At 67.0% G+C, this 56,515-nt stretch carries 49 protein-coding genes (2 of these 49 cut by a window edge); 21 read left to right on the top strand and 28 right to left on the bottom strand.

Features of this window, described 5'->3' with window-relative positions; translation table 11 throughout:
- From NOV74_RS08220 to NOV74_RS08250, 7 genes are all read right to left on the bottom strand, one after another.
- On the bottom strand, positions 1-28 hold the start of the coding sequence (locus NOV74_RS08220) for an aldehyde ferredoxin oxidoreductase family protein (protein ID WP_257310990.1). It extends 2,198 nt beyond the left edge of the window; 28 of the gene's 2,226 nt are visible here — the first part of the coding sequence; the start codon lies at positions 26-28; the stop codon falls past the left edge of the window.
- Between the two features lie 13 nt (positions 29-41).
- Positions 42-464, bottom strand: coding sequence for a 4Fe-4S binding protein (locus tag NOV74_RS08225; protein ID WP_257310993.1), 423 nt, complete (start codon positions 462-464; stop codon positions 42-44).
- A gap of 111 nt (positions 465-575) precedes the next feature.
- Entirely contained in the window at positions 576-1,694 is a 1,119-nt protein-coding gene (locus NOV74_RS08230) for an ABC transporter ATP-binding protein (protein ID WP_257310995.1), read from the bottom strand.
- Positions 1,691-2,389, bottom strand: a complete 699-nt coding sequence (locus NOV74_RS08235) for an ABC transporter permease (protein ID WP_257310997.1) — start codon at positions 2,387-2,389, stop codon at positions 1,691-1,693. The genes NOV74_RS08230 and NOV74_RS08235 overlap by 4 nt, the downstream gene beginning before the upstream one ends.
- A gap of 6 nt (positions 2,390-2,395) precedes the next feature.
- Positions 2,396-4,027 (bottom strand): L-glutamate gamma-semialdehyde dehydrogenase, encoded by a 1,632-nt coding sequence (gene pruA / locus NOV74_RS08240; RefSeq protein ID WP_257311000.1) that lies wholly within the window; start codon positions 4,025-4,027, stop codon positions 2,396-2,398.
- A 23-nt stretch (positions 4,028-4,050) separates the two neighbouring features.
- Positions 4,051-4,887, bottom strand: a complete 837-nt coding sequence (locus tag NOV74_RS08245; protein WP_257311001.1) for an ABC transporter substrate-binding protein — start codon at positions 4,885-4,887, stop codon at positions 4,051-4,053.
- A gap of 79 nt (positions 4,888-4,966) precedes the next feature.
- Positions 4,967-5,326, bottom strand: coding sequence for a winged helix-turn-helix domain-containing protein (locus tag NOV74_RS08250; RefSeq protein ID WP_257311004.1), 360 nt, complete (start codon positions 5,324-5,326; stop codon positions 4,967-4,969).
- A gap of 64 nt (positions 5,327-5,390) precedes the next feature.
- Here NOV74_RS08250 and NOV74_RS08255 point away from each other — a divergent pair, with 64 nt between their 5' ends.
- From NOV74_RS08255 to NOV74_RS08280, 6 genes are all read left to right on the top strand, one after another.
- The gene (locus tag NOV74_RS08255; RefSeq protein WP_257311006.1) at positions 5,391-5,834 is read left to right on the top strand and encodes a type I phosphoribosyltransferase; all 444 of its coding nucleotides are present in this window, start codon (positions 5,391-5,393) and stop codon (positions 5,832-5,834) included.
- Between the two features lie 4 nt (positions 5,835-5,838).
- A complete protein-coding gene (locus NOV74_RS08260) occupies positions 5,839-7,065 on the top strand; it encodes a molybdopterin molybdotransferase MoeA (protein WP_257311008.1) in 1,227 nt (408 codons plus the stop codon).
- A gap of 192 nt (positions 7,066-7,257) precedes the next feature.
- Positions 7,258-7,644 carry a DUF488 domain-containing protein gene (locus tag NOV74_RS08265; RefSeq protein WP_257311009.1) on the top strand — a complete coding sequence of 129 codons (387 nt, stop codon included), beginning with the start codon at positions 7,258-7,260 and terminating at the stop codon, positions 7,642-7,644.
- A gap of 70 nt (positions 7,645-7,714) precedes the next feature.
- On the top strand, positions 7,715-9,079 hold the full coding sequence (locus NOV74_RS08270; RefSeq protein WP_257311011.1) for an MFS transporter: 1,365 nt from the start codon (positions 7,715-7,717) through the stop codon (positions 9,077-9,079).
- A 156-nt stretch (positions 9,080-9,235) separates the two neighbouring features.
- Positions 9,236-10,378 (top strand): homogentisate 1,2-dioxygenase, encoded by a 1,143-nt coding sequence (locus NOV74_RS08275; protein WP_257311013.1) that lies wholly within the window; start codon positions 9,236-9,238, stop codon positions 10,376-10,378.
- Between the two features lie 23 nt (positions 10,379-10,401).
- Positions 10,402-10,776 (top strand): DoxX family membrane protein, encoded by a 375-nt coding sequence (locus NOV74_RS08280; RefSeq protein WP_257311014.1) that lies wholly within the window; start codon positions 10,402-10,404, stop codon positions 10,774-10,776.
- Positions 10,777-10,779: 3 nt separating this feature from the next.
- Here NOV74_RS08280 and NOV74_RS08285 read toward each other — a convergent pair whose 3' ends face one another.
- Positions 10,780-12,237: an amidohydrolase family protein gene (locus tag NOV74_RS08285; RefSeq protein WP_257311015.1), complete on the bottom strand. Its 1,458-nt coding sequence runs from the start codon at positions 12,235-12,237 to the stop codon at positions 10,780-10,782.
- A gap of 104 nt (positions 12,238-12,341) precedes the next feature.
- Between NOV74_RS08285 and NOV74_RS08290 the strand changes: the two genes are divergently transcribed.
- Positions 12,342-13,265 carry a mechanosensitive ion channel family protein gene (locus NOV74_RS08290; protein WP_257311016.1) on the top strand — a complete coding sequence of 308 codons (924 nt, stop codon included), beginning with the start codon at positions 12,342-12,344 and terminating at the stop codon, positions 13,263-13,265.
- On the opposite strand, the gene NOV74_RS08295 is transcribed toward NOV74_RS08290, so the two are convergent.
- The 3 genes from NOV74_RS08295 to NOV74_RS08305 are packed head-to-tail and all read right to left on the bottom strand — an operon-like array spanning position 13,262 to position 16,215.
- Positions 13,262-14,119: a flavin reductase family protein gene (locus NOV74_RS08295; RefSeq protein ID WP_257311017.1), complete on the bottom strand. Its 858-nt coding sequence runs from the start codon at positions 14,117-14,119 to the stop codon at positions 13,262-13,264. The two genes, NOV74_RS08290 and NOV74_RS08295, sit on opposite strands and share 4 nt — an antisense overlap.
- Positions 14,120-14,127: 8 nt before the next feature.
- Positions 14,128-15,162: a proline iminopeptidase-family hydrolase gene (locus tag NOV74_RS08300; protein ID WP_257311019.1), complete on the bottom strand. Its 1,035-nt coding sequence runs from the start codon at positions 15,160-15,162 to the stop codon at positions 14,128-14,130.
- Positions 15,163-15,195: 33 nt separating this feature from the next.
- Complete coding sequence (locus tag NOV74_RS08305) at positions 15,196-16,215, bottom strand: fumarylacetoacetate hydrolase family protein (protein WP_257311020.1); 1,020 nt, start codon at positions 16,213-16,215, stop codon at positions 15,196-15,198.
- 90 nt (positions 16,216-16,305) lie between these two features.
- Here NOV74_RS08305 and NOV74_RS08310 point away from each other — a divergent pair, with 90 nt between their 5' ends.
- Entirely contained in the window at positions 16,306-17,202 is an 897-nt protein-coding gene (locus NOV74_RS08310) for an MBL fold metallo-hydrolase (RefSeq protein WP_257311022.1), read from the top strand.
- A 5-nt stretch (positions 17,203-17,207) separates the two neighbouring features.
- On the opposite strand, the gene bioA is transcribed toward NOV74_RS08310, so the two are convergent.
- The 4 genes from bioA to NOV74_RS08330 form a co-directional block, all read right to left on the bottom strand.
- Positions 17,208-18,575: an adenosylmethionine--8-amino-7-oxononanoate transaminase gene (gene bioA, locus NOV74_RS08315; protein WP_257311023.1), complete on the bottom strand. Its 1,368-nt coding sequence runs from the start codon at positions 18,573-18,575 to the stop codon at positions 17,208-17,210.
- A gap of 24 nt (positions 18,576-18,599) precedes the next feature.
- Positions 18,600-20,465 carry a hypothetical protein gene (locus NOV74_RS08320; protein ID WP_257311025.1) on the bottom strand — a complete coding sequence of 622 codons (1,866 nt, stop codon included), beginning with the start codon at positions 20,463-20,465 and terminating at the stop codon, positions 18,600-18,602.
- A gap of 143 nt (positions 20,466-20,608) precedes the next feature.
- Positions 20,609-21,217: a dethiobiotin synthase gene (bioD, locus tag NOV74_RS08325; protein ID WP_257311026.1), complete on the bottom strand. Its 609-nt coding sequence runs from the start codon at positions 21,215-21,217 to the stop codon at positions 20,609-20,611.
- A gap of 15 nt (positions 21,218-21,232) precedes the next feature.
- Positions 21,233-21,889, bottom strand: coding sequence for a tetratricopeptide repeat protein (locus NOV74_RS08330; protein WP_257311027.1), 657 nt, complete (start codon positions 21,887-21,889; stop codon positions 21,233-21,235).
- 150 nt (positions 21,890-22,039) lie between these two features.
- Here NOV74_RS08330 and NOV74_RS08335 point away from each other — a divergent pair, with 150 nt between their 5' ends.
- Positions 22,040-24,640, top strand: a complete 2,601-nt coding sequence (locus NOV74_RS08335) for a CHASE domain-containing protein (RefSeq protein ID WP_257311028.1) — start codon at positions 22,040-22,042, stop codon at positions 24,638-24,640.
- Positions 24,641-24,655: 15 nt separating this feature from the next.
- On the opposite strand, the gene NOV74_RS08340 is transcribed toward NOV74_RS08335, so the two are convergent.
- Entirely contained in the window at positions 24,656-25,798 is a 1,143-nt protein-coding gene (locus NOV74_RS08340; RefSeq protein ID WP_257311030.1) for an aminotransferase class I/II-fold pyridoxal phosphate-dependent enzyme, read from the bottom strand.
- Between the two features lie 89 nt (positions 25,799-25,887).
- On the opposite strand from NOV74_RS08340, the gene NOV74_RS08345 reads away from it, so the two are divergent.
- From NOV74_RS08345 to NOV74_RS08370, 6 genes are all read left to right on the top strand, one after another.
- On the top strand, positions 25,888-26,568 hold the full coding sequence (locus NOV74_RS08345; RefSeq protein WP_257311031.1) for a Bax inhibitor-1/YccA family protein: 681 nt from the start codon (positions 25,888-25,890) through the stop codon (positions 26,566-26,568).
- Between the two features lie 26 nt (positions 26,569-26,594).
- Positions 26,595-27,632: a peptidylprolyl isomerase gene (locus NOV74_RS08350; RefSeq protein WP_257311032.1), complete on the top strand. Its 1,038-nt coding sequence runs from the start codon at positions 26,595-26,597 to the stop codon at positions 27,630-27,632.
- The gene (locus NOV74_RS08355; protein WP_257311034.1) at positions 27,629-28,612 is read left to right on the top strand and encodes a peptidylprolyl isomerase; all 984 of its coding nucleotides are present in this window, start codon (positions 27,629-27,631) and stop codon (positions 28,610-28,612) included. The genes NOV74_RS08350 and NOV74_RS08355 overlap by 4 nt, the downstream gene beginning before the upstream one ends.
- 4 nt (positions 28,613-28,616) lie before the next feature.
- Positions 28,617-28,940: an RNA-binding S4 domain-containing protein gene (locus NOV74_RS08360; RefSeq protein WP_257311035.1), complete on the top strand. Its 324-nt coding sequence runs from the start codon at positions 28,617-28,619 to the stop codon at positions 28,938-28,940.
- Between the two features lie 51 nt (positions 28,941-28,991).
- Positions 28,992-29,978 carry a 3'-5' exoribonuclease YhaM family protein gene (locus NOV74_RS08365; RefSeq protein ID WP_257311037.1) on the top strand — a complete coding sequence of 329 codons (987 nt, stop codon included), beginning with the start codon at positions 28,992-28,994 and terminating at the stop codon, positions 29,976-29,978.
- 191 nt (positions 29,979-30,169) lie between these two features.
- Positions 30,170-30,655 carry a hypothetical protein gene (locus tag NOV74_RS08370; RefSeq protein ID WP_257311038.1) on the top strand — a complete coding sequence of 162 codons (486 nt, stop codon included), beginning with the start codon at positions 30,170-30,172 and terminating at the stop codon, positions 30,653-30,655.
- Between the two features lie 366 nt (positions 30,656-31,021).
- Here NOV74_RS08370 and NOV74_RS08375 read toward each other — a convergent pair whose 3' ends face one another.
- Together NOV74_RS08375 and NOV74_RS08380 are read right to left on the bottom strand one after the other, a co-directional pair.
- Positions 31,022-32,389, bottom strand: a complete 1,368-nt coding sequence (locus NOV74_RS08375) for a tetratricopeptide repeat protein (protein ID WP_257311039.1) — start codon at positions 32,387-32,389, stop codon at positions 31,022-31,024.
- A gap of 71 nt (positions 32,390-32,460) precedes the next feature.
- Positions 32,461-33,303, bottom strand: a complete 843-nt coding sequence (locus NOV74_RS08380) for a uracil-DNA glycosylase (protein ID WP_257311040.1) — start codon at positions 33,301-33,303, stop codon at positions 32,461-32,463.
- Between the two features lie 64 nt (positions 33,304-33,367).
- Between NOV74_RS08380 and NOV74_RS08385 the strand changes: the two genes are divergently transcribed.
- Positions 33,368-33,883 carry an RNA polymerase sigma factor gene (locus NOV74_RS08385; RefSeq protein WP_257311042.1) on the top strand — a complete coding sequence of 172 codons (516 nt, stop codon included), beginning with the start codon at positions 33,368-33,370 and terminating at the stop codon, positions 33,881-33,883.
- Complete coding sequence (locus NOV74_RS08390; RefSeq protein ID WP_257311044.1) at positions 33,870-34,394, top strand: hypothetical protein; 525 nt, start codon at positions 33,870-33,872, stop codon at positions 34,392-34,394. Before NOV74_RS08385 ends, NOV74_RS08390 begins: the two co-directional genes overlap by 14 nt.
- Before the next feature lie 137 nt (positions 34,395-34,531).
- Here NOV74_RS08390 and NOV74_RS08395 read toward each other — a convergent pair whose 3' ends face one another.
- From NOV74_RS08395 to NOV74_RS08410, 4 genes are all read right to left on the bottom strand, one after another.
- Positions 34,532-36,325: a helicase-associated domain-containing protein gene (locus NOV74_RS08395; protein ID WP_257311045.1), complete on the bottom strand. Its 1,794-nt coding sequence runs from the start codon at positions 36,323-36,325 to the stop codon at positions 34,532-34,534.
- A gap of 229 nt (positions 36,326-36,554) precedes the next feature.
- Entirely contained in the window at positions 36,555-39,779 is a 3,225-nt protein-coding gene (locus NOV74_RS08400) for a choice-of-anchor Z repeating domain-containing protein (RefSeq protein ID WP_257311046.1), read from the bottom strand.
- A gap of 132 nt (positions 39,780-39,911) precedes the next feature.
- Positions 39,912-40,499: a hypothetical protein gene (locus tag NOV74_RS08405; protein ID WP_257311048.1), complete on the bottom strand. Its 588-nt coding sequence runs from the start codon at positions 40,497-40,499 to the stop codon at positions 39,912-39,914.
- 10 nt (positions 40,500-40,509) lie between these two features.
- Positions 40,510-43,218: a DUF6242 domain-containing protein gene (locus NOV74_RS08410; RefSeq protein ID WP_257311049.1), complete on the bottom strand. Its 2,709-nt coding sequence runs from the start codon at positions 43,216-43,218 to the stop codon at positions 40,510-40,512.
- 185 nt (positions 43,219-43,403) lie between these two features.
- On the opposite strand from NOV74_RS08410, the gene NOV74_RS08415 reads away from it, so the two are divergent.
- Both NOV74_RS08415 and NOV74_RS08420 read left to right on the top strand, forming a co-directional pair.
- Entirely contained in the window at positions 43,404-45,149 is a 1,746-nt protein-coding gene (locus NOV74_RS08415) for a DNA repair helicase XPB (protein WP_257311050.1), read from the top strand.
- A gap of 282 nt (positions 45,150-45,431) precedes the next feature.
- Entirely contained in the window at positions 45,432-47,066 is a 1,635-nt protein-coding gene (locus tag NOV74_RS08420) for a SpoIIE family protein phosphatase (protein WP_257311051.1), read from the top strand.
- An 18-nt stretch (positions 47,067-47,084) separates the two neighbouring features.
- Here NOV74_RS08420 and NOV74_RS08425 read toward each other — a convergent pair whose 3' ends face one another.
- The 5 genes from NOV74_RS08425 to NOV74_RS08445 all read right to left on the bottom strand — a co-directional run bounded on the left by NOV74_RS08425 (position 47,085) and on the right by NOV74_RS08445 (position 52,098).
- Positions 47,085-47,627 carry a phosphatidylglycerophosphatase A family protein gene (locus NOV74_RS08425; protein ID WP_257311052.1) on the bottom strand — a complete coding sequence of 181 codons (543 nt, stop codon included), beginning with the start codon at positions 47,625-47,627 and terminating at the stop codon, positions 47,085-47,087.
- Positions 47,620-48,864 carry an ABC transporter permease gene (locus NOV74_RS08430; RefSeq protein ID WP_257311054.1) on the bottom strand — a complete coding sequence of 415 codons (1,245 nt, stop codon included), beginning with the start codon at positions 48,862-48,864 and terminating at the stop codon, positions 47,620-47,622. The genes NOV74_RS08425 and NOV74_RS08430 overlap by 8 nt, the downstream gene beginning before the upstream one ends.
- A complete protein-coding gene (locus NOV74_RS08435) occupies positions 48,861-49,535 on the bottom strand; it encodes an ABC transporter ATP-binding protein (protein WP_257311056.1) in 675 nt (224 codons plus the stop codon). Before NOV74_RS08435 ends, NOV74_RS08430 begins: the two co-directional genes overlap by 4 nt.
- A 25-nt stretch (positions 49,536-49,560) precedes the next feature.
- Positions 49,561-51,738 (bottom strand): DUF5916 domain-containing protein, encoded by a 2,178-nt coding sequence (locus NOV74_RS08440; RefSeq protein WP_257311057.1) that lies wholly within the window; start codon positions 51,736-51,738, stop codon positions 49,561-49,563.
- An 81-nt stretch (positions 51,739-51,819) separates the two neighbouring features.
- Positions 51,820-52,098 (bottom strand): hypothetical protein, encoded by a 279-nt coding sequence (locus tag NOV74_RS08445; protein WP_257311059.1) that lies wholly within the window; start codon positions 52,096-52,098, stop codon positions 51,820-51,822.
- A 205-nt stretch (positions 52,099-52,303) separates the two neighbouring features.
- Here NOV74_RS08445 and NOV74_RS08450 point away from each other — a divergent pair, with 205 nt between their 5' ends.
- Positions 52,304-53,074 (top strand): CPBP family intramembrane glutamic endopeptidase, encoded by a 771-nt coding sequence (locus NOV74_RS08450; protein ID WP_257311060.1) that lies wholly within the window; start codon positions 52,304-52,306, stop codon positions 53,072-53,074.
- A 165-nt stretch (positions 53,075-53,239) separates the two neighbouring features.
- Here NOV74_RS08450 and rimO read toward each other — a convergent pair whose 3' ends face one another.
- Positions 53,240-54,619 (bottom strand): 30S ribosomal protein S12 methylthiotransferase RimO, encoded by a 1,380-nt coding sequence (rimO, locus tag NOV74_RS08455; protein WP_257311061.1) that lies wholly within the window; start codon positions 54,617-54,619, stop codon positions 53,240-53,242.
- 414 nt (positions 54,620-55,033) lie between these two features.
- Between rimO and NOV74_RS08460 the strand changes: the two genes are divergently transcribed.
- Positions 55,034-56,515, top strand: the 5' portion of a protein-coding gene (locus NOV74_RS08460; RefSeq protein WP_257311063.1) for an adenylate/guanylate cyclase domain-containing protein. It continues 138 nt past the right edge of the window; the window shows 1,482 of its 1,620 coding nt (coding positions 1-1,482); the start codon lies at positions 55,034-55,036; its stop codon lies off the right edge, out of view.

The raw sequence follows: 56,515 nt of genomic DNA on the forward strand, positions 1-56,515 counted from the left end.
TGCTGGGATCGAAGACGAGTTGGCTCATGGGATTCCCTTTCTCAGATGATCCGGACGGCCGGCTCGGGGACGTCCACGATGGAGAGGGCCCCGTGGGGGCAAACCTTGACGCAAATACCGCAGGACGTGCACTTGTGGGGGACGATCCAATCGGGGTTCCGCATGAAGGCGTCCTTCTCGCAGAAGCCGATGCACATGTAGCAGCCCACACAGAGCTGCTTGTCGATCATCACGACGCCCAGCTTGTTGCGCTTGAGGGCTTCCGACGGACAGACCACGACGCAGTCGCCGCACTGATCGCAGAGGATGGCCTTGCCGCCGCCCTCCTCGTAGGCCTTGATCTGGAGGGCCGCCTGGGCGGGATCGTCCACCTTGAAGACCTTGATGGCGCACTCCATCTCGCACTCGTGATTGCAGTTGCGCCCTGCATCGCACTTCTGGAAATCGATCACCAGCTGTTTCATGGCTCGAAGGCCTCCGGTCTCGGACCCGTTGACTACACGTCAATCAGGGATGGCCATGCCACCCCAGATGTGAGGCTAGTCCGGGCCCGGACCCCCGGCAATGGACGCGGGTCACACTTCGCCGTCGAGGCCCTCCCGGCGGATGAGGTGGGCGGCGGTGGCCTTGAAGGAGGCCACGATGGAACCGCCCGGGGCAAGCCCCAGTTCTGCCAGGGATTGCGCGGTCACGTAGGCCGCCAGGAAGAAGCCGCAATCCAGCTCCACCTTGAAGAAGGGGCCCCGGGGGAGGACCTTGGCGACGGTCCCGGGGAAGGCATTCCGGGCGCTGCTGGTTTTGTCGGTTTGTAAAGACAGGGCCACGTTCTCGGGGCGGACGCCCACCAGGACCGTCTGGCCGGGCCGCGCTTCGCCGATGGCCAGCACTTCGTGGCCGCCCAGGCCCTTGCCGAGGCGCAGGGTCAGCAGGCCCTCGCCGCTGGCGGTCACCTGCCCCTTGAGGAGGGTCTCCATGCCCACGAAGGCCGCGACGAAGGGGTCCTGCGGATGGTTCATGACCTCCCGCAGGCCCCCGATCTGGAGGAGGGTGCCTTCCTTCATCACCGCCAGCCGGTGCGCCAGGCGTGCGGCCTCGCCCTGGTCGTGGGTCGAGATCACGGCGGTGCTGCCCGTCTCGGCGAGGATGTGGCCCAGATCGTCAAGCAGGCCCTCGCGGGCGGGCGCGTCCAGGGAGGCGAAGGGCTCGTCCAGGAAGAGGATCTCCGGGCCCAGGACGAAGGCGCGGGCCAGGGCGGTGCGCTGGGCCTCGCCGCCGGAGAGCTGCCGGGCCGGGCGCGCGAGCAAGTGCCCGATGCCCAGGCGCTCCGCCCAGGCCTGCACGGCGGGCTCCCGAACCGCGGCCGGCACGCCACGGAGCTTGAGGCCGGCGGCAATGTTCTGGGCCACGGTGGCGTCGAAGAGGAGCGGATCCTGAAAGACCATGGTCATACGGCGCCGGTAGGCCTCGCGCTCCGACCGGGCGCCCAGTTCCGTGCCCTGGAAGCGGAGGCTTCCCCCGGAGAGGGGCAGGAGGCCCGCCAGGGCCAGCATCAGCGTGCTCTTGCCCGCGCCGTTGGGTCCCATGAGGGCCAGGACCTCGCCGGCACGCAGATCCAGCACGGGGACGTCGAGAACCTGGACGCCGCCCCGGTGGACCTTCAGGCTCCGCGCCTCCAGGACGGCCGCGCGGCTCATCGGGGCCGGTTCCGCTGCTGCAGGTGCGTGAGCAGGGCGTTCACCGTGAAGGCCAGGACCAGCAGGAGGATGCTGAGCGCGAAGGCCACCTCGAAGTTGCCCTTGCTGGTCTCCATGACCGTGGCCGTGGTGAGCACCCGCGTCTGGCCCTTGATGTTGCCGCCCACCATGATGGACGCGCCCACCTCGGAAATGACGCCGCCGAAGCCGGCCATGACGGCGGCCAGCAGGGGCAGGCGGGCCTCCTTCAGGAGCAGCCACACCATCTGGGGCCGCGAGGCGCCCAGGGCCAGGATCTGCAGCCGCAGGCCCGGCGGCAGGTGCTGGAGGGCCGAGAGGCTGATGCCCGCGATGATGGGCGACGCGATGACAGCTTGGGCCAGGATCATGGCCGAGGGCGTGTAGAGGATCTCCAGGAAGCCCAGGGGTCCGTTGCGCCACAGCAGCACCGTGACGAAGAGGCCCACCACCACGGGCGGCAGGCCCATGCCCGTGTTGAGGAGGGCGATGACCAGCCGCTTGCCCGGGAATTCGTTGAGGGCCACGGGGATGGCGATGCCCAGGCCGATCACTAGGCTGATGAGGGTGGCCAGGCCCGACACCTCGAGGGAGAGCAGGGTGATCCGGAGGACCTCGGGATCCAGCGCGAGCAGCAGCTCCAGCGCCTTCCGCAGGCCCTCCCAGATCAGGTCCATAGACTCCTATTCTTGCTCGAGGAAGGGAAACTTGAGGTCCCGGGGCGGCGTGAAGCTCTCCTTGATGGTGCGCGGAGAGGTCCAGCGGATCAGGTTAAGGAAGCTGCCCGCCTTGTCGTTGGTGCCCGAGGCGCGGGCGCCGCCAAAGGGCTGGTGGCCCACCACGGCGCCGGTGGGCTTGTCGTTGATATAGAAGTTCCCGGCCGTGTTGGCCAGGGCCTCCGTCAGCTGGTTGATCACGTAGCGGTCGCGGGCGAAGATCGCCCCGGTGAGGGCGTAGGGAGAGGTCTCGTCCAGCACCTTCAGTGTCTCGTCCAGCTTGGTGTCGTCGTAGACGTAGATGGTGAGCACCGGCGCGAAGATCTCCTCCTCCATGGAGACGAACTTGGGGTTCGTGGTGAGGATGATCGTGGGCTCCACGAACCAGCCCTTCGACTTGTCGCCCTTGCCGCCCACGAGGATCTCGGCATCCTTGGCCTGCTTCGCCAGCTCGATGTACCTCATGGCGTTGTCGAAGGAGGCCTCGTCGATGACGGCGTTGAAGAAGTTGCGGAAGTCGCGCACATCGCCCATGCGGATCTCGGCCATCAGGGTGAGCAGGCGCGCCTTCAACTCGGGCCAGCGGGAGGCCGGCGCGTAGACACGGGAGCACGCGGAGCACTTCTGGCCCTGGTACTCGAAGCTGGCGCGCACGATGCCCGCGGCGGTCTCGTCCACGTCGCCGGAGGCGTGCATGAACACGTAGTCCTTGCCGCCGGTCTCGCCCACGATGCGGGGGTAGCCCTTGTAGCGCTCCAGGTTGCCGCTGATGGTCTTCCACATGCTGTTGAAGACGTTGGTGGAGCCCGTGAAGTGGAGGCCCGCGAAGTTGGGGTCCTCCAGCGCGATCTTGCCGATCATGGAGCCGCGGCCGGGGATGAAGTTGATGACACCGTCCGGCAGGCCGGCCTCCTTGTAGAGCTGCATGAGGTAGTAGTTCGACAGCACGGAGGTGGAGGCAGGTTTCCACACCACGGTATTGCCCATGACGGCGGGGGCCGTGGGCAGGTTCGCGGCGATGGCCGTGAAGTTGAAGGGCGTCACGGCGAAGACGAAGCCCTCGAGCGCACGGTAGTGGACGCGGTTCCACACGTGCGGATCGGAGATGGGCTGCTGCTTGTAGATCTCCTCCATGAACTTCGCGTTGTAGCGGAAGAAGTCCGCCGTCTCGCAGGTGCTGTCGATCTCCGCCTGGTAGGCGCTCTTCGACTGGCCGAGCATCGTGGCGGCGTTCAGGATGTAGCGGTACTTCCCGGAGATGAGGCTGGCCACCTTGTGGAAGATGGCGGCGCGATCCTCCCAGGGTGTGGCTTCCCAGTCCTTCTTGGCCGCCATGGCGGCGTCGATGGCCAGGCGCACTTCCGCCTCGCCCGCCTCGTGGTACCGCGCCAGCACGTGCTGGTGGTCGTGCGGGCAGACGGCCTTCTGCGTCTTTCCGGTGCGGACTTCCTGGCCGCCGATGATCAGCGGGATATCCAGTTCGAGGTTGAACTGGCGCTCGAGTTCAGCCTTCAGGAGGGCGCGCTCTTTGGAGCCGGGGGCGTAGGGGAGGATGGGCTCGTTGTGGGATTCAGGCAGGCTGAAGATGGCGTTGGACATGGGGTTCCCTCCGTCCGGCAGGCCTATTCCGGCTTGCCGGCATCAGGAAAGAATAACGGTGATCCAAAGGTTCCAATTCCGAATTCTTTGATCAGAGTCTGCACATCTTTCGACACCATGAAGTCAGCAAAGGCGCGGCCTCCGGGAGTGTTCACCTTGGGATGCCGCGCTGGGTTGACTTCGATGACATGGTAGACATTCAGGAGAGCGGCATCGCCTTCGCTGAGGATCTCCAGGCCGAGTTTTTTGCGCAAGGCCAGGTAGGTTCCTCGATCTGACAATGTGTAAGCCCGCTTTTCGGCAGCCACGGCCAGGGTCTGCCCCATGCCGAGGCCAGTCTGCTGGTACCACGCTTGGCCCTCGGGTTTGAGGCCGGCCGCAGCCCAGAGCTTCTTCTCCTGGGCGTGGGTGCCGGAGTTGTCGCCCCGGGAGATGAAGAGGGCGTGGCCCGCGGTGATGGCCTGGAGCGCCGCCACGGCGCCCTTCCCGCGCAGGTGGGCGGGGTCCCCGGCGGGGCCAAGGAGGACGAAGTCGTTGTGCATGACGATACGGCGGTTCACGCCGGAGCCTTCGGCCATCAGGGCCTTTTCCGCGTCCGGCGAGTGCACGAGCAGCACGTCCGCCTCGCCCTTCTTCCCCATGGCGAGGGCCTGGCCCGAGCCCACGGCGATGGTCTTCACCACGTAGCCCGTCTGCTTCTCGAAGCGGGGGACCAGCTCATCCAGCAGGCCCGAGTCCTGGGTGCTGGTGGTGGTGGCGAGGATGACGGCCTTCGTGATTGGGGGCCCAGCCTGAAGGCCCACGCAGGCCAGGGCGGCGACCAGCAACCAGTTGCACCCGGGGAATCTTGAGGTCCGCATGGGAGCCTCCTCTGCGATGGTTCCGTCAGGATACAACGATGGGAGAGGTCCGGGGGGCCTGTCTGGCCGATTTGTGACGTCAGTCCAGCAGCCGCTTCCGGAAGGCCCGGACGTCGGCCTCGATGGCGGTGGCGGCCTTGGCCTGAATCTCCCGGAAACGCTTCAGGGCTTCTTCCCCGATGGGGGTCAGATGGGCGCCACCGCCCTGGGCGCCCCCCTTGGCCGCCAGCACCACCGGGGACCGGAAGCACTGGTTCATCTCGTCCACCAGCAGCCAGGCCTTGCGGTAGCTCATCTCCAGCAGGCGCGCGCCGGCCGAGATGGAGCCGGTCTGCCCGATGGCCTCCAGGAGGTCGGCCTTGCCCTGGCCGATGGCGATGTCACTGCCGTAGGCGATGCGGATGCGGATGGAGGCGGCGGGAGAGGCGGGTTTGGCCATGGGGATCTCCGTCGGGGCCATTTCAGCACGAAGCCCAGCCATCGGACTCTGCTAGAAGGGAAGCATGGAACCCGTGCCCCAGGACAGACCCGCGCCGCGCACCCTCCTCCAGGTCCTCTGCCCGGAGTCGCCGCGGCACTTCCCCTGGGCGCGGCCTGCCCAGCTGGTGTTGCGCAGCCTCCACATCGCGGCCATGGCGCTGGTGCTGGGCGCCATTCCCTTCGGGGCGGACTTCCAGGCCCTCCGGGTCCCGATCCTCCTCACCGTGGCCACGGGTGCGCTGCTCTTCGCCATCGACCTGGCCCGGGACGCCGCCATCCTTACCCAAGGCAGCGGCGTGGCCGTGGTGGTGAAGCTGGCCCTGCTGGGCCTGGGGGTTCTGCAGCCTGCCTCACGTCTGCCCTGGTACCTGGCCGCCACCCTGGTCGCCTCGGTCGGCTCCCACATGCCCGGGGCCTGGCGGCACTTCTCCTTCCTCCAGTGGAAGGTGATCAAGCATCCGGATTGAGGCCATGACCACTCCCGCCGAAGCCCTCCAGTCGATCCTCACCCGCGTGGCGCCCCTGCCACCGCGCACCCTGCCGCTGGCGGAGGCGCTTGGTCTGGCTGCGGCCGAGGCCATCACCTCCACCGAGCAGGTGCCCCCCTTCACCAATTCCGCCATGGACGGCTACGCGGTGCGGGCCGGGGACCTGGCCGAAGCCTCACCGGAGCACCCGGTCCGCCTACGCGTGCTGGGAGACCTCGCAGCCGGGGCCACGGCGGACCAGGCGGTGGCTGCCGGGACGGCCTGGCGCATCATGACCGGCGCGCCCCTGCCGGAAGGGGCCGACTCGGTGGTGCCCGTGGAGGACACGGAACGGGGCGCGGACTGGGTGGAGGTCCATCGGCCGCTCCGGAAGGGCATCCACATCCGCCTGGCCGGTGAGGACATCCAGGCGGGCCTGGCGCTGGTGGGGGCCGGCCGCGCGCTGCGCCCCGGTGACCTGGGCGTCCTGGCTGCTGTGGGGCTCCAGGCCGTGGTGGTTCATCCAAGGGCGCGCGTGGCCGTGCTCACCACGGGGGATGAGCTGGTGGATGCCTCCGAACGGCCCGGCCCGGGCCAGATCCGCGACGCGAACATCCACGCCATCTGCGCCCAGGTGGCGGACTGCGGGGCCATTCCCATCCCCTTCGCGCGAGTGCCGGACGATCGGGCCACGCTGGCAGGTGTGCTCCGCGAGGCCCTGCGGGCCGACGCCATCCTCACCACCGGCGGCATCTCCGTGGGGGACTACGACTTCGTGAAGGCCATCCTGGAGGAGCTGGGCGCGGAGCGCGTCTTCTGGAAGGTGGCCCAGAAGCCCGGTGGACCACTGGGGTTCTGGAGGCTGGGCGAGAAGCCCATCTTCGGCATTCCGGGCAATCCTGTGGCCGCCATGCTGATGGTGGAGGAGTACGTGCGGCCCGCTCTGCGCCGCCTCATGGGGTTCTCCGCGCTGCACCGCCCCGTGGCGGAGGCCGTGCTGGAAGATGGCTGGAGCGGCAAGGCCGGCGATCACCGCACCACCTTCCTGCGCGTGGTGGCCCGCCGGGAAGGGGGCCACCTTCTGGCGCGGCTCACGGGGCCCCAGGGCTCCGCCATCCTCTCGTCCATGCTCCACGCCAACGCCCTGGCCGTGATCCCGCCCGGCGTGGACCGTGTGGAGCCGGGCGGCGCCGTGATGCTTCATCTCACCGAGCTGGCGGAAGATCACTGATTCCCAGTGAGTGATCAAAGAGAGGAAAGGCCTCTTTCACCACCAAGGCACCAAGGAAAGCCAAGAACTGCAAAAGCACAGGTCTTGGCTTTTCTTGGTGCCTTGGTGTCTTGGTGTCTTGGTGGTGATCCTTGTCTTTGAGGGCGAGGCTGGAGAGCTACATTGGTGCTACAACTGCGCGGGGAGGACGCCATGGCCATCCGCGTGGTGCGACTGGGGACGCCGAGGGTGCCGGGGGAGGGCCTGCGGATCGGCACGGTGCGCCGCCCGCCTCGGGGCGTGCCCAAGGCCGAGTTCGCCTCGCGCGACTTCTACGACGTGTGGCTGCCGGAGGCGGCGCCAAGCGAGGAGCTGGTGAAGCAGGCCCAGGCCGCCGAGAGCGAGAAGGACTGGGCGGCCTTCAAGAAGAAGTACCGGGCGGAGATGGGCCATCCCGAGAAGGCCCGGCTCCTGGACCTGCTGGCGGCTTTGTCCCACCGGACGGACCTGGCCGTGGGCTGCTACTGCGAAGACGAGGCCCGCTGCCACCGCTCCGTGCTGCGCGAGCTGCTGGCGGAGCGGGGCGCGGTCATTCGCTGAGGGCGTTCGATTACAAATTGGGAAATGCGGACACCTCGCCATGCGAGACTAAGGCGATTCCGAGGGATTCATGGACGCCAAACCTTCTTTTCGCGAGAAGTACTCCTTTCCTGCCAGCTACTGGAACGCCAACCTCACGGAGTTGTTCGAGCGGGCCGCCTACTACTCCATGGCCAGCTTCATCGTCATCTACCTGGGGCGGCTGGGGCTCGGCGACTACTGGCCCAGCACGCTGAACGGCGTGCTCTGGTTCCTGGTCTACTTCCTGCCCATCCTCAGCGGCACCATCGCGGATCAGATCGGCTTCCGCCGCAGCCTGCTCCTGGCCTGCGTGCTGCTGGTGGGCGGCTACTTCCTCATGGGCTATCCCGTCTGGTTCGGCGGGCAGACCCTATCTCTGCAGGCCGGGAAGGAGGTCACGGCGGGCATGGGCGTGATGGTGCCCGTGGCGGCAGCCATCGTGCTGGTCGGCATCGGCGGCTCCTTCGTGAAGCCTTGCATCGCCGGCACCGTGCAGCGCACGCACCTGGGCAAGGCCACGCTCGCCTTCGCCATCTTCTACATGGTCATCAACATCGGCAGCGTGTTCGGGCGCCTCACGGCCTTTTTCGTACGCACGAAGCTCGGCAAGCTCGACACCATCTTCCTCGTGTCCATGGCGGCTTCAGTGCTGGCCTTCCTGGTGGTGGCGCTGCGCTACCGGGATCCCGAATCCACGGTGGATCCCGGCAAGCCCCGGCGCACCATCCCCGAGATCTTCTTCGGCATGTTCAAGGTGCTGGGCAGCGGGCGATTCGCGTTGTTCCTGCTGGTGAGCAGCGGCTTCTACTTCATCTACAACCAGGTCTACAACGTGCTGCCGCTCTACGTGAAGAAAACCGTGGAGCTGAGCCCGGCCATGGACCTCTACACCATGGCCAATCCCATCACCATCGTGCTGTTCCAGCTGCTCATCACCAAGCTCTTCGGCAAGATACCGCCCATCAAGTCCATCATCGTGGGCACGGTGATCATCGGCCTTGCCATGCTCATCAACGTGGCGCCGCTCTACATGGCGGGTGGCGTGACCATGAAGCTTTGGCTCCCTCTGGGCAGCCTCTTCATCGTGATGACCGTGGCCCTCATTGCCTTTGGCGAGCTGTTCGCCTCGGCCCGTCTCTACGAGTACATCGGCTCCCTGGCCCCCAAGGGGCAGGAGGGGCTCTTCCTGGGCTACTCGAACCTGCCCATGGCCATTGGCAGCCTGGTGGGCGGCCCCGCCGGCGCCTGGCTGTTCAACAAGGTGATGTGCGCCGGTGCCGTGACCCAGCCGGACGGCCTCCTGAAGCTGGACCCCAAGGCCGCCGCCACCGGCTGGATCATCCTCACCCTCTTCGGCCTGGGCAGCGCGCTCAGCCTGTGGTTCTACAACCGGTGGCTGCAGAAGCAGGGCTGAAATAGCAAAGAACTGATGTAAGCGGAGGAGAGCGGAGGACGAGAGGAAAGCGGAGAAGGATCGGCCAATCTTTTCTCTGCTCTCCTCCGCCCTTCGGCTCTCCTCCGCTTATTAAATTCTTTTTGAGTGATAATGGACCCTCGCTCCGAGGCTCCCATGTCCAAGAAGGAAACGCCGCTCTTCCCCCTGCGCAAGGGCCTGCACACGCGGCAGGCGCATGTGGACCTGCCCGCGGGCACCTTCGAGGAGGAGCACGCGCGCCAGGGCTTCTATGGCCGCACCACGCACCTCTATCGCCTGCATCCGGTCACGGATTGGACGCGCATCGAGGGCCCCCTGCGCCCCCACAGTTACGACTTGAACCCGCTGGTGGATTCGGCAGATGCCAAGGTCCGGGCCTCCAGGTTCGGTTCGGTCGAAACCGCCTTCGCGCCCATATGCATCCTGCACAACGGGGACGTGGCCCTGCACTGGGTGGCCCCCGCGGCCATGGACTTCTTCTACCGCAACGCCGATGGCGACGATGTCTACTACATCCACGCGGGCGCCGGGAAGCTGGAAACGACCTTCGGCGTGATCCACTACGCCACGGGCGACTACCTGGTGATTCCGCGCGGCACCACCTACCGCTTCCTTCCGGATTCAACCCCGCAGCGCTACCTGCTCATCGAAAGCTTCAGCGAGGTCACCATCCCTGATCGCAACCAGCTGGGCCCGAACGCCATCTTCGACCCCGCCATGATCGACACGCCGGAGCTGGAGCCCTACGACGCGACACCGCGGGAGTGGGCCGTCCACATCAAGCGCGAGAGCCAGATCACGAAGGTGTTCTACCCCTTCAACCCGCTGGACGTGGTGGGCTGGAAGGGCGACCTCACGGTGTGGCGCATCAACGTGAAGGACATCCGGCCCGTCATCAGCGCCCGCTACCACCTGCCGCCCAGCGCGCATAGCACCTTCCTCGCGACCAACTTCGTCATCTGCTCCTTCCTGCCCCGGCCCTTCGAAGAAGAAGAGGGCGCCATGCGCGTGCCCTTCTTCCACTCCAACATCGACTACGACGAGGTGCTGTTCTATTCCGCCGGCCACTTCTTTTCGCGGGACGGCATCGGCGCCGGCATGATGACCTGGCATCCCCAGGGCATCCACCATGGGCCGCACCCCAAGGCCATCCCCCTCAGCCGCACCAAGGACCGCACGGACGAGGTGGCCGTCATGGTGGACGCCTTCCGGCCGCTGAAGGCCACGCCCGCGGCGGAGCTGATGGAGAACGTGAACTATTGGGCTTCGTGGAAGTAGCGCCAAACCTAGGAGACAACTTCATGAAATGGGCTGTCATCGTCGTCCGGAGCCTGATGGGGCTCTTGTTCCTGTTCACGTCCATCACGTTCCTGTTCAAGCTCATCACGCCGCCACCACCCACAGGCGCCATGAAGACCTTCAGCGACGGCCTGATGGCCTCCCGCTACCTCATGCCCACCGTGAAGGTCATCGAGCTGGCCTGCGGCCTGGCCTTCCTGTCGGGACGCTTCGTGCCCCTGGCCACGGTGCTGATCGCGCCCATCATCGTGAACATCGTCCTCGTCCACGCTTTCCTGGGCCCGGAAGGGCTGCCCCTGGCCATCTTCCTCGTGCTGGCCAACTGCTTCCTGGCCTACCACCACCGGGAAAGCTACAGGCCCCTGTTGCGGGCTTAGCCTTCACCGGATGCCGACGTGGGCGCGCACGGAGTCGATGAGCTTTACCGTGTCGTAGCCCAGGCCATCCTTGAAGACCGTCACAACGTTCTCCAGATCCCCGATCTTCGTCGAGGGGTCGCCCTTCACCACCACCAGGTCCGCCTGTTTGCCGGGAGCGAGGGTGCCGATGCGGTCGATGCGGCCCAGGAAGGCGGCGCCGTTGGCCGTGGCGACGTGGATGGCCTCCACAGGGGTGAAGCCCGCCTCCACCAGCAACTCCAGCTCCCGGTGGTCGCCGAAGCCCGGCAGGACGCCCCCCATGCCCGTGGGATCGGGCCCGGCCAGCAGCAGGCCGCCTGCCTTCACGAAGGCCAGCTCGAAGGCCATCTCCTTCCTGAGGAGCTGCTCGGCGCGGCCGTTCGGAACCGCGGGGACCCGCGCCCGGGCTGCCAGGTAGCTGGCCTTGGATTCCGCGGACATGGCCGCGAGCATTCGGGCCTGGAGGGGCGGCCGCCCGGGCACGCCCAGCTCGAAGACCGGCAGGGTGGAGGTGACCGCCACCTTCTTCGCCACCAGCGCCCGGATGAGACCCTGCACCTCGGGCCCCGCCACGTCGAGCTTGAGCCAGGAGCCCCAGGACGCGGAGACCGGCGGGGCCACGTCCGGCTGCTTGCCGGGCGTGAATTCCGTGTCTGTGTACACGGGGCCATGCTCGAAGTCGTCGATGCCCAGGGCCAGGGCCTCGGGCCAGGTGATGGAGCCCAGGTGGCCCGTCACCTTGAGGCCGCGCTTGTGGGCCTCCTCGATGGCAGCGCCCAGATCGGCCCGGGTGATGTTCATGTAGGCCTTGAAGGAGGTGACCCCGGCGTCCGCCCAATAGGCCACGAAGCGACGGGCATCCTCGGGGCCGCGCAGGCCGTGCATCTGGGGCGTCATGGGCTCGAGGCCCTCGAGGTAGGGTCCCGTCACTTCCATCTTCGGGCCGGGCATGAGGCCCGCGTCGATCTGCCGCTTGAGATTCAGGTCGGTGTAGGGCTCCAGGCTGCCGGTGGTACGGATGGTGGTCACGCCGCAGGCCAGGTAGAGGCGCGGGGCCGAGAAGGCGATCTCCGCGAAGAGTCGCCCGGGTGCCACGGGCGCACCCTTCTCGTCACTGTGGATGGAGTGGGTGTAGAAGAGGTGGTTGTGCATGCCCACCAGGCCCGGGATCACGGTGTGCCCGGTGAGGTCCAGCATCTGGGCCTCCTTCGGGATCGCCAGCCTGGACGCCGCACCCATGGCCTCAATGCGGCCGTTCCGCAGGACCAGGGCCTGGTCCTCGAGGGCGGGCGCGCCGGTGCCATCCACGACCCGGACATGCACCAGCGCCACCACCGGGGCGTCGACCTTGAGAAAGGAGCGGACCTCGGAGGAAAGGGCCTGAGTCCGGGCCGGGAGCGCGCAGAGCAGGAAGGCGGCAAGGAGGCTTGCGTGGCGCATGGAATGCTCCTTGGGTCGAGACAGCCACGCTACTGGCGCCCCGGGGGACAGGCAAGGGAATTCGGGGCCCGGGCCTTGGTAGCCTGGAGGCAGGAGATGGCCGCATGGTTCTCGTCGATGGGATGTTCAGTTTCCTTCAGCCCTCGCCCGGAGGGGCCTCGCAGCATGCGGGCCGGTTCCTGGCTTGGATGGAGCGGACCGGCTGGGAGAAGCTCCAACACCTGTTGCTGGTGGCCCTGGCCGGCCTGGCCTTGCTGCTGGCCGTGAAACTGGTCACCCGCGCCGTCCGCCGCGCCGTGGACGATGGCAACGACAAGGTGACCACCGATGCTGAGCGCCGGGCGGAGACCCTCGGCAGCGTGCTCACCAATACCGCCCGCGTGGCCGTGGTCGCGTTCCTCCTGCTGATGGTGCTCTCGGAATTCGGGGTGAACATCGGGCCCCTGGTGGCCGGCGCCGGCATTGCGGGCGTGGCCCTGGGCTTCGGCGCCCAGAGCCTGGTGAAAGACGTCATCAGCGGCTTCTTCCTTCTGCTGGAGAACCAGTTCGGCGTGGGCGACATCATCAACGTGGACGACCGGCACATCGGCACCGTGGAGCGCATGACCCTGCGCGTGACCCAGCTCCGCGATTCGGAGGGCCGCGCCCACTTCGTGCCCAACGGCTCCATCGTGCGCGTGGTGGTGCTCTCCAAGGACTTCGCCCGGGCCCGGGTGGAGGTGGAGGTGGGCTACGACACGGACCCCGACCGGGCCTTCGAGGTGCTGAAGGAACTAGGCCGAAAGCTCCACGAGGACCGGCCCGACCAGGTGCTGGAGCCTCTGGAAGTGAAGGGAGTCGAGATCCTCGGGGCCAGCGGCTTCACCATCCTGACCCTTACCAAGACCGCGCCCGGCGCCCAGTGGGAGGTGGCCCGGGAACTGCGCCGCCGCACCCTGGTGGCCTTCCGCGAGGCCGGCATCGACATCCCGTACCCCCAGCGGGTGGTGCACCACCGCGGCGTCCCCGGGCCGGACCTCGATAGCTAGGCCCGCAGCCGCAAGGCGGCCAGCCTCCAGGCTTCATCCAGGTCATGCCTGGCCAGGGCCACCTGCATGGCCAGTTCCAACCCCTCGGAATCCGCTGGATCGCCAGCGCGCCCTTGCATGGCGGCCAGGTCTGGCAGGCCGGGGCTGTTGGCCAGCTGGCCCAGGTCGTTGGCCGTGAGGATGCGGCTGTGCTTCAGGGCCTCGGGCAAGGCGTCGTAGCCCAGGGGCTTCCCGGCGGGCTTGGGCACCTGGAACACCGCCGCGCCGCTGGCCCGGGTGTAGAAGGCACCGCCGTTGCGGCCGATGAGGTCCAGCGCGTCGGGATGGAGAAGGCCATCCACGAAGCAGTCCTCCCGCACGTGGAAGGCCAGCACCTCGCCGATGAGCATGAGGCCGGAACCTGGACCCGTGCCCAGCTCCACCACCTGCTGCAGCCGGCACTCCATCTGGAAGGGGCTCTCCGCCACCAGGGCGGGCTGGACGATCCGCGCCGGCAGCGGCGTGAGACCGCTCTTGGGGAACTCGTCCACGCCGTCGGGCCACTCGGCGCTGGCCACGTTCATGGGATGCAGCATGGCGTGGCTCACGGCGGCGATGACGAATTCCCCCGTGGCCACGGCGTTCAGGTAAGTGTGCTTCACCGTGCCGTCGCGGCCCCGCCGGTTGGGTGCGAAGGCCACCGTGGGCGGGTTCGAGCCGAAGGCGTTGAAGAAGCTGAAGGGCGACAGGTTCCGGATGCCGTCCTTCGAGATGGTGCTGGCGAGGGCGATGGGGCGCGGAGCCACGCCGCCGCAAAGGAGGGCGTTGGTCTCGATGGGCGAGAGGTCGCCGGGGAGGATGGTGCGCAGGGCCATACGCCGGCTCAGGGTTTCCCGAAGGCGACGGTCTTCCGGCCCGCGTCCGTCTCCTTGAGGAACCGGATGAGGCCTTCGCAGTAGGTGCGCTGATCGTCCCACATGGACATGTGGCTGCCGTGGGGGCAGAGCAGGAAGCTGCCGTGCTGCACCTGGGTGGAGACCCACTTCATGTGGGCGGGGTCCATGGTGTCGTAGGTGCCGCCGATGACCAGCGTGGGCATGGCCAGCTTCGGCAGGTCGGCCTTGCGGTCCCACTTCTCCAGGCGGCCCGAGGCGCCGAACTCGCTGGGCCCCTGCATGAGCACGTAGATGTCGTTGTTCGAGTGGGCGCTGGCCCGCTTGAAGGCGTCGGGCCACTCGGGGAGGCGGCAGAGGTGCTGGTTGTAGAAGTTCGGGATCAGCAGCTCCATGTAGCGGGGGTTCTCGTACTGGCCTTTGGCCTCCAGTTCCTTCACCTCCTTCACCACCGCGGGGTCCATCTGCTTGGCCAGCACCTCGGCGGCGTAGCGGTTGTAGTCGGGGATGCTCATCATCATGTTCGAGATGATCAGCCCCTTGAGGTTGGCGCTGTACTTCAGCGCGTACTCGGCGGCCAGGATGCCGCCCCAAGAGTGGCCCAGCAGGTAGAAGTTGTCTTTGTTCAGGCCCAGGGCCACGCGCACCTGTTCGACTTCTTCGACGAAGCGTTCGGTGGTCCAGAGGTCGCGGTCCTTGGGCTGGTCCGAGTAGGCCGAACCCAGCTGGTCGTAGTAGATGAACTCGATGCCCTCGGCGGGGAGGTAGCCCTCCAGGGACTCGAAGTACTCATGGGTGGAACCGGGCCCGCCGTGGAGCAGCAGCAGCTTGATGCGCGGGTTGTTCCCGAAGCGCTTGGTCCAGACCTTGAACGTGCCCTTGGGCGTCTGGATGGGGATGACCTTCACGCCGCCCTCGCGGACCTTCGCGGCATCCGCGAAGTAGGCCTTCAACGTGGGCTTCTGCGCGAGGACGGAACTCGCGGCGGTCAGCAGGCCGAGGAGGAGGGCGAAGGCGCGGTGCATGGTCACTCCGGATGGGGGGATGCCCCAGTCTAATCAGTCCCCGGCCTCGCCGCTGGGCGTGCCGGCATAGAGGTCCGGGAGCGTGCCGCCCACCAGGGTCGGGGGCACATCCACCAGCCGCTCCGGGAGGTGGGTGATGGTGTTCACCAGGCGGCCCAGGCCCTCGATCTCCAGCACCACCTCGTCGCCGGCCTTGAGCCAGAGGTTGTCGGTGACCTTCGAGCCGTTCAGCTCCAGCAGGCACCCCGTCCCCACGGTGCCGCTGCCGATGACCTCGCCGGGCTGCATCTGGATGCCGTAGCTGGTGCGCTGGAGGATCTGGGCGAAGGTCCAGTTCATGCTGTCGGCGTTGCCGTCGGACAGGCGGTGCCCGTTCACGTCGCAGGTCATGCGGGCGTGGAGCAGCTCGCCCGTGGCGGTCCGCTCCAGGTTCAGCTCGTCCTTCGTCACCAGCCAGGGGCCCAGGCTGGTGGCGAAGTCCTTGCCCTTGCAGGGGCCCAGGGAGAGCTTCATCTCCTCCATCTGGAGCATGCGGGCGCTCCAGTCGTTCATCACCATGTAGCCGAAGATGGCCGCGTCGGCCTCCTCCAGCGTGGCGTTCTTCAGGGGGCGGCCCGTGACGATGGCCACCTCCAGCTCGAAGTCCAGGCGCGCCAGGTGGTGGTCCTGCACCAGTACTTCGCCGGGGCCCGTCACGGCCAGGTGGTTGGTGAAGTAGGTGACGGGGAACAGGTCGAACTCGGGGATCATGTCCAGCCCGCGGTTGCGCCGGGCCGTGGCCACGTGCTGGCGGAAGGCGTAGCCGTCGCGCATGGAGACGGGCCGGGGCACGGGGGCCAGCAGGCGGATGGAGGCGGCCTCGATCAGCGCTGCGGAAGGTGGCGCCGCTGCGAGGGCGCGGGCCAGGGGCAGCAGCTCGTCCTGGCGGCGGATGAGGGTCAGCATGTCCACGGCCAGGCGCGGTTCGGCGGCGGCGAAGTCGAGGATGCGGCCGTCCGCCATGACGGCGCCGATCTTCTCCGCGTCGGCTTGCAGGAACGTCACCAGCTTCATCGGAATCTCCGCAAAGACACAGTGTAATGCCGGAAAAACACGACTCCTGCATCGTCATTCGCGGCGGATGGGCCGAGGTACACTTGGGCCATGCGCGCCCTCCTCCTCGCCACGACCCTCCTGCTGCCGGGAACCGCCATGACGCCCTCCGCTCCCGCGAACGCCTCCCGCCTCGTATCCCTGCGCCTGGGCCAGCTGCAGGTGTGGAAGCTGCAGGACGGGCGGATCCCCCTCGCCGCCTCGCTCCTCAAGGGCATCGATGCCGCGGAGGCCAAGCGGATGCTGGGTGGGAAGGATGCCGCGGACACGCCGGTGAACGCCTTCCTCGTGCGGATGCCGGGGCACACCGTCCTGGTGGACACGGGCATCGGCAAGGATCCCGAGGAGGACTCGGGCCACCTGGCAGAGCAGCTCGCCGCCGCGGGCGTGGCGGCCTCGGACATCGACCTCATCCTCATCACCCACGACCACTTCGACCACATCGGCGGCCTGCTGAAGGCCGATGGCACGCGTGTCTTCCCGAAGGCGGTCCTGCGCGTGGCCCGCCGCGAGCACGCCTTCTGGACCGAGGACCCCGCGCGCCTGCCCGAGCGCCTGCGGGACCGGGCGCCGAGGCTGAAGGCCCTCTTTGGGGTCTACGAGAAGGCCGGGGCCTTCCGCCCCTTCGAGGATGGCGAGGAGCTCGCCCCGGGCCTCCGGGCCATCCCGGCCCACGGCCATACGGGCGGCCACACGGTCTACGCCTTCAGCTCCGAAGGCCGTGAGCTCTGGTGCATCGGCGACCTCATCCACTTCGGCGCGGTGCAGTTCCAGCATCCGGAAGTGGGCGTCGCTTTCGACCTGGATGGGGACCGCGCCGTGAAGGTCCGGCAGGAGCTGTTCCGCGAGGCCGCCCGTCGGAAGGCGGTGCTGGCGGGCGCGCACCTGCCGCAGCTCGTGCGGATCACCCCGAAGGGCGCGGGCTACGAGGCGGTGCCCGTGCCCTGAGGCGTCTATTCGCGAGGCAGCAGGTCCAGCAGCGTCTCCGCGGCCTCGCGGATGCGCGCGGGGGGTGTGCTGAGGGGCGGCAGCAGGTAGAGGCAATCGCCCATGGGGCGCACCAGGAGGCCGTGGTCCAGGGCCTGACGGTGGAGACGCCAGCCGAAGCGGTCCTCCGTGTCGTGGGCCTCGCCCGTCGTCGGATCCACCAGGCGGCAGGCCCCGATGGTGCCCAGCACACGGGCCTGGCGCACGGCGGGATGCGCGGCCAGGGCGGTGAAGGCTGCGGTCATCGCCTCGTTCAGGGCGGCAGCGTTCGCCAGCACAGGCTCGTCGTCGAAGAGGGCCAGGCTGGCGCAGGCCACGGCGCAGGCGATCGGATTGCCCGTGTAGCTGTGGCCGTGGAGGAAGGCGCGGCCCGAGGCGGGCGTGCCCCAGAAGTGGCCGTAGATCTCTTCCGTGGCCCAGGTCATGGACAGGGGCAGGGTGCCGCCCGTGAGGCCCTTGGAGAGGCAGAGCAGGTCCGGTGCCACGCCTGCTTGCTCGCACGCGAGGAAGGTGCCGGTGCGACCGAAGCCCGTGGCCACCTCGTCGAGGATGAGGTAGACGCCGTGGGCGTCGCACTGGCCACGCAGCTCCTGCAGCAGCTCTGGCGGCCACATGCGCATGCCGCCCGCACACTGGATGAGCGGCTCGGCGATGAAGGCGGCGAGCCGCTCTCCGTGTGTGGCGAAGAAGGCGCGCAGGCCCTGGCGGGCGGCCTCCAGGCGCTCGGGCCAACCTGCGAGATCCGGCGCCAGCTCACGCCGCGGATCCTCAGGCACCTCCAGGCGTTCACAAGCCAGCAGCAAGGGCCGGAAGAGGCCGGTCATGAAGTTGTCCAGCTCGCCCACGCCCACGGCGCCGAGGGTGTCCCCGTGGTAGCCGCCGCGCAGGGCGCCGAAGCGGTCGCGGCCCTTCTGCCCCCGCTGGAGCTGGGCCTGGAAGGCCATCTTGAGGGCCACTTCCACGGCGGTGCTGCCGTCATCCGAGAAGAAGGCGCGGGTGAGGTTCGGCGGGAGCTTCGGCCGCAGCCGCACCACCAGCTCCAGCGCGGGCTCGTGGGTGAAGCCCGCGAACATGACGTGGTCGAGCTTCGCCGCCTGGCGCTCCAGGGCGCTCACCAGCTTCGGGTGCCCGTGGCCGTGCAGGCAGGTCCACCAGCTGGAGACGCCGTCCAGCACGCGTTCCCCGTTGGCCAGCAGCAGGTCGCAGCCCTCCCCGCCGATCACGGGCACCGGCGGATCGGCCTCATGCACCTGCATCTGCGTGAAGGGATGCCAGAGATGGGCGCGGTCCAGGGCGAGGCGATCAGTCCAGTCGGGGGGCAGGGGCGTCGGCATGGCTCCAGTCTAGGCCAGCCTTGTTCAGGTCTTGGGATCGCCGCGGGGGACCTCGGGGTAGAGCTTCTGGGCACACTCGGGGCAGATGCCGTGGCTGAAGTCGGCCTCAGTGTGCTCGGAGATGTAGGTCTCCAGCTGGTTCCAAGAGCCCATGTCGTCGCGGATCTTCTTGCACGACGCGCAAATGGGGATGATCCCGTGGAGCGTTTTGATGGTGTCCAGGGCGGCCTGGAGTTCCTGGGTGCGGGTGGTGACGCGCTGCTCCAGTGTGTCCTTCAGATCGTTCAGCTCGCGGAAGGAGACCCGGAGCGCATCGGTCATCTGCTGGAAGCGGTCATTGAGGTGCTGGATCTCCTCGACGCGGCTGGGGGCCAGGACCAGAGGGGCGCCCGGATCCCCGCTAAGGCGCCCGGGGAAGGCGCGGGTGGCCTCCTCCAGGCGGGCGATGGCCCCGGTGAACCTGCGGCTGAACAAATGGGCCAGGCTGATGGTCAGAAGGATGAGGAGCAAGAGCGTGCCGAGGCCCCGGATGGTGATCCGGCTCAGACTCGCGATCAGCGGGGCCAGGGGAGATTCCACGACCAACTGCCAGGGGAGTTGCGGGCTCAGGAGCCCCTCCTGGACGAGGCAGGACTCACCCCACCGCTGCATGGTGCTGCGCCCCGGCCGGGACGGGGGGAGGACGTGCCAGACCCCCTCAGCGAGCCAGCGGCGCTCGCCGGGTGGTGGGGTGAAGGCCGCCATCATGGTCAGGTCCTTCCGGGTGCTGGAGACCACGTGCCCAGATCGGTCGAGGAGGGTCAGCCGGGCGTCGGCGGAATTGGCGATGATGGCGAGGAGGCCCTGGATCAGCTTGGCATCCACGATGCCGATGCAGTAGCCGTCGTACCCTCCCTTCCGGACCACGGGGACCACGAGGGAGATGACCGGCTCCGGCCGGCCGATGCGGCCCATGACCACGTCGGCCACCCAGGGCGTCAGCCTTTCGCGCAGGATCGGGATGTAAGGCCGATCGGAGAAGTTCCGTCCAAGGGTGGCGTGCCCCAGGTCATCAACCAAGGGGCTGAAGGCGATGACCTCCGCATGGACATCCAGCACGCCGGCCCGCTTGAAGGCCGGCATGGCCGTCCGGATGGCCTCCACGGCGCGCTGCAGGTCCCCCCGACGCTGGTTGGACTGGGCGGCCAGGTTCGCCAGAGTGGCGATGCTCTGATGGCGGTCCCCAATCCAGGTTTGGAGCACCTGGCGGGCCACCAAATCGAGCTCGGCGCTCTGGCGGATCAGGTCCTGCTCACCCCGGCGGACCTCCTGGCGGACGAAGACCGTCAGGTAGAGGAGGGCCGGGAAGGTCACCAGCGACACCATCGTGACGAAGACCACGGAGCGGAAGGTCGGCCGGGCCATCCTGTTCCCAACGACCCGCGCTCGCCAAGCCAGGGAGAGGATGCAGGCCAGCAGGGTGTTGAGGATGCCGTTGATGGCCTGCTTCAGGAAGACCAGCGCCGTTGCCTGGATCGGGGTCCGCAGCACGAGGTGGTAGAACACCCAGATCAGGGGGATCCCCAGGGCACCCCAGAAGAGAAGGTCCGCGAGAAGGAGATCCCACGACCGGCGCCGCACCAGCCAACCTACGAAGAGGGCCTCGCCCCCGAGGATCACCATGGCCCAGGGATGATTCCAGAGCATCCAGGTGGCGCTGCCCGCGATCAGGGCCGCCACCACGCCGGGCCCTTCGCCAAGGTGGAGGATCGCGAGCATCACGAAGACCGATCCAAAGATCAAGTCCACGTTGAAGAAGATCTCGTAGCGCAGCAGGTTGACCAGCAGCCCGGCCAGCCCGAAGAGGAGCGCGGGCAGCAATCGGTGACGGAACAAGGCTGGAGCTGGCATGGGACCCGTTCCCGCGGGAGGAAAGGCTGGACCGACGATCAATGTGGGAAGTCATCCCACCTGTGCGTGAACATCCGGAGCAGGCTCTGGCGGCTTGACTGCGCAGAGGATAGCGCCTGGATCGGTCGGAGACCCTCTGAAAGTTAGTTCAGGACGTGGACCGGGACGGGGAGGAAGCCCCGCAGGACAGACGCGTTCTCTTCCGCTGCCTCGGGGCTGGTGCCGTCGGCTCCGGGATTCAGCAGCACGCCCTCGACCCGCCACCCGCGGAGCATGAGGGCCTCGGCGCTGAGCAGGGTGTGGTTGAGGGTGCCGAGGCCGCCCAGGGCCACCAGCACGCAGGGGATCTGCAGGTCCGTGGCCCAGGCCAGGAAGTGGACCTTAGGCGCCAGGGGCACCATGAGGCCGCCCACGCCTTCCAGCAGCACCCGGCCCTCGGCGGGGCGACGGCACCAGGCGGCGGTGGCTTCCAGGTCCAGCCTGCGGCCCTCCTGCAGGGCGGCCGCCAGGGGCGACAAGGGCGCCCGCAGGAGGACGTGGCTTTCGGCGGTGATGCCCGAACCGGCCACGGCGCTGGCATCGGCTTCGGGATGATCCGGCCGGTCCACGCCCGTCTGGAAGGGTTTGCGATAGCTCACGGGACCCGAGACCGCCCAGGCCCGCGCGATTCGCGAGGATACGAACGTCTTCCCCACGCCCGTTCCGGTTCCGAGGACCCAGAGCGGGCTGGGGAGGGCATCGAGGTTCAGCATGGACTCAGGGGCCGATCAGCGGGGGGCGCCGCCCTTGTTGAGCTGGGCCAGCAGCTGCCGGGCCTGGGTGGCTTGCTCGCTGTTCGGGGCGAGGACCAGCACCTTGTTGAAGGCCTTGGCGGCTTCATCGGGCTTGTTGAGATCGCCGGCATACACGATACCGATGTTGAAGAGGCTAGGCACGTGCGCCGGGTTGATCTTGCCGGCCTTCTGGAAGTTCGCCAGAGCCTTGTCGAACTGCCGGAGCTGGCGGTACATCACGCCCTGGTCCGTGAGGATGTCAGGGTCGTCAGGCTTCAGGGCCAGGGCCTTGCCGTAGGCGTCCACGGCCTTCTGGGGCTGGTGGCTGTCGAAATAGTCGTTGCCGAGGCCCACCCAGGCGTCGTGGTTCTTGGGTTCGGCCTTCACGATGCCTTCCAGCTGGATGATGCGAGCCTGCATCTCCGCATTCGGAAGGCCCATGCCCGGTGGGATCTGACCGGGGGCCGCGGCACCAGCCGCGCCAGGGGCCATGCCGCCGCCCAGAGAGGGCGCGGGCAGGACCACTCCAGCAGCGGGGGAGGCGGCGCTGGGTGTGGCTGCATCCTTAGCGCCACTGCCGCCGACGACATAGCCCGCGAGGAATCCAGCAGCAAGACCTCCAGCCAGGGCGAACATGATGTTCCGGTTCAAATGCCACCTCCTGATGACCTTCCGGTCTCCTGGAATTCTCCCACAGGTCTTGGCCGGGATCAGACGGGTGAAGAAAATAGGCGCAAAACTCCCGGAACGAAATACTCCATGCCAGGATAATTCCAACTCTGAGTCCTGACCGAGGTAGCCGTGGCCGATGCTTCACCCCGCCCCCCCACCCTGGGCCGATACCGTGCTGCGGCCGTGCTGGTGGTCGGGGCGGTGCTTTCCCTGGTGGGGTTTTTCCTGGCCCAGGACGCCCACCATCGCCAGGTGGAGGCGCAGTTCCACGAGGCGGCCCGCGACCGCGCCGAAAGCGTGGTGCAGGGGTTCCGCCACGGTTTCGAAGATGTCCTCGTTCTCCGAAGCTACTTTGAAGCCAGCGATGATGTGAGTCGGGCGGATTTCGACGCGTTCACGGCGTCCACTCTCGCCATGCACCCCTACATCCAGGCTTTCCAGTGGCTGCCAGCGGTCGGCCCGGAAAACCGGAGCGCTCTGGAGGCGGAGGGGCGGCGCTTCTATCCTGGCTTCCACTTCTTCCGGCGCAATGAGGCGGGACAAAGCGAGCCTCTGCCCCCGCACGCGCGATTCTACGCGATCCAGTTCGTGACGCCTTTCTCGGGCAACGAGGTGACCTTGGGCTATTCGGCCGAGCACCTGGCCACCCGGCAGGAGGCGCTGGCCAGAGCCCTGCGCACCGGGGAAGTCTCTGCCAGCGGACGGATCCACCTGCTCCAGGATACGACTGCCCAGGCGGGGATCCTGGTGATGGCCGCGGTGCGGGACCGGCAAGGCCGCAATCTGGGAGTGGTGCAAGGAGTCTTCCGGGCGGGCGACCTGGTCCAGAAGTCCATCGCCATTCTGGAACCGCGGGGGGTGGACCTGTGCCTGTTGGACGACAGCGCCCCGGAAGCCGAGGCCCTGCTGCACCGCGAACCCTCGCCCCTGCCCCCGTCCGCCGCGGGCGGTTCATCCAAGCTCCGGCAGGCCCTCGGTTTCGACCTGGCCGGCCGCCGCTGGGAGGTGGTGGTGACCCCGACCCCGGGCTACTACGACCTGGGGGCTGGCTGGCGGGCGTGGAGTGTTCTGGCCGGGGGCTTCGCCTTCAGCTTGATCCTCGCGGCCTACGTGCGGGGGTTGCTGACCGGCCAGGCGCAGATCCGGACTCAGGTCGAGGCCCGGACGCGCGAGTTGGCGCTGGAGACGGAGAGCCACCGCCGGGACGCGGCGGCCCTGAGGGAGAGCGAAGCCCGGTTTCGCCATCTGGTGGAGGTGATGGGGGAAGGCATGTGGGTGGTGGACCCGGAAGGAATGACCACCTTCGTCAATCGCCGCATGGCCCAGATGCTGGGCTACTTGCCGGAGGAGATGGTCGGCCGTCCCCTGTCTGACTTCATGTTCGAGGAGGACCGGGCGGCCTCGGACCGCCACATGGCCCACCGGAGGAACGGGAATGGCGGCCAGCATGACTCCCGGTTCCGGAAGAAGGACGGTTCGGAGGTGTGGACCATCGTGACTGGCAACCCGGTGCTGGACGATGAACGGCGCGTGGTGAGCGTGCTGGGGATCATCACCGACATCACAGACCGCCGCCGGGCCGAACAGGCGCAGCTCCAGAGCCAGAAGCTGGAGAGCCTCGGCGTGCTGGCGGGCGGCATCGCGCACGACTTCAACAACCTCCTCACGGCCATCCTCGGCAACATCAGCCTCGCGCAGCTCTGTACGCCGCCGCTCTCGCCCGCGCAGCCGTACCTGGAGAACCTGGAGAAGTCCGTCCATCGCGCCACCAGCTTGACGCGGCAGATGCTCGCCTATTCCGGCCGGGGGCGTTTCACGGTCGCCCCTCTGGACCTGAACCAGGCCGTGGAGGAAATGTCCCATCTCCTGGAGGTCTCCATTTCCAAGAAGGTGACCCTGCGGTTCCAGCTCCAGTCCGGCCTGCCCGCGTTGATGGCGGAGGCCTCCCAGATCCAGCAGGTGGTCATGAACCTGGTCACCAACGCGTCAGAGGCCATCGGCGACCGGGAAGGCATCGTCTCGGTCCGCACGGGAACCCAGTCCTACGCAGAGGGGGACCTGATCCGGGACTTCCCGGGTCAGACCATCGAGCCCGGCAGCTTCCTCACCCTGGAGGTGTCGGACACGGGGCAGGGCATGAGCCCCGACATCCAGGCCCGCATCTTCGAGCCCTTCTTCACTACGAAGTTCACGGGCCGCGGGCTGGGACTGTCGGCCATGCAGGGCATCGTCCGGGGTCACCGGGGCGGCATTCGGGTCTACAGCGAGGTCGGCAAGGGCACCACGTTCAAGGTCATCTTCCCGGCCGGCCTGGAGGCGGCGCCCGCCAGGCGGGAGGAGGCTGAGCCCACGAGTTGGGTTGGGTCGGGCACCATCTTGGTGGTCGATGACGAGGAAGGTGTGCGCGCCGTGGCCGATGCGCTCCTCCGTTCCATGGGATTCGAGGTCCTTGAGGCCAGGGATGGCCAGGAGTGCCTGGACCGGTTCAAGGCCGAGGGCAGCCGGATCAAGGCCGTGCTCCTGGACCTCACCATGCCGCACATGGACGGGGTCGAGACCTTCCGCCAGCTGAGGGCCCTCGATCCTGCCTGCCGGGTGGTGCTGATGAGCGGCTACAACGAGCAGGAGGCCGTCCACGATTTCCTGGGCAAAGGCCTCGTCGCCTTCGTGCAGAAGCCTTTCCAGCGTACGGGCTTGATGCAGGCCATGCAGAAGGCGCTGGGAGGCTGACCTCCATGCGCCGGATCAGGCGCCCGGAAGTTCCAGGGCCAGGGCCTCGACGAGGGCCTGGATCTGCACGTCCTCAAGATGGGCGCCGGTGGTGATCCGCAGGCGGGCCGACCCCTCCGGCACCGTGGGCGGGCGCACGGCGCGCACATCGAAGCCGCGGGCCTGGAGACTTGTGGCCAACCGCACCGCTTCCGCATCGGGGCCCACGGGCACGGGCACGATGGCTGAGGGCTGGTCGGCCTGCCCCAAGGGGCGCCGGAGGTGCGCGGCGTGGGCCAGTGCCCGCTTCCGCCGCCAGGGTTCCGCCTGGGCGATGCGCAGACCCTCCAGGGCCGCGCCGAGGACGGGCGGGGGCAGAGCCGTGGAGAAGATGAAGCCCCGAGCCGTGTTGAGCAGGTGCTCCCGCAGCAGGGCGTCGCAGCAGACGAAGGCCCCGAAGGCGCCCAAGGCCTTCCCAAGCGTGCCCATGACCAGGGGCACCCGGCCGTGGACACCCTGGAGCTGGGCCAGGCCCGCGCCGTTCGCGCCCAGCAGGCCCGTGGCATGGGCTTCGTCGATGAGGAGCAGGGCGCCGTGGCGGTCGCAGAGGTCCAGCAGGGCCGGCAGGTCCGCCGCGTCACCATCCATGCTGAACACGGCGTCCGAGGCCACCAGGGCCAGGGCCTCCGCAGGGACGGAGGCTCGCCAGGCGGCGAGCTGGGCCCCGAGGTCCACCAAGTCCAAGTGCCGGTAGATGCCCAGATGGGCGCCCCCGGCGCGGGCCATGCGGCAGCCGTCCACCAGGGAGGCGTGGTTGAGGGCATCGGAAAAGACGGCATCGCCAGGGCCCACCAAGGCGGGGAGGAGCGTGGCATTGGCTTGGAAGCCCGTATTGAAGAGCAGGCAGGCTTCAGTCCTCTTCCACTGGGCGAGGGCGGCTTCCAGCTCGTCATGGAGGGGCGTGGTGCCCCGGAGGAGACGGGCACCGCCCGCGCCGGACCCGTGGTTGCGGGCGGCCGCGGCGGCCGCCTCGGCCAGGCGCGGATCCCGGCGCAGGCCCAGGTAGTCGTTGGAACAGAAATCCACCCCTCCAGCCGGATGGATGGCCCGGTCCCGGCCCAGGGCTCGGCGGTGTTCGGCCTGGTGCCAAAGGCGTTGCCGCCAGGGGGAGGGGAGCATGGAACCTCAGGGTCCTTGGAGGCAGGGTAAGGGTGGGGGAATGTTAGGATCTGAGGGGGATCCACCGCGGATCCCCCTTGGAGCGTGGCATGGATTATCAGCAGTCGTGGCAGGGAGCTTCCACCGGAGCACAATCCCGCGTCGATTTTGTCCGAAGCGTCTACCTGTGGCTCATGGGCGGGTTCGCCGTGGCGGCTCTGGGGGCCCTCAGCGCCCCCTTGATCGGCAATGCCCTGATTTCGGTGGCGGGCCGCTTCTGGTTCTGGGTCCTCTTCGGCGTCCAGTTCGGGTCGCTGATGTTCGCCTCCCGGGTCAGCCGGCGGAAGCCCCTCAACCGGGTGGCCTATGTGCTGTTCACCTTCATCTCGGGCGTCATCGCCGGCATCATCGCCCTCGCGCTGGCCCAGGGGGCCGGGTTCAGGCCCGTGTTCATGGCCTTCGGGCTCACGGGCGTGGTGTTCATGACCCTGACGGTCACGGCCTTCGTCTCCAAGAAGGACTTCAGCTTCCTGCGGAACTTCGTCATTGTCGGCATCGCCGTGATGTTCTTCGGCAGCTTGGCGGCGGCCATCTTCCACCTGGAGACGTTCAGCCTGATCATCTCCGGCGTGGCCGTCATCGCCTGCTCGGCCAAGCTGCTCTGGGACACCTCCGCCATGCTCCGCACGGACGACTTCGGCGATCCCGCCGGGTTCGCCCTGGCCCTGTTCGTGAGCCTCTACAACATCCTCATCTCCCTGATGAACCTTCTCGGCGGACGGCGCCGTTAGGCTCCTCCTCGCATCCAAGGAATCCCATGCTCCGTGCTTCCCTGATCTCCCTGATCGCCCTCGGTGTCGTCGCCCAGGAGCCCGCGAAGGCCCCCGCCACCGCCACCGCTCCCGCCCAGGCGGCTGCACCCGTCCAGGCCCCGGTCTCCGCGCCCAAGCCCGAAGAGGTGGTGCTGGCCAAGGTGGGCGGCGAGCCCATCACCGAGGCTGACTTCCAGGCCGCCTTCCACCTGCTGCCTCAGCAGGAGCAGATGCAGATCCTCATGCTGCAGGGCGGCAAGGAGGAGTTCGTCAAGCGCATGGCCGAGAGCAAGCTCCTGGCCGTGAAAGCCAAGCGCATGGAGCTGGACAAGACCCCCGAATTCCAGCGGGCCGTGGACCGCACCCGGGATGACCTGCTGGCCCGCGAGTTCCTGGCCAAGGAGAGCGAGGCGCTCCAGAAGAAGCTCGTGGTTTCCGAGGCGGATGTGCACGCGTTCTACGAGAAGAACAAGGACCGCTTCAAGCAGCCCGAACTGGCCAGCGTGCGCCACATCCTGGTGTCCGTGAAGCATGAGGGCGATGCCAAGGGGCTCAGCGAGGCCGAGGCCAAGGCCAAGGTCGCGAAGATCCAGGCCGAGTTGAAGAAGGGGGCCAAGTTCGAGGCTATGGCAGAGAAGTACAGCGACGACCCCGGCAGCAAGGAGAACGGCGGACTCTACAAGGACGCGGATCCCTCGGAATGGGCGCCAGAGTTCGGCACCGCCGCCCGCACCCAGCCCATCGGGAAGGTGGGAGCTCCGGTGAAAACTCAGTTCGGCTACCACCTCATCAAGGTGGAGAGCCGCAAGGCCGCGCGTCAGGTGCCCTTCGAGGAGGCCAAGTCCGTGGCCGAGCAGGGCGCTCAGCGCGAGCGGCAGGCGGCGGTCTGGAACGAGCTGATGGACAGCCTCCGCAAGGAGATCCCCTTCGAGCTGGTGACGCCTGCCACCAAGCCTGCTGTCGCAGCTCCCAAGCCCGCTGAAGCTCCCAAGCCTGCCGAAGCCCCCAAGCCCGCTGAAGCCCCCAAGGGAGGTGCCCGTTGAAGGCACTGAGTCCCATCCTGGCCCTGGCACTGCTGGCGCCTGCGGGTCTGACCGCCGAGGTGCGCGAGGAGATCCTCGTCATCGTCAACAGCCACATCATCACCCGGCACGACCTTACCCAGGCCGTAGAGCAGCAGCACGCGGCCCTCTACCGCCAGTTCTCCGGCAAGGAACTGGACGAGAAGCTGAAGGATGCCCGGGAGAAGACCTTGCAGGGCATGGTGGATGCCTACCTGCTGGAGGACAAGGGGGCCGAGCTGGGCTCGCCGGTCACGGATGACTACGTGCGCGCCAGCATTGACGGCATCAAGAAGGAGAACAACTTCGCCACGGACGCCGATCTGGAGCGGGCTCTGCGCAGCAGCCTCGGCATCGGCCTTCCCGAGTTCATGAAGCGGCAGAAGCAGCAGGCGACGCAGCAGTACGTGCTTCAGCGTGAGGTGTTCTCCAAGGTCGCGGTGGAGGACAACGAGCTGCGGGCCTACTACGAGGATCACAAGGAGGAATACCGCCTCCCCTTCCGCTTCCGCCTCCGCGAACTCGTGCTGGCGAAGGGCGCCACGCCCGAGGAGCAGGCGGCGGCCCGCGTGAAGCTGGCGGAGATCCAGGCGGCGCTCAAGGCCGGCAAATCCTTCGAGGAACTGGCCAAGGCCAACTCCGTGAGCCCCAGCAAGGCCACGGGCGGGGACCTGGGCTGGATGAACAAGGGCTTCCTCCGCGCCAGCATCGAGGACGCGGCCGTGAAGCTCAAGCCCGGCGAGGTTTCGGCTCCCATCGAGACGGACAAGGATCTCTACCTGATCCAGCTCATCGCCCTGGAGGACGCCCCGGTCAAGGACTTCGCCGAGGTGAAGGCCAAGATCCTGGAGAAGCTCCAGGAGCCCAAAGCCCAGAACGCCATCGAGCAGTACCTGTCGAACCTTCGGATGCGCGCCAACATCCGCTACCTGGTGCCCAAGGAACAGATCGTGAAAGGTTGAGCCATTGAGACTGGATGCCTTCCTCAAGAAGAGCCTGCTCATCAAGCGGCGCGAGCTGGCCAACCAGCTCTGCGACGAGGGCATGGTGCGCGTGAACGGCGTGCCCAGGAAGGCCAGCCATGATCTGAAAGTCCAGGACGAGCTTGAGTTCCCGCTGTACAACCGGGTGCTGAAGGTGCGGGTCCTGAACCTGCCCGAAGGCAACGTGAAGAAGGCCGACCAATGGTCGCTCTTCGAGGTGCTGGAGGACAAGCGGCTGCCTCTCGACCTGGGCTATGGCGACGAGGATCCCTTCAGCCCCCCCCCCAAGGTTCCGCGCAATCATTGACAGCCACTGTCGCATCAGCTGCCCGAGCCTGATGAGTCGCAGGGAGTTTTCATGTCCGACCAGCCGCTCCTCCGCAGCCTGAAGGAAGGCGCCGCCTTCCAGGGCTTCCTCCTGGCCCAGGAGGCCGCCTACAAGATCAGCGCCAAGGGCAGCGAGTACCTGGAGTTGAAGCTTTCGGACGCGTCCGGCGATCTCAAGGCCTTCCTGTGGGATGTGCGGGCCATTGAGGGCGACATGGACGCCGTTCGGGCGGATGCCTTCCTCTGGGTGAAAGGCTCGCTGTCCAGCTACAACGGCCGCCTCCAGATGAAGCTGGACAAGGTGCGCTTCGCCGCGGACGCCGAGGTGGGCGACCTCTCCCGGTTCTTCCCCGTCAGCGCCCGCCCTGTGCCAGAGATGCTAGCCGAGTTGGACGGGCTCATCGGGTCCGTGGAGGATCCCTGGATCCGCCGCCTGCTGGAGGCCCTGTTCGTGGCGGACACGGAGCTGCGCGCGGCCTTCGCCCAGGCTCCGGCCGCCAAGTCCATGCACCACGTCTACCTGGGCGGCCTGCTGGAGCACACCCTCTCCGTGGCGGGCATGGCCGAGCGTGCCTGCGGACACTACCGGGACCTGAACCGCGATCTGGTGCTGGCCGGGGTCTTCCTGCATGACGTGGGCAAGACCGCCGAGTTGAGCTACCAGCGCAGCTTCGGCTACACCGACGCGGGCAACCTGCTGGGCCACATCGCCCTGGAGGCCGACTGGATCAGTGGGGCAGTGGGCAAGATCCCCGGGTTCCCCGAGGACCTGCGCCTGCAGATCCTGCACATCGTTCTCAGCCACCACGGGCGCCTGGAGTATGGCTCCCCGGTGCTGCCCAAGACCCCCGAGGCCCTGCTGGTCCACTACCTCGACGATCTGGACGGCAAGCTGGAGGTGATGTCCAGGGCCACGAAGGATGAGTCAGACAGCGGTTCCTGGAGCCCCTACAGCCGGGCCCTGGACCGCATGATCTACAGGCGGCGCTGGCCCAAGGTTGAGCCTGTCCAGAAGTGATCAATCATGGGTTTTGATTGACCAATTATGAACAGTCTCGAAGGGAATAACCTTCATCTGGGCAGGTCCGGCTCGGCAGAAGGTGAGAGGAAGTCTTGATAATTCAGGCGATGTGCTAAACATGCCTGGGTAACGAACCCCTGGCACGGCTTTGGCCCTAGAGGAAGGTCCCACCCTTCCTGAGGCCCGCCATGAAGCTGTCCCGCAAAGCCAAACGCTACGACGATTCCGTCCTGCCCGGTGAATTCCACGGGTTCGAGCCCTTCCACCAGGCGGATCTGGAGTTGGATGGCACTCTGGCGGGGTTTCTCCGGCGGGGTGACGACGGGGTGCAACTGGGCGAAATGGTTCTGGAGTGCCACGCGCCGAAGCGGCTCAGCTTCGCCAAGTTGAAGACGAAGGCCGAGATGCTCTCCGAGAAGGTGAACTACCTGAAGGAGCGCCTGGAGATCGTGGACCATGACCGCCGGGGGATGTACATCCAGCTCCGCAGCCTGCCGCCCTACAAGGACGACACCCAGATCCAGTTCAACGAAATCAGCCTCGGCAAGAACAAGGTCGTGGTGAAGCGCATTGCCTTCTTCCGAAAGGAAGAGGTAAAGCAGCAGGTGCCACTCCAGCTGTCCGAACTGGAGCTCAAGCGCCTCCTGTTCGATATTCGACAGGCGATTGCGTAGATCGGTAAACGCTTTAACTATTTGCTATAACGACAAAAAGGGCGCCGTTGGCGCCTTTTTGTGATGTCGCTGCGCCGGAAGCGTGCAGCGCTGAATGCAGCGCATGACTTGGGGATTGGAAGACCGGGCTGGGTGTGAGGCTCTGCACGACGGGGGCCGACTTCGTTGGGGTGAGGGGTCAACTGTGGACCTGATGTTCTGCTCGACGGGGGCCGGGCTTCGTTGGGGTGCGGGGTCAACCGTGGACGTGATGCTCTGCTCGACGGGGGCCGGGCTTCGTTGGGGTGCGGGGCCAACTGTGGACGTTATGCTCTGCTCGACGGGTGCCCAAAAAGGACGCTGCACTGCAGCGTCCTTTTTGACCCGTCAGAGCATCGCCATCCAGCCACCGCTTTCGGCGGCTCGGATGGGGCCTTCGGGGAGGTCGCTTTCCTTGAAGAGGAAGTGGTGGCTGTTCCAGCTGCCACAGCTATCACAGCGGTCCGCGTAGTCCTGGGTCTTGTGGCCGCAGACGGCGCACTCGAAGCGGAGTTTGAGGATCCCCAGGTTGCGGAGCAACTGGCGGTACTCGTTCAGCGAGGCATCCAGACGGCCGCGGCGGCTGTGGATCTTGGCCATGAAGAAGAACAGGATCGGGCTGTAGACCACCTGGCTGCGCACCTCCTGGAAGAGGTCCAGGGCTTCGTCCAGGATCTCCAGGCGGTAGAGCATCTTGCCCAGGAAGAACTTGGCGGTGGTGGCGTGCTTGGAGGTGGCAGCAACCCGGCGCATGAGGGCGAGCCCGTCCTCCGGGCGGCCCAGCTGGATGAAGTAGTCCTCGATCTCCTGAAGGAAGGTGCCTTCGCCGGTCTTGCGGAAGCCTTCGATCCAGATTTCCAGGCCCTGGGCCTCCTGGTCCTGCAGGATCATGCAGCGCCCAAGGCTCAGATAGGCGGGGACGAAGTCCGGCTCGTCCTTGATGACCTGCTGGAAGACCTGGGCCGCGTCCTTGAACTGATCCGCCTCGACCTTGGTAATGCCGACCTGGTAGGCCAGGGCGGCCCCCTGGGCCTTCTCGCCCTGGGTGAGCTCGCTGGGAAAGAGGCTCAAGAGTTTCTTGTGGGCCTCCAAGGCCTCCTCCCAGCGCTGGGCGTCCATGTGGAGCGCCCGCAGGCGTCGCCAGGCTCGCAGTGCTTTCTTGGGACGGCTGGACACCAGCTTGCCCAGCACGGCTGCGGAGGCCTCGGGATTCCGGGTGGCCATATAGGCCTCGGCCAGCTGGTAGACGGCTTCGACCAGCTCCGGTTCGTCATCGCACAGGGCCTGGAACAGCTTCACGGCCTCGTCGGGGCTGCCGGTCTTCAGGAGGATCTCACCCATGAGCAGGCGGGCGGGCGCGTGATCCTTGCGCTGGTCGAGGATGCTCTCCAGGATCTCCTTGGCTTCCCGCGGCAGGCCGTGGGCCACGAGATCACGGGCGTCCTGCATGCGCTCGGAGATCCGCTTCACCAGCCTGGTGTCGGCGGAGGCGTTCAATCCGCGCACCAGCCGCACCAGCTCCATGATGCCGGTGTAGAGGATGTTCAGCAGGAAACCCAGCAGGAACGCCAGCAGGATGACGCTCTGGATCTTGATGTCTTCGCCGAAGATGACGACTTCGCGCACGAGCAGGTCGTGGTTGGTCAGGTACAGGTTGCCCAGTACAAACAGCACGAAGGCCAGGAGCACGAAGAAAAACACGTTTACAAGACGCATGGGCCGACCTCGAAAGCTGGGCCTAGCATGACACAGGTGGCCATTGGCTCTCAGCTGTCAGGTCCCGGAACTCAGTCTTCAGCGGGGCGGTCGATCCAGGCTTTCGCCGCTTTTAGGTCTTCCCACACGGCCCGGCGAACATCCTGGGTGTACTGACGCAGTACGTAGGCGGGGTGGAAGGTGGGCATGACGGGGATTTCGCGACCGCCGACCCGCACCCGTTTCCATTGGCCCCGTACCTTCGTGATGCCTTCACTGAGACCCACCAGTTCACGCAGAGGCGTGGCACCCAGGGTGACGATGACGACGGGCTGGATCAACTCGATCTGGCGATGCAGGTAGCCGAGGCAGGTCCGAGCCTCGTCGGGACTGGGCGTGCGGTTGTCGGGGGGCCGGCACTTGACCACGTTCGCGATGTAGGTCTCCTCGCGCTTCATCCCGATGGCGCCGATCATCTTGTCCAGCAGCTCGCCGGCCTTGCCCACAAAGGGGCGGCCCTGCAGGTCCTCGTCCCGGCCGGGTCCTTCGCCCACCAACATGAGCCGGGCTTGGGGACTGCCTTCGCCGAAGACGAATTTCAGGCGGCCGGGCCCCAGGGGACACGCCAGGCAACCCTGGATGGCCTTCTCCAGTTCCGGGAGGGTGGCTGCGGCGGCCACGGCCTCGGGCGGCGGGCAGCCCACGGGGTCCGTGGGGGGGGTGTAGGCCGTGGCGGCTGCGGGAGCCGGTCGGGGGGCCGGTCGGGGCGGAGCCTCAGCCGGGCGCCTGGTTGGGCCTAAGGCTGGGCCTGAAGCTGGGCGTGGGGCGGAAGCCGGGAGGGCCGGCTTCAGCGCCGCCACCACCGGTTCGCGGACCAAGCCCATCACCCCCAGCTCCTCGAGGGTGTCGCGCCAGGCTTGAAGGGGCGAATCCATAGCCTCCAGCCTAGCCCGGAACTAAGCCTCGGGTTGAGGCATCCTAGGACGTTGGAGTCCGTGCATGGAGCAGTCCCCCCAGGAAACCCCGTTCGGCAGCGAAGAGGCCTTCCACGGCGCCTTCGCCGAACTCTATCCCCGGCTGGTGAGTTACGCCCGCCGCTATGGCGCCACCTTCCCGGAAGACATTGCCCAGGAGGCCTTTGTCATCCTCATGCAGCGAGAAGTGCGGGTGGAACATCCCACCGCCTTCCTCTATGGGACGGTGAGAACCCTGTCCCTCACGGAGCGCCGCCCCATGAAGAACCAGAACCTCAGCCTGGAAGCCGTGGCCGAGCCCGGCCTGGCCGGTGGGGCCGATGATCAAGTGTTGAATCAGGAGGTGCGGGAGCGAATGCGCCTGCTTTCTCCTACCTTCCGCGAGGCCCTGTGGCTCTTCGTGGTCGAGGGTCTCTCCATTCGGGAGATCGCGGACATCCTCGGCATCCCCGAGGCCACCGTGAAGACCCGCATCCACCGGGCCAAGGCCCAACTCAAAGATCAGCTCAATCCCACTGGAGGCGTGCATGTCCTGGTCTGATCCCGCTCGGCGTTTTGAACCCGCCGAGGATGTTCAGTTGCGGGCCGAGCTCCGCGATCTCCTGGGTCTCGGGCCCACGGTCGCCAGCGCCCCTGCGGCACCCAGTGCCGAACTGGCCACCCTGGCCAACGATTTGCGCCGGGAGGCCCTGCGCCGCCGCCGCACGGAACGCAAGCGCCCCTCCTGGGGCTTGCTGGCCGCCGCGGCCCTGCCCCTGCTGGCCGTGCTGGCCGGTCTTGGCACCTGGGGCTTCCAGCAGAAGCACCGGGCCGACGATCTGGCCCTCCAGACCCAGCGCCAGGAACAGGAACTCACCCGCATGGCCGCCACCCACGCCATCGAAGTGGCCAGGGAACGTCAGGCCAAGGAAGAAGTTCAACAACAACTTCAGTTGGCCTCGAGGCAAGGGGTGGGGCGCAAGACCGAACCATACCTGGTCATCCCCGTGGAGAAGCCTCTGAAGTTCCAGGGCGAGGATTACCAGCGGGTGAAGGCCAAGCCGCAGCAGTAGCTCCGCGCTTTGGGGGGAGAAGGAAAGAGAAGAGCCGGCTTTGCCGGCTCTTCTCTTGGGCGTCCCGGGGGGTGTGCGCGTAGCGCGCCCCTAGATCCCTGCCACACATGCGTGGCGGGGAGGACCCCCGGAGAATATCATCCGGCCTGACTGTGATTGGCAGGCGTCCAGCCGCGCTCATTCAGGAGCTTCACGCCCTGGATGCGGGTGAGGCGGAAGGCCATCTCCTCCTGGTGAAGGTGGCAGAAGGCCAGCAGGTGGTCCTCCTGGATGGTGCGCGGGGAAACCCGCCGCAGCTGCGTGCGATGGGCGGCCGGGGGCAGGTAGGTGAGTTCCACCATGAGGGTGTGGCCCGCCGCGTATTCGAGGATGCGCTGCACCTCCTCGGCCAGCTGGTCTTCGCCGCCCAGGTGGAGCATGGGGATGCGCCGCTGGACTTCCTGGTAGAGGGCCGGGTCCTCGTCGTGGAGGCGCTGGAGCGCCGACCGCACCATCTGCTGCACGGGCTCCAGGTGGTGGTTCATGCCCTTCTCGTCCACGAAGGCGAGCGCGGCCAGGGCCCACAGGTAGAACTTCTCGTCGGCATCCACGCTCAGGGCCAGGAAGCGGCCGGGCTTGGGCATGAAGCCCGCCTGCTTGAGCAGGGCATGGGCGTTGCCATCGCCGCGCACTTCCAGCACGGTGTCGGACAGCGTGGCCAGCTTGAGGGGCGCCAGTTCCGGGCGCAGCTTCAGTTCATCCGCCAGGTGGGCCGTGCGGGCACGCACGAGCCGCACACCCTGGTGAACTTCCACTTCGCCCACGCGGCGGGAGAGGTCCTCCAGCAGCTGGAGCAGGGGCTGGGGCAGGGTCTGCGTGGAGGCGCCCAGGCGCTGGCCCAGTTCCTCAAGAAGCACACCGGCATCAAGCGCGCGCACCAGGGTGGCGTGGCTCACCCGGAAGGTGCCCATGGCATCCAGGGCTTCCACATCCGCCAACTGGGCCAGCTGAAGCAGCCGATGGGGATTCTGCAGCAGCGGTGTCAGCAACTCCAAGGTGGGCTGGAGGATCATGGGCTGATCAACCTCCAGGGGCTGCCAGTGGGCGGCGGTGCCCTTCAGATCGCGCAGCAGGTACTCGTGGGCCAAGGCCTCGCCGTGCTCAGAGAGCCGCAGGTGTGCGTAGCCTTCGTCGGCCTGGATGATGCCCATGCGTCCCAGGAAGGGCAGGAACACACTGCGAGTGCGCTCTTCGTCCAGGGGGTGGAGGGTCTTGAGGAAGGCCAGGAACGGCTGGACGGCAAGGGCCTGACCGCGGCGCTCCAGCAGGTGCTGCATGAGGAAGTGGCGGTCTTCGGCGGGGGGCATGCCCCAGGCCTTGAGGTCGTGCTCCAGCAGGCTGGCGAAGGCGCGCTCGGCCACCCACCGGGGCGGATGGCTGGTGACGGCGGGCAGCAGCGTCTCCACGCGCCCTTCGCGGCTCCAGAGCAGGCCCAGGCGGTGCAGGAGGGTGAACAGCAGGGTGGCATCCTGTTCCTCCTGGAGCATGGCGTTGCGCTGCATGAGCTGGCCCAGTTCCTTTTTCGCGGGCAGGCCACCCTTCAGCACGCGCAGACCCGACACGCAGCGCAGGAGGACGCTCGTGAGGGCCAGGGAGAAGCGGAATGGCTCTGCGGCGTGCATTTTCACGCCTTCAGGTGCCTGGAAATTCAAGGCGCCGTCGTCGAAGTCGTCGAGTGCGTCGGCCACCCGCTCGGCCACGGCCCAGCCCTCGCCAGCAGGAAGGATCAGCCCCAGTCCGCGGAGCGTCTCGATCGCCGGCTCGGCGGGAAGGGTGCCCTCGTTCGCCAGATGTTTCAGTGCTACGAGAGAGCCGCTATCCAGGTCGGCCAGGGTATCGGCCAGACGCTTGTGATCCTCCAGATGGAAGACCATGGTCTTGAGCAGGCGCATCCGGCCATCCGTCTCATCTTCCCAACGAAGGGGGATGGGCAGCCGGCGCCGCTCGCAAATGGTCCTGAGCTGCTCATCCGAGCAGTTCGAAAGGAGCTGGTAATGGTTAAGTGGCATGGACACCTGAGTACAGATGATCCTGCAGTGTCCCACGGAACCTCGGAACGCTCACGCGGAAAAAATGCCCGGTATGCCGGGCGCTTTCCCGCGCCGTTGGAAAGTCTTCTGGCTAGTCGAGAACCTTGATCTGGGGGCGGCGTCCCGTGGCGCCGCGGCTGAGGGCCAGGTCGAAGCGCTTCGCCCGGGTTGTGAAGGTCTGGCGACCTCCTGAGAGGATGGCGATGACTTCGCCGGTATCCGCGTCGCGGACCAGGGCGGCTGGATGGAGCGTTGCGTCCCAGGTGAGCTGGACCTTGTCTTCCGAGAGGCGCTGAACCTCGGGTGACAGGGCCACGCCCGCGGTGGCGCCGAGGCTGGCGAGCGTCTTTCCGCCCTTCATGACCCTCAACCCGGCGATGGTGTCCAACGTGGTCGCGTCGATCGGGAGCGCCATGACGAAGTGGCTCTCGTGGCCTTTGGGCCAGCAGCCCAGCTCCATGAGTTCGATGGGCGCGGTGAAGACGGCAACGTTCTTCTGGTCCACGCATTCCAGCGCGTATTCCCCCGTCTTGGCCGCTGTGGATGGGAGTGCCCGGGTCCGGAAGGAGGGGAGGATCTCAACCTCGCCATTGTCGTGGACGATCCCCCGGACGATCAGGCACTCCTGGGCCGCCGCCTGTTCCCTGGCCTGCGCCTTGGGCAGGGGGGCCTCCCCGGTGCCCACCGTGAGGAAGCCGCCGGTGGCCCCTCGGAAATCCAGGATCTTCTTGTAGACGTAGTCGCTGACCCAGTCGGGTGAGCAGTAGCCCATGATGTCCTTGTAGGTGGTCGGTGCTTTCAGCAGACCCGCGGTGGTGTCGTAGCCCCAGACGCCGATGAGCCCGCCGGCGTAGGGGTAGTTGGGATCGGGGTTGGCGGCGCTTCCGCAGGGGCTGTGCTGCCGGCCCATGTTGTGGCCGGTCTCGTGGGCGAAGACTTCCGGGAAATTGCCTCCATCCTGATAGCCCGTCTTGTCCCACCCGATGGCGGTGCGGTATTTAAACGGGGTGGTCGGATCCGGGGGAACATAACCGACGCCGGCTACGCCAGAGGTGTAGCTGACGTTCAGGGCACCGAAGTAATAGCGATCGGAGGTGCCATCCAGCAGGTGCTTGGCCGTGAGGTCGCTGAGCAGCGTGTCCCAGCCAGTGCCGTCGTCCTTGAGGGTCACCGAGGAGGTGAAGGTGGCGCCCACGGTGACGTCCACGCCGGCCACGGGATACATCTGTGCCAGCCGGGCGACCCAGGCGCCCTTGTTGGCCTCGGTGATGTTCCCGGTGCCGGTGGAAAGCGCGACCGGGAAGATGGTGGTCCGGAAGGTGGGGACGGCGATCCCGCTGAAGCTGCGCACCTGCGCGTTGTTGGTTTTGTCGGCTTCTGGAATGAGGCCGCCCGGGTCGATCTCGGCGCTGATCAGGTACACCCCTTGGATGATCAGGGTGAGGTCCGTCCCCGGAACGGCCAGGTTCCAGCTGGAGGCAAGGCTGGATTCATCCAGCGAGGTGGGGACACCGGACCGGGTGGCGGCGACGACCTTCGGATAGCCCGGAACAGGCACCGCGTTGTTATCCATGACCGAGATCTTCACGGAGGGGGTCGCGGTGTTGGCCTGGTTGGCCAGCACGAAGGCCCGGATCAGGCCGTCCTTTCCAGCCACGATGGGGACGGATCCGTACAGATCCTGGGTGCTCTGGGTGAGCTGCACGTTCTCCACATGGAGGTCGAGGGTGGTGCTGGCGGTGTTGACCGTGAAGGTCTGCGTCGACGTCCCGCCCGGAGTGGTGATGACCAGGTTGCCGCTCGTGGCGCCGGCAGGCACGGTGAAGGTGAGCTGGGAGGGGCTGAGGCTGGTGGGCTGGATGGTCTGGCCGTTCAAGGTCAGCGTGGTGCCCGGATAGCCCAGGTAGCTGCCCGCGATGACCACGGGCGTTCCGATCGGACCCTGGGTCGGATTCACGCCGGTGACGACAGGGACTCCGTAGGTCACGGAGAAGTTCGTGGTGGAAGCGCCCGTGCCTTGCGCGTTCGAGATCGTGATGGGTGCGTTGCCAATGGCCGCGTTGGCAGGGATCGCGGCCGCCAAACTGGTGCCGTCCGTGAGGGCGATGGTCGCGCCGGCACCGCCGATGGTCATGCCCGTCAGCCCGAAGAAGTTCATGCCCGAGACCTGGATGACGCCTTCCCCGGCAAGGCCGGAGGTGGGGGTGAAGCTGGAGATGATCGGCTTGAGGTCGGCAGCGGGAGCCGCGAGGTTGGCCACGACATCATCGAGCAGGAAGCTGGTGGCGTTCTGGGCGTCCTCCTGGCTCTTGAAGGACAGACGGATGACCTGTCCCTTGTAGGGAAGCAGGTCCACGGTATAGGCCGTATAGTCGGCGGCGTTGAGGTTGGTCTTGGTGAGCAGGGTACCCAGAGAGGTGCCATACGTGTTCAGTGCCTCCACGATGACGGAATCCTTGACTCCCCCTCCCGTGGGTTCGGCGGTGATGATCTTCAGGTAGAAGGTGGCGTTGGCAGCCTGGGCCGTGGCCGGGATGTAGAGGTCCTGAGTGATCTGATCCGACTGCACCGACCCGTACCCGCCCAGCCAGGCATACTGGGTTCCGCTATGGGGCACCACGCCTGTGGAGCCGGTCGAGGCGCCCTGGATGATGCCGGTATCCCCTTTCCAGATGACGGGCGAGGCCTGCTCGAAGCCCGTATTCATGAGCACCTGGATGGAGCTGTTGACCGAATAGGAGCTGGCGGAGGTGGCGGTGCCGCCTGGGGTGGTCACCGACAGGGTTCCAGCCGTCAGGCCGGAGGGGGCAGTGGCCTGGATTTCCGTATCACTGGTGACTGTGAAGTCGGCGGCAAGGGTGCCGTTGAACTGCACCTGCGAGGTGCCCACGAAGTGCGTGCCCGTGAGAGTGACCACCGTACCGGCCGTGAGCGCCGTCGGCGTGAAGGCTGTGAGGGTGGGAGCCAGGGCCAAGTCGACCGTGAAGGAGGGGGAGGTGGTGAAGCCAGCGGGTGTGGTGACCCGGACAGGCCCTGTGGTGGCACTGCCAGGCACCACGGCGTCGATCTCGGAGGCGCTTACGACCTTGAAGGAGAATGCGGCTCGCCCGTTGAAGGAGACGGCCGTGGCGCCTAGCAGGTTTGTTCCGGCAAGGGCCACTGTCGCGCCGGGGGCCCCATGGGTGGGATTCACCCCGCTGAGGGTCGGCGCCGTGGAGGGGGCAGGTGGCGGGGTGGACGAACCACCCCCACCTCCACACGCCAGGAACGTCATTGCTGCCGCAAGGGCGAGGCATCGGATGGGTAGGTGGCGCATGGTGGCTCCGCAGAGATCGTTCCGCGAATCCATCAGTCAGCGGATCCAGGAGATCCTTACGTTACCTGACAATTTCGCCATTGATGACTTGAAAATCCTGATTGCTATGAAGGAGGATACTCCCTAATCCTATCACTGGCCGGAGAGGGTGCCCACCGTGATGGTGATGGGCGAGACAAGGGCTCCCGTGCCGTCGAGCACCTGGCCCTTGGTGGCGTCAGCGTTAAGACTGACGGTGCCCGAGGGCTGGGAGGCCTTGAGGTCCAGGGCGATGCGCAGCAAGGGGGCATTCAGAGAGACGGGGGTTCCGGTTCCTTTCTGCGCTGCCGTGACCTGGAGGGTGCCACCGGTGACTTTGCCCCTGAGGATTTGGGGGGCGCTGCCGAGGTTGAAGGCCGTGCCGTTCTGGACGAAGGTGCCGGCGGTATCCGTGGCCGCGACGTTGGTCCAGGCCACCTTGGCGGGGTCCGCGCTGAAGGTGGCGGTGATGCCGCTGCCCGTCGCGGACGCTGGTCCCACGAGGTCCAGCACGAGGTGGGTGGAGGTGGAGAGGGGGATGTTCTTTTTAAGCAGGTAGGTGCCCGAGGTGGGGTCAACGTAGCTGAGGCTCGTGGCCGTGGGTGGCGGTGCGGAGGACCCACCGCCTCCGCCGCCGCAGGCCAGGAAGCCCGTGAGCGCCAGGGCGGCGGAAGCGGAAAGGAACTTGGTCATCGGAGTCATGGTCAGCTCCTCACAGGCCAGCGAGCAGGAGGGCGAGGTCCGTGTCATCCACCCTACCGTCGCCATTCAGATCGCAGGTGCCGTTGGTGGTGCCGTAGTACTTCGCGAAGAAAAGCAGGTCGCGCAGATCCACCACGCCGTCAGCGTTCAGGTCCAGGGCCCCCGCCGTTTTGAGTTCCCACACCCCGCGTCCAAAGGTGGCGGCACGCAGCAGGCTGCCGTCCGGGGCTACGTACAGGTCCCGCACGGCGACCAGAGGCAGGTTGCTGCCGAAGCGATTCCAGGTGGAGCCGCCATTGCCGCTCACATACACGCCAAAATCCGTGCCTGCGTACACCTTGTTGGCGACCAGGGGATCGGCCTTCACCACATGGACCGGAATGCCGAAAGGGAAGCCGTTGCTGGCGGTGGCGCTGCCATCGAGGGCCGTCCAGCTGGCGCCACCGTTGGTGCTCTTCCATAGGTGGTTGGCGGTGCTGCTGGGGGCCACTGATCCCACGTACACCGTCGTGGGGCTGGTGCGGTCGAACTCGATGCAGCTGAGATAGGAGGCGTTTCCCGGCAGGGTTCCGCCCTTGCTCCAGGAACCGCCGCCGCTGGACGTCAGGTAGACCCGCGCCTGGTTGGCCGCAATGCCCAGTGTGTTCGGATCGCTGGCGGAGGCCGCCAGGTTGCGGATGAACAGCTCGGTTGTCGAGGTGGTGGAGGACATGTTCAGTGGCGCCGGCAGGCCACTGGTGCCGAGAGCCGCCCAGCTGGCCCCGAAGCTGGTGCTCTGGTAGACCTTCCCATTGGTGGACGTGTAGATCACCGCTGGACGGGGCGTATCACCCGGGGCCAGCTTGGGTGCAAAGGGCGCGAGATCCTTATTATTCGCCTCCGTGATGCCCGAGATGGCTTCATTGAAGGTGCTGCCGCCGTTGGTGCTGCGCCAGATGTCCGTGTAGTAGATGCTGCCCAGCACCTGGGCACCGTCCGCGGGATGGAAGACCGTCGCGAAGCCGTCACCGCCGATCATGTCCTCGAAGACGCCTTCAGTGCCCGTAAGCGTGCCTCCGGGAGAGGCGGGCTGGCGCAGGCGGGTGCCGTTGTCCTGGAGACCCAAGGAGATCCTCCACTTCGAATCCGAGGGGTTGGTCGCCGCGGTGGAACCCACGTTGGAGGCCATGTGTGAAGCCAGGCCTTTGTTGCGGCGGTTGTCCAGGAAGGTGAGGTCAAAGGACGAGGTGGGGATCGTGGCGCGGAAGGGATCCAACACCACGGCCAGGCCGCCGTCGTTGGCGACATAGAGGGTGGTTCCGGTGGGTGACCAGGCCGTGGCGTGGGAATCCGCATGGGCATAGACGTGGCCGCTGCCGAACCAGTGGGTGAGCTGGACCCAGTTCACGCCGCCATCGGTCGAGCGGTAGAGGGCGAGGTTGGCCCCGACGAAGATCCGGGATGGGCTGTTGGGATCCACCGCGAGCCCTTGGTTGTACCAGCCCTGGCCGCCATCGCTGGTCATCTGGGAGCCTGTGCCCTGGAAGAGGCCACCGCTCACCGTGGGGGCCGCCTGCCAGGTCCAGGTCACGCCTTTGTCGAGGCTCTTCAGGACGCCACGGGCGACCACTGTGCTGCTGGAGTTGGTGGTGTCTTCGAGGATGGCGTAGGCGGTGACCCCATCGTGGGCAGCCGCGATGGTGATCCGACCCGGCGTGAAACCGAGGGTGGTGCTGCTGGGCAGGGTGGCCTGCGTCCAGGAGGTGCCCGCATCGCTGGAATAGTAGATGGTGCCGGTGCTGGTGGACCCGCTGGTGGCTTCCACGGAGCACACAAGGTCTGTGCCGGTGACCTTCTGCACCGACCAGACCTGACCCGTGGACGGTCCTCCCGTCGCGGCGACGAACGAGGCTCCGCCGTCGGTGGAGACCCGGAGGCCGCTGTTGGTGCCCCAGAGGAGGTGGTTGGCATCGAGGGGCAGGATGGCGTAGGACCGGGTGGCGGCGCCGAGGCTGGCGGTGGGGGCGGCAGTCCAGGTGGTACCCCCGTCCGTGGTCTTGTAGAAGCCGCGGCCTTCGGCGTCGAAGGCATCGCCAGCGCCCAGGTAGAGGACGTTGGGATCGGTCGGGCTCATGGCCAGGGCGCCCACGGAGACATTACCTCCGCTGCTGCTGGTGGGCAGGGCGTCGGTGACGGAATACCAGGTCCAATCGCTGGTCGACGCGGGATCGGCGTTGTCGCAGCGGAAGACGCCGCCGCCGCTGGCGGCGAGGTAGAGCGTGGGGGCCGTGGGATGGGGCACAATCGCCACGGGCCGACCGCTGTCGATATCGGGGCTGGTGTTGGTGAGCTGCGAGAAGGGTCCTAGGTTCCTCCAGGTGCCACCCACGCCGGCCGGGCCGGAGATCAGGGCCGCTGGCAGGGCGGAACCGGTCAGCGGCTGAGCCACAGGAGCTGCGGATCCGCTGATCTGGAGGCGCCGGGGTGACCAGATGCGGGCCTCTTGCGTGGCCATCCGGTTCTTGTAGTCCAGGTAGTCCGGGCTGGCGAGGCCGCCGAACCAGAAAAGGTTCCAATCCCGGCGCAGGTCTGCCCGGTCATGCCCGCTGAGGACATGGGAGGTCCTGCGGTAGGGCAGATCCCGGCGCCGCTCACCGGGGTTGCCCTCCTGGGCCGCCAGGCCGGACAGGGCTGCGAACAAGATGAGGAGGGAGAGGAATTTGGTGGCCCGGCCGTTCATAGACGTCTCCAGGGAGCATCCCTGGCCCGGAGGGAACGGAATGGGGGCCAGGGGTTTCAAACTATACGACAGCCAAAGGCCCGTGCCAGTTGGGTTTTCATACTTCCACCGGGCATTCGATTGGAGCCTTCCGTTGACCCTGCCGCCGGGGGCCCCTAGGCTGAAGGTTTGGGTCTGCCGCCACCGTGATCGCCCTCCGCCCCGACAATCCGCTGATCGTTCAGAGCGACCGCACGCTGCTGCTCGAGGTGGCCAACCCGGCGTTTGAGCAGGTGCGTGACGAACTGGCCCGCTTCGCAGAGCTGGTGAAGAGCCCCGAGCACATCCACACCTACCGCATCACGCCGCTCAGCCTCTGGAACGCGTCCGCCTCGGGCGTGGCCTGCGAGGACATGATCGAGACGCTGAATACCTGGTCCAAGTACCCGGTGCCGCAGAACCTGCTGCAGGAGATCGAGGACCACGGCACCCGCTATGGCAAGCTGCGCCTGGTGGCCAAGGGCGACCGGCTGGCCCTGGAGATGGACGACCGCGGGCTCTTCTGGGAGCTGGAGAACCAGAAGTCGCTGCAGGGAATGCTGGCCGAGCCCTATCCCGATGAGAAGGGCATCTACCTGAACACGGGCATGCGCGGAGAAGTGAAGCTGCAGCTCATCCGCCTGGGCCATCCCGTGCAGGACATGGCCGGCTACAAGCCCGGCGACCCTTTGCCCTTCGAGCTGTCCCCCATCACCAAACAGAACGGCAAACCCTTCGGCCTGCGCCACTACCAGCAGGCGGCGGTGGATGTCTTCCACGCGGGCGGTGGCCCCGACGGCGGCGCCGGTGTGCTGGTGCTCCCCTGCGGCGCAGGTAAGACCGTCATCGGCATCGGCTGCATGGGCACCCTGCAGACCCACACGCTGGTGCTCACCACCAACGGCACGGCCGTGAAGCAGTGGAAGCAGGAGCTGCTCGACAAGACGACGCTCACGGAGGATCAGGTGGGCCTCTACACGGGCGACACCAAAGAGATCAAACCCGTCACCATCGCCACCTACCAGATCCTCACCTACCGCAAGAGCAAGACGGGGCCCTTCGAGCACTTCAAGCTCTTCGAGGCCGCCAACTGGGGCCTGGTGATCTACGACGAGGTGCATATGCTGCCCGCCCCGGTGTTCCGGGCGGTGGCGGAACTCCAGGCCAAGCGGCGCCTGGGCCTCACGGCCACCCTGGTGCGCGAGGACGGCAAGGAAGAGGACGTCTTCAGCCTCATCGGCCCCAAGCGCGTGGACGTGCCCTGGAAGATGCTGGAGAAGGACGGCTTCATCGCCACGGCCCACTGCCTGGAGATCCGCGTTCCGCTGCCCACGGACGAGCGCATGGACTATGCCGTGGCCGACCAGCGCCAGCGCTTCCGCATCGCCTCCGAGAACAGCCTGAAGATGGCCGTGATGGACGAGCTGCTGGCGGGCCATCCCACCGACAACATCCTCATCATCGGGCAATATCTCGAGCAGCTCCGCATCATCGGCGAGCGGCTGGGGGCGCCGGTGCTGACCGGGCAGACACCCGAGAAGGAACGGGAGAGCCTCTTCCGCCAGTTCCGCGACGGCCAGCTGCGGGTGCTCATCGTGAGCAAGGTGGCCAACTTCGCCATCGATCTGCCGGATGCCAGCGTGGCCATCCAGATGAGCGGGACCTTCGGGTCGCGGCAGGAGGAAGCCCAGCGCCTGGGCCGCATCCTGCGCCCCAAGGGCGAGCGGAACGTGAGCTACTTCTACAGCCTCATCAGCCGCGACACCACGGAGCAGGAGTTCGCCCGGAATCGCCAGCTGTTCCTGACCGAGCAGGGCTACCGTTACCTCATCGAAAGCCGCCACTTTGACGAGACTGGCCGCCTCAGCGAGCCCGCCGTCTGGAAACGGTTGCGAGAAGAAACCGCAGGCTGACGCCGTCGCGCCTCATGCAACTTGATGTCGCATGAGAAGCCCAGGCGTCCTGCGGTTTAAGGCAGGCTGACGCCGCTTGTTTTGGTATGGCTGGCTGCCGTGTGGAATGTCCAGGTCGCCCGCCCCCAAGGGTGCTTTGGCCTCGCAGGCCGTTGGCGCGTCAATTGCCGTGACACATGTGTCAATAAGTCGATTAAATATTAGTAAAGATCATGGCTGGCGAGGAAGTGTACTATGCCAGTCCACGGCATGATTTACACCGATGGCCCCGAGTCCGGCTCCATGAAACCTCTGGTCCTGCACATCCCAGGAAGGCCGCCCGTCCCCCTGGGAGGGGAGGCGCAGTCCTGGACCTTGGGGCGCTCCTCTCAAAATGACGTGGTCATCCCCGACGCCAGCCTGAGCCGCCACCACGCACGGATCAGCCTGAAGGATGGCGTCGCCTATCTGGAGGACCTGGGTTCCCTGAATGGGACTTCCATCCATGGGGAGCGGATCAGCTCGATCCACCCCTTGCAGGAGGGTGACGAGTTCCTGCTCGGGCAGGTCACCGTGCGGTTGGGGGAACCCCAGCAGGGGCCCAGGGTCCACATTGGCCCGGATGGGGATACCTCGTCGTCGGCCGGCTCGCTGGTGCTGCCTCTCGAGCGGTTGCGGGCGGCTCCGATCCGGAGCGAGGCGCCGGGAACCTTCCGGCTCCGTGAAGTGGTCCGGGAACTCCAGGGGCTCTCCCTGGAACTCCTGGAGGACAGCCCTCCGGAACAGCTGCTCAAGCACCTGCTGGACCGGCTCTGGACCCTGCTCAGGCCCTGGCGGGCCGCCGTACTGCTCCAGGATGCCAATGCGGATCTCCACGCCGTGGCTTCTCGGGGCCCCGAAGGCCACCAGCCGATCCTGCTGGCCCACAGCCTTGTGGAGGCCGCCCTGCAGCGGAAGGAATCCGTGCTCTTCAACATCCTCGCGGACAATCAGGGGTTGGCCTCACCCTCGCTCGTGAGCAGCGGCATCACCTCGGCAATGGTCACTCCACTGGAGCATCAGGGCGTGGTGAAAGGCCTGCTGTACCTGGATTCTCACCCCCCCCGGCCCCCTTTCGATGAAGAGGATCTCAGGCTGGCGAGCACCCTGGCCCATTTGGCCACGGCCAAGCTCGAGCAGGCCCGCATGCGGGAGGAGGCCCAGGCCCGGAAGAAACTCGACCAGGAACTGGATCTCGCCCGCCACATCCAGCAGGGGCTCCTGCCCGGGTTCCCCCCGGAGGTGGAGGGTTTCGAGGTGCACGGCAACAACCTCCCCAGCCGCCAGGTGTCCGGGGATTTGTTCGGTTGGTGGCTCCGCCAGGATGGTCAGTGGCTCTTCTGCCTGGCTGATGTGAGCGGCAAAGGCCTCGGGCCGGGTCTTCTGATGGCCTCCATGCAGGCGACGCTGGAGGCCTGGACGGAACGCGACATGGCGGTGAACGACGTGGCCTTCCAACTCTCGCGGGCCGTGGCTCGGCACACGGATGGGCGACGCTTCATCACAGCCTTCCTGGTCCTGCTGGACCCCGCGACAGGACGGCTCAGCTATACGAATGCAGGACACAACCCCGGCCTCTTCATCCGCCGCGGGGGGACCGTCGACCTGCTCGAATCGCAGGGACTGCCCATCGGCATGCTTCCTGGGAACCCCTATGGGACTGCGTCCATGACCATGCGATCCGGGGACCTGCTGGCCCTGTACACCGATGGCATCACCGAAAGCGCGGATCCGGCGGGGAATGAATTCGGCGAGGCGGCCTTGATCGACTTCCTCCTGGCTCAGCGCTCCGAGCCGCTTGCGGCGATGGAGGCCCGCCTCATGGAGGAACTGGATCGGTACACCCACGGTGAACCCTACCTTGATGACCGGACGATCCTGCTGGTGCGAAGGACCTAGGGCCCGAGCCCAGGATACTTAGCGCCAGAGCCCAGGATGCAGCAGCGACTGTGCGCCCAGCCAGCGATCCAGGGGCCAGGCGAGGAGGGCGGCGAGGAGACCCGCCAGCCCATCATCCGCCACCACCCCCCATCCACCGGGGAGCTGCTGCGCGCGATCCACGGCTCCGGGTTTCCAAATGTCGAAGAGGCGGAAGAGCAGGAAGGGCGCCACGAGCCGTGCCATCCACAGGGTCCAGGGCTGCGGTTGGATGGTCACCGTAAAGAGCAGGGGAGTCACGGCGATCCAGATGCCAGCCCACTCGTCGGCCACCACGAAGGAGGGATCCTTCAGGCCCGTCTCGGCCACCACGCGATCCGCCGCCCACACAGCCATCAGGGCGAGGGCCAGCGGCGCCACCAGGAGGACCCAGGCCGGCAGGGCCCAGCCGCGGATGACCCACACCAGCACAAGCCAGGCGGCCAGGCCGGACAGGCTGCCCCAGGTGCCCGGCGCGGGTTTCAGGTAGCCGCTGCCGAAGCCCGTGGCGAGCCACCAGGCGGGCCGGGGTGCCTTATACATGTCTGAGGGCCTCCACAATGCGCAGCCGCGCGGCCTTCAGGCCGGGGAACAAGGCGCTCAGCTGGAGGGTGGCCTGAATGCCAATGGCCACGATGAGGTAGACGGCAGGCACAAAGTGGATGTCCAGTTCGTACCCATGGCTGGTGCCCGGTGGGGCGGGCATCTGGATGTGCAGGGCGTTGAGGCCCGCCCTAAGCAGCAGCGTGGCCGCCAGGCCCAGGGCACTGCCCATGAGGCCCAGGAAAGCACCTTCCCACTGAAGGAGGATCAGCAACTGGCCGGGCTGGAGGCCCATGGCCCGCAGGACGCCGAACTCGCGAACGCGCTCCATGACCGACATCAGCAGTGTGTTGGCCGTGGCCAGCAGCACCACCAGGAAGAGCACCAGGCCCATGAAGCCGAAGATGGCGTAGTAGAGCAGCTTCACCTGCCGGTAGAAGGAGGCCAGCTCGAACCAGGGTTTCACAGACGTCTCCGGCAGCAGGGCCTGGATGCGCGCCTGCTCGGCGACGGTGTCCTGGGGCCGCTTCAGCACGATGGACAGCCGCGAGCGGGCCGGACCGGCGTCCAGCAGTTGGTTCGCGGTGGCCAGGCTGACGGTGAGGAGGCGATCGTTCAGTTCTCTTAACCCCAGGTCCTGGAGACCGATCACTTCCACATCCACGGCATTCAGGGCGCCATCCCGGGTGGTGGACATGAGGGTGAGCAGGCTGCCCACCGAGGCACCCAGGCTGTGGGCTAGCCCGGCGCCGAGGATCACCTCGCGGGCCGAAGGGTCGGCCGAAAGCCAGTGGGAGCCCGCACCGCCGGAGGCTTTGGCGCCGTCTTTCAGCGAATCAAGACAGGCCATGTATTTGGGTTCGAGCACGGGATCCACGGCCGTGCCGAGGAAGGCCACGCTCTTCGCGCCGCTGGACAGCAGGCCCATGAATTGGCTGCGCGGCAGCACCTCCGCCACGGCGGGATCCTGACGCAGTCGCGCCGCCAGCGACTCACCGTCGGGCAGGGCCTTCTCCAGGCTCTGGGCTTCGTCGCCTTCCATGGCCCCGGGGGGCATCACCTGGAGGTGGCCCAGGCCGCCGCGGATGGCCGCGTCCGAAAGCCCCTGAAAGGTCTGGGCCATGAAGCCCCCCGCCAGGCTGAGGGCGAGGAAACCCGCCACCACCACCATCAAGGTGAGCGCTGTCCGCCGCCGCTGGCGCAGCAGGTTCCGAAGGGCCAGGCGCGGGAGGATCACAGGCGCTCCTCCCCGATCAGCTGTCCGTCCATGAGGCGGAACACGCGATGGGCCCGGGTGATGACGGCGGGATCGTGGCTGGCCACGAGGAAGGTCACGCCGCGCTCGGCGGCCAGTTCGGCCATGAGGTCCATGAGCGGTCCGCCGTGGGCGTGATCAAGGCTGGCGGTGGGTTCATCCGCCAGCACCAGGAGTGGATCCGGGGCCAGGGCCCGGGCAATGGCGGCACGCTGCTGTTGGCCGCCGCTCAGCTGGCCGGGGCGGTGTTGCAGACGGTCCCCAAGGCCCACCCGGTCCAGGGCGAGCTTGGCGCGATGTTGGGCCTCAGCCTCGGCGACGCCTTGGAGCTGCAGAGGCAGCATCACGTTCTCCAGGGCCGACAGCACCGGCACCAGGTTGAAGGCCTGGAACACGAAACCCAGGCGCCGCAGGCGCAGGTCGCAGCGTTCCCGCTCGGACAGACTGGACACTTGCTGTCCATCCAGCAGGACGGTGCCCTCGTCGGGCTGATCCAGCAGGCCGGCGAGCTGGAGCAGCGTGGTCTTGCCGCTGCCGCTGGGGCCGGCCAGCACGGCCAGGCAGCCCTTCGGCACCTCCAATGACACGCCGAACACACCGGCGCGTTCGCCGCCAAGTTCGTAGGCGCGGGTCAGGTTGCGGAATTGCAGCATCGAACCAGTGTAACGGTCCCTGGCCTCAGAATTGCATGGCGTAAGCCACCTTCGCGAAGAGGCCCCGCTCCACCATGCGCTCGGAGGGGATCACCGCCGTGGGATCCTGCCGCCGCTGGCCTGACCAGCCCAGGTAAGCATTGGTGAAGGCGTTGGGCTGCCAGCCCACGAAGGCCTTGAGGAACTTGTCCACCCCAACGATCTCGGAGCCGTCGTACCGCACCACGAAGGCCTGGGCCTTCAGGTAGAAGGCATGCGGCATCTGATAGGTGGCGGTGGTGGCGAGCTTGCGGGCCCGCACGAGCCGGAGGTCGTCGGACTCGCGATCCAGCACGGTCCTCTGGGCCGAGAGGTCGTAGCTCAGATCACCGACCGCACCGTGAGAACTGAAGCTGGTGGTGCGGATACGTGCCGGGGCGCCCGAGGCCAGGTCGATGGTGCGCCCGGTCGTCGCCCGCACCAGCATCTGGGCCCAGATGAGTTTCTTCCAGCTCAACGCCAGGTTGATATTGCGGGTGGCGTTCGAGGTCACCTCATCGTTGGCCCAGGTCCGCCCGGCGATGTCCCAGTCCAGGCTCCAGGCCCAGCGGTTGGCGGTCTCCACATAGCTGCTCAGGCCCACGGCCCGATCGAAGGGATTGCCGTCCCACCACACGAGCCGGCGGAGGCGCAGGTAGGTGTTCGCCTGGGAGAACCTCCCGCCGTTCCAGTTGCCCTGCCACCCGAAGGTCCCGTTCTGTTGGCGGTAGCCCCGAAGGTCCGTGAACCCCGATACCAGCACCAGCCCGGGGCTCGTGGCCTGACTGACGGCCGAGGCGAACCAGTGGCGGGTGTTCCAGTCCAGTTCGGCGGAGGTCGATGTCCCCCGCTGGGAGAGGAGGCTGCCGTCGGCCTGGGGGAGGCGTGAGGTGGCGGCCATGGCGCTGCCGATGACGTGGAACTCGGAACCCAGATACTGGTCGAGGTAGATCCCCCCGCTCTGGCCGCCAGTGTCGGCGGGCCCACCCATCAGGCGCTTGTCCGTGCCGAGGAAGGAGATTCCGGAGCCTCGGCCCCCCACCTGGAGGCGCAGCGCGGCCGCGGTGTCCTGGGTGGGCAGGCCCTCGATACCCTGGGCGCCATTGGCGCTCAGCATGAGGCCGCCGTCCTCGTCCTTGGCGTGGAGCAGGGTCCAGCTGGCCAGGGAGCCCTGGCCGGAGGCCTTGAGACCGTACAGCGGGCTCTGGATGGATCGGCTGAAGAACTGGCGCTGGGCCGCCGGAGGGGAGAGCAGGTCCATCCCCTCCAGGAAGAAGGGCCGGCGTTCGGGGTAGAACACCTTGAAGCGGCTGTTGATCTGGAGCGGGTCGACGTCCGCGTCCGCCGTGGCGAAGTCGGGCCGGTAGGTGCCCTCGAATGTGAGGGCCGTGGTGGCGTAGCGGGCATCCAGGCCCAGCCGGGCCTTGGATTCCACGGGCGCGCCCGGGTTGGTTTCCAGCGACTGCGTGCGGGTGTAGGTGGCGAAGGGAATCAGGAGGAACGGTGAGCCGGGCTTGTCCACCGGGGCGCCGGAGACCCGGGCCATCTGGCAGATGTCGCACTGCACGTCCTTGCTCATGCGGGGCCAGGAGATGCCGTAGCGCCGCTCCCGCGGAATGATGCGCAGGATGCGGAAGGCCCAGTCGCCGGGACGCCGGCGCAGGCTGCTGTAGGGGATGCGCATCTTCACGACATAGCCGTCCGGCGTCAGCACGCCGGTGGAATCCCAGAGGCAGTTGTACGAAGCGTTCTCGCCGGTGCTGTCCGTCATGATCTCGTCGATCTGGCCGCCCAGGGGCGTCACGAAGAACCGGGCGATGCTCTGGCCCTTGCCGGAGGGATCCAGGTCCACGCCCACGAAGTCGAAGTCGCCGTTGTTCGTGTCCCGCATGTGGTGGGCGGCGTGGATCTTCGCGGGCTCGGGGTCCTTCGCCTCCACGGCGACGTAGAGCGCGTCGGAACCCCAGCCCACATGGACGATGGTGGGCCAGCGGTTCTCACCATGGTCGTCCGGCATGATCATGCCGAACTCGGTGAGGACCAGGGCCTCCTTCCAGGTGGAGAGGTCCGCGTCGCGGGCCATGGAAGGCGCCTGGGCCAGCCGGGGGATGGCCAGGTGCAGCGGGTTGGGGGCCTGGGAGGCCAGGATGGGCAGGCAGGCAAAAGCCAAGACCGGGAAGCGCATGAAAGATCCCTGAAACGGTTCCCATGGCCTACGAGTGACTTCGGAGATCCGTTTAGAACCCTTGGCCTGAGCGCGCGTAGTTCAGCGTTTGGCGGGAGCTGGCGCCGCTGCGGGCTTGGCGGCCTTGCCCCTGGGATCATCCGGCTTGGGACCGATGGCCTTGACATCCTTGCCCCTGGGATCATCCGGCTTGGGGCCGATAGCCTTGACGTTCTTGCCCCTGGGATCATCCGGCTTGGGACCGATGGCCTTGGCCGGGGTTTGGGCCGGGGCCTTGGCGGTCGGCGGCGCGGCCTGAAGGGCGACGGCCATGAAGAGACCGATCGGGAGAAGGGAGGCCAGGGCGACGGAAGGGCGCATGGAAGCTCCTGTGGAGGTGGTTGTGGGAGGTGACCCACAGGTTAGCCGGATTGGTGCTGAAGGTGGGAGGCGGGAGGTGCCCATGGTGGCCGACCTCGCCCTGGTTATTTCCAGGTCGGATGCGTTCAAGTGGTGGAACCCAATCCGAGGAATGCGAATGTCAGAAGCCGAGGAAGCCGCTGTCCCAAGGCCTGAAGCCGACCGTATGAACCAGGCCTTCGCCGGTGTGGGCGCGGCCCTGGGCCTGGTCGTCTGGCTGAACCTGTTTCCGATTCCCCTGATGATCGCTTCGACGATCGCCCACAAGTCCCACCCGTGGCTTGGGGTCTGCCTGGGAGCCCTGGCCATGCTGACGGTGGTGCCGGGGATCCTCCGGGTGGCGAAATCCGCCTGGGGTAAGGACTGGCGCAAGGCCCTGCCTTTGGCTCCGGTGACTCCCGGTGTCCTGGTGTGGACGGTCCTCTGTGTCCTGGCCCTGCTGCCGGTGGTGGTGGCCTGGGCGTGGTCCCTTGAGCGTACCGTGGGCCTGCCCCATGTCTCGGATCCCCTGGCTTCGGTGGGGGTGCTGGGAGTGGTGCTCGGTGCCCCCATCGCGGAGGAGGTGCTCTTCCGGGGTTACGGCCTGGCGAGGATCCGCGAGCTCGGCGGGGAACGACGGGCCCTCCTGCTCACCGCCTTGATGTTCGCCCTGGCGCACGGCAGCTGGGCCAAGCTCCCCGGAACTTTCGTCCTCGGGCTTCTCCTGGGTTGGCTCGTGCTGCGCACCGGCTCTCTGTGGCCAGCCTTCCTGGGACATTTCATCAACAACAGTGTGGTCCTTGCCTTGGGCCGGCTGAATCCGATGCCTTCCTTCGATCAGGCCAAAGGATCCTGGATGGTCATCCTGCTGGTGGGAGCCGCGGGTCTCGTCGGCCTCGCCATGCTTTGGTCGCCGCAGGTTCGCGGACGGATCAGGGGGCTGAGCGCTTCGACCTGAAGGCCGCTTCATAGGCGGTGGTACTGGCCTCCGGGCCGCCCTCTTCGACCTCGCCAATAAGGTCGTAGGCGTGGGCCTCAACCCCGAGCCGGGTCGCATCTGGGGCTGCGGGGCAGCCTCAGATGCGGGGCATCCGGCCGGGCGTTGATGCCAGGAAGGCCCCGACTAGGACCGCTGGCGGTTCCGGAACGCCTGCTCGTAGGAGGCTGTGCTCGCGTCGAGGCCCCCCTCTTCGACCTCGCCAATAAGGTCGTAGGCGTGGGCTTTCACGATGCGCACCCGCTGGATGGTGTTCACCTGGGGCGCGCCGTCCACCAGCAGCACGTTGCCATCGATCTCGGGGGCCTGGCCCTGGTGGCGGCCCTTCACGAGGAGATCCGTCTCCTCGTGGGCGCCTTCCACCAGCACGTCGATCACCTGGCCCACCTTCTCCTGGTTCTTCTCCCGGGCGATCTTCTGCTGCAGCTCGAGGATGCGCCGCTTGCGGGCCTCCTTGGTGCGCTTCGGGATGGGGTCGCCCAGATCATAAGCGGTGGTGCCTTCCTCGGGGCTGTAGGTGAAGACGCCCACATGATCGAAGCGGGCCTCCTGCACGAAGGCCTTCAGCTCCTGGAAGGCGGCCTCGTCTTCGCCGGGGAAGCCCACGATGAAGTTGGACCGGATGGCGATGCCCGGGACGATGCGACGAACCTTCTCAATGAGCTTCAGGAACGAAGCCCGGCTGCCGCCCCGGGCCATGGCCTTGAGGATGGCGGCATCCGCGTGCTGCAGGGGCATGTCCAGGTAGCGCGCGCAGTTGGGCGTTTCGGCAATGGCGTGGAGCAGGCCGTCGGTCAGGCGGTTGGGATAGGCGTAGTGGATGCGGAACCACCGCAGGCCATTGACCGAGCCTAAGGCGCGCACGAGCTTCTCCAGCGCGTCGGGATCGCCGAAGTCGCGGCCGTAGTCCGTGGTGTCCTGGCCCACGAGGCTGATCTCCAGCACACCCTGTGCCACCAGGTTCATCGCCTCGGCCACGACACTCGCGATGCTGCGGCTGCGCTGGGCGCCCCGGAGCTGCGGGATCACGCAGAAGGCGCAGGCATGGTCGCAGCCCTCGCTGATCTTGAGGTAGGCACTGGCCTTGGGGGTGGTGAGCATCCGTGGGCTGGCCTCGGTGTAGAGGTAGTCGGGGTTGGGGTTCAGCTCGAAGGCCGCGCCGGCGCCGATGACTTCGGCGATCTGCTCGATGTCCCGGGTGCCGATGCAGGCGTCGATCTCCGGCATCTCGGTCATGAGCTCGTCGCGGTAGCGTTCCACCAGGCAGCCGGCGACGATGAGCTTCTCGCAGGCGCCTTCCTTCTTCATCGACGCGGCCTGGAGGATGGCCTCGACGCTCTCCTGCTTGGCCGCGTCGATGAAGCCGCAGGTGTTCACCACCAGCACCTGGGCCTCTTCCAGCACGGGGGTGATCTGGTAGCCCTTGAGGCGCAGATGGCCCAGCATGACTTCCGAATCCACCAGGTTCTTGGGGCAGCCCAGGGACATGAAACCGACTTTGGTCAACGGATCTCCAACCACCTGCTGGTGGAACCTCATAGAATACCGCGTCCGGCCGATAAGAGTGCCTAACCAAACCCGACGCGGTCGCGAGAAAGTCAGGTGGGATGCACCGCAGATATCAGTTTGTCTCGCGCATCGCCGAAGGCGATACCGAGAAGGAAGGGCCCGCGGGGCGATGCGGGACATCGTTCAAGGGCTCTGACGCCGCGGGGCGCCCACCTGGTTTTCTCCCTCCGGGCGAGGGCCGGCGGGCGTCGCGATGCCGCGTCACGCTCGTCGCGCGTAGTACCCGGTACGCGTCTCCTCGCGTTCCTCGCCTCGCTCGCCCGGCGGCTCTCGCACGGCCCCATGGGGGCTTGGTTAGGCACTCAGGATCAGCAGCGCATGCTAAACTCAATCTCCCCCTCCGGATCGGCCATGAAACTCACCCTCCAGGTTGACGGTGCCCTGCATCCCGTGACCCTCACGGAGGATGGTGTGACCATCGGGCGGGGCGACCAGGCCACCATCCGCATCCAGGCCAATGCCGTGAGCCGGGTCCATGCCCGCATCTTCCTCAAGGATGGCCAGCCGCACGTGATGGACATGAAGTCCCTCAACGGGACCTCCCTGAACGGCGTGACCCTGTCTGAGCCGGCGCCCCTGCATCCTGAGGACACGGTGCTGCTGGGCGAGGCCATGGTGAGGTGGGTTCCTGACCGCGCCTCGGGGGGGCCGGCCTCAGGATTGAATCCCGCCCTGACATCAAGATCCGGAACTTCACGGATTTCGCTGGAGGACCGCGCCTTCGATGCCTCCGGGTCCATCCTCGTCCCCCACGCCAGCCTGGAGGCCATGCTGGCCCAGGCGGGCGGCCAGCATCCGGCAGGCGAGGCGGTGACCCTGTTCCAGCGCCTGGCCTCCATGGCCGGCACCCTGCTCCGGGCGGCGGGCCTGACGGAGCTGCTGGAATCCGTCATGAGTCTGGTGACCTCCCAGATTCCCTGTCAGCGCGGGTTCATCCTGCTGGTGGACGCGGGGGGCGAGCTGGTGCCCGAGCTGGCCTGGGAGGAGCAGCCGGGCCTGAATCCCAATCCCATCAGCCGCACCATCGCCCGCACGGCGATGAAAGACCGGGTGGCCATCCTCACCACGGATGCCCGCATGGATCCCCGGTTCAGCGCCGGCGAGAGCATCAAGATCCACGGCATCACCTCGGCCCTCTGTGCTCCGCTCATCGTGGAGAACCAGTCCCTGGGCGTCATCTATCTGGAGACGAGCCTCAGCAAGGGCAGCTTCAAGCGCGAGGATGAGCATCTGCTGAGCGCCATGGCCAACTTCGCCGCCGTGGGCATCCAGCGCGAGCGCGAGGCCAAGTTCCGCCAGCGGCTGGAGCGGTACCACAGTCCCGCCGTGGTGGACCAGATCCTCAAGTCCAGCCAGAACAAGGAGGCACCCGCCCTCCAGGCCCAGCGCTGCCAGATCAGCGTGCTCTTCGCCGACATCTCGGGCTTCACCCGCATGAGCGAAGGCATGGAGCCCCTGGTGCTCGCGGGCATCCTGAACCGCACCTTCGAGGCCATGACCGACCAGATCTTCAGCCGGGGCGGCACCCTCGACAAGTACATCGGCGACGCGATCATGGCGTTCTTCGGCGCGCCGAGTCCCGATCCGGACCATGCCCGGCATGCGGTGGAAGCCGCGGCCGCCATGCAGGAGACCCTGCGGACCCTGAACGCCGGCCGGCCCGAGGGGTATCCCGAGCTGCGGATGCGGATCGGCATCAACAGCGGCGAGGCCTTTGCGGGTGACATCGGCTGCGAGAAGCGCATGGACTACACCGTCATGGGCAGCACCGTGAACCTGGCCTCGCGGCTGGAGAGCAGCGTGGCCAAGGCGGGCCAGATCGTCATCGGACCG

It is taken from the genome of Geothrix fuzhouensis (assembly GCF_024609325.1).
In the GTDB taxonomy this organism is placed as follows: Bacteria; Acidobacteriota; Holophagae; order Holophagales; family Holophagaceae; genus Geothrix; species Geothrix fuzhouensis.

Coding starts and splice junctions, on each gene's coding strand:
- NOV74_RS08425 (WP_257311052.1), bottom strand. CDS start 47,627: ATGTATAAGGCACCCCGGCCCGCCTGGTGGCTCGCCACGGGCTTCGGC.
- NOV74_RS08390 (WP_257311044.1), top strand. CDS start 33,870: ATGTCCTGGTCTGATCCCGCTCGGCGTTTTGAACCCGCCGAGGATGTT.
- NOV74_RS08420 (WP_257311051.1), top strand. CDS start 45,432: ATGAAACCTCTGGTCCTGCACATCCCAGGAAGGCCGCCCGTCCCCCTG.
- NOV74_RS08340 (WP_257311030.1), bottom strand. CDS start 25,798: ATGCTCCCCTCCCCCTGGCGGCAACGCCTTTGGCACCAGGCCGAACAC.
- NOV74_RS08245 (WP_257311001.1), bottom strand. CDS start 4,887: ATGCGGACCTCAAGATTCCCCGGGTGCAACTGGTTGCTGGTCGCCGCC.
- bioD (WP_257311026.1), bottom strand. CDS start 21,217: ATGCTGAACCTCGATGCCCTCCCCAGCCCGCTCTGGGTCCTCGGAACC.
- NOV74_RS08410 (WP_257311049.1), bottom strand. CDS start 43,218: ATGAACGGCCGGGCCACCAAATTCCTCTCCCTCCTCATCTTGTTCGCA.
- NOV74_RS08385 (WP_257311042.1), top strand. CDS start 33,368: ATGGAGCAGTCCCCCCAGGAAACCCCGTTCGGCAGCGAAGAGGCCTTC.
- NOV74_RS08435 (WP_257311056.1), bottom strand. CDS start 49,535: ATGCTGCAATTCCGCAACCTGACCCGCGCCTACGAACTTGGCGGCGAA.
- NOV74_RS08380 (WP_257311040.1), bottom strand. CDS start 33,303: ATGGATTCGCCCCTTCAAGCCTGGCGCGACACCCTCGAGGAGCTGGGG.
- NOV74_RS08320 (WP_257311025.1), bottom strand. CDS start 20,465: ATGCCAGCTCCAGCCTTGTTCCGTCACCGATTGCTGCCCGCGCTCCTC.
- bioA (WP_257311023.1), bottom strand. CDS start 18,575: ATGCCGACGCCCCTGCCCCCCGACTGGACTGATCGCCTCGCCCTGGAC.
- NOV74_RS08280 (WP_257311014.1), top strand. CDS start 10,402: ATGAAATGGGCTGTCATCGTCGTCCGGAGCCTGATGGGGCTCTTGTTC.
- NOV74_RS08275 (WP_257311013.1), top strand. CDS start 9,236: ATGTCCAAGAAGGAAACGCCGCTCTTCCCCCTGCGCAAGGGCCTGCAC.
- NOV74_RS08445 (WP_257311059.1), bottom strand. CDS start 52,098: ATGCGCCCTTCCGTCGCCCTGGCCTCCCTTCTCCCGATCGGTCTCTTC.
- NOV74_RS08310 (WP_257311022.1), top strand. CDS start 16,306: ATGCGCGCCCTCCTCCTCGCCACGACCCTCCTGCTGCCGGGAACCGCC.
- NOV74_RS08345 (WP_257311031.1), top strand. CDS start 25,888: ATGGATTATCAGCAGTCGTGGCAGGGAGCTTCCACCGGAGCACAATCC.
- NOV74_RS08375 (WP_257311039.1), bottom strand. CDS start 32,389: ATGCGTCTTGTAAACGTGTTTTTCTTCGTGCTCCTGGCCTTCGTGCTG.
- NOV74_RS08370 (WP_257311038.1), top strand. CDS start 30,170: ATGAAGCTGTCCCGCAAAGCCAAACGCTACGACGATTCCGTCCTGCCC.
- NOV74_RS08225 (WP_257310993.1), bottom strand. CDS start 464: ATGAAACAGCTGGTGATCGATTTCCAGAAGTGCGATGCAGGGCGCAAC.
- NOV74_RS08395 (WP_257311045.1), bottom strand. CDS start 36,325: ATGCGCCTGCTCAAGACCATGGTCTTCCATCTGGAGGATCACAAGCGT.
- NOV74_RS08230 (WP_257310995.1), bottom strand. CDS start 1,694: ATGAGCCGCGCGGCCGTCCTGGAGGCGCGGAGCCTGAAGGTCCACCGG.
- NOV74_RS08300 (WP_257311019.1), bottom strand. CDS start 15,162: ATGCACCGCGCCTTCGCCCTCCTCCTCGGCCTGCTGACCGCCGCGAGT.
- pruA (WP_257311000.1), bottom strand. CDS start 4,027: ATGTCCAACGCCATCTTCAGCCTGCCTGAATCCCACAACGAGCCCATC.
- NOV74_RS08235 (WP_257310997.1), bottom strand. CDS start 2,389: ATGGACCTGATCTGGGAGGGCCTGCGGAAGGCGCTGGAGCTGCTGCTC.
- NOV74_RS08405 (WP_257311048.1), bottom strand. CDS start 40,499: ATGACTCCGATGACCAAGTTCCTTTCCGCTTCCGCCGCCCTGGCGCTC.
- NOV74_RS08450 (WP_257311060.1), top strand. CDS start 52,304: ATGAACCAGGCCTTCGCCGGTGTGGGCGCGGCCCTGGGCCTGGTCGTC.
- NOV74_RS08270 (WP_257311011.1), top strand. CDS start 7,715: ATGGACGCCAAACCTTCTTTTCGCGAGAAGTACTCCTTTCCTGCCAGC.
- NOV74_RS08305 (WP_257311020.1), bottom strand. CDS start 16,215: ATGAAGCTGGTGACGTTCCTGCAAGCCGACGCGGAGAAGATCGGCGCC.
- NOV74_RS08260 (WP_257311008.1), top strand. CDS start 5,839: ATGACCACTCCCGCCGAAGCCCTCCAGTCGATCCTCACCCGCGTGGCG.
- NOV74_RS08255 (WP_257311006.1), top strand. CDS start 5,391: ATGGAACCCGTGCCCCAGGACAGACCCGCGCCGCGCACCCTCCTCCAG.
- NOV74_RS08265 (WP_257311009.1), top strand. CDS start 7,258: ATGGCCATCCGCGTGGTGCGACTGGGGACGCCGAGGGTGCCGGGGGAG.
- NOV74_RS08350 (WP_257311032.1), top strand. CDS start 26,595: ATGCTCCGTGCTTCCCTGATCTCCCTGATCGCCCTCGGTGTCGTCGCC.
- NOV74_RS08440 (WP_257311057.1), bottom strand. CDS start 51,738: ATGCGCTTCCCGGTCTTGGCTTTTGCCTGCCTGCCCATCCTGGCCTCC.
- NOV74_RS08295 (WP_257311017.1), bottom strand. CDS start 14,119: ATGGCCCTGCGCACCATCCTCCCCGGCGACCTCTCGCCCATCGAGACC.
- NOV74_RS08290 (WP_257311016.1), top strand. CDS start 12,342: ATGGTTCTCGTCGATGGGATGTTCAGTTTCCTTCAGCCCTCGCCCGGA.
- NOV74_RS08400 (WP_257311046.1), bottom strand. CDS start 39,779: ATGCGCCACCTACCCATCCGATGCCTCGCCCTTGCGGCAGCAATGACG.
- NOV74_RS08250 (WP_257311004.1), bottom strand. CDS start 5,326: ATGGCCAAACCCGCCTCTCCCGCCGCCTCCATCCGCATCCGCATCGCC.
- NOV74_RS08285 (WP_257311015.1), bottom strand. CDS start 12,237: ATGCGCCACGCAAGCCTCCTTGCCGCCTTCCTGCTCTGCGCGCTCCCG.
- NOV74_RS08365 (WP_257311037.1), top strand. CDS start 28,992: ATGTCCGACCAGCCGCTCCTCCGCAGCCTGAAGGAAGGCGCCGCCTTC.